Origin of the sequence: Arthrobacter sp. UYEF21 (genome assembly GCF_040546085.1) — a bacterium.
Taxonomy (GTDB): domain Bacteria; phylum Actinomycetota; class Actinomycetes; order Actinomycetales; family Micrococcaceae; genus Arthrobacter.
In genome coordinates this window covers 53,655-109,854 of record NZ_JBEPNF010000006.1, presented here as the reverse complement: position 1 = coordinate 109,854, position 56,200 = coordinate 53,655, and the positions used below count along the sequence as shown (strand labels likewise).

The window sequence follows — 56,200 nt, the reverse complement described above, 5'->3', positions numbered from 1 at the left end:
CGCCGGCCGCCGGTAACGGGGTGGGTTAGCCCTGCGCCTGCCACCAAGCCACCGTGGCTGCGGCTGCTTCCGGGAGGGGCGTGGGGCGGAGGCCCAGGGCGGACTGGCTGGCCGCGGAGTCCATTACGTACGGCTGCTCTAACTGGTACATCGTTTCCGCGAGTTCCCGGAGGTCCTTCGAAAAGACGCCCATGGTTCGGAATGCCCAGCCGGGCATGGTGCCCAGCTTCGGTTTGCCCGCCCCGCCGGCTTCCGTGAACGCCGTGGCCAGTTGCCGCTGCGTTACTGCCGGAGCGGTGGGCGTGTGCCACACCTTGTTCCAGAGCGACGGCGACTGCGCGGCGTGTATCATCGCCGCCGCCAGATCGGGGACGTAGGTGAACGAGTGGGGCTGGTCCGCGCTGCCGATGACCCACACCTTCTTTCCGGCCAGGACGGCGGGAACCATGCGCTCGCCGGCGTGTGAGTTCCGGACGCGCGGACCGAAGAAATCGCCGGCCACCACGCTGACGGTATTGGTGGGCGACGCGTCCCGGGCCCGGAGGAGCTCTGTTCGCACGCCACGCTTTCCGCCGCCGGCTGTCCGCGGCCCGGTCTCGGTCATCGGGCGGTCCGGCTCGCTGTAGGAATAGAGACTTTCGGGGAAGACGACGACGGCGCCTGCCTCGCCCGCCGCAGCCAGCACCGTTTGCTCGGCCCGGGGAAGTTCCGCCCGCCATGCGTCCGCCGTGTAGGAGGTGCCATGGATGCAGTGGAAAACGGCTGCGGCGCCTGCGAAAGCCGCCCGCACCTGAGGGGCGTCCTGGACGTCCACGGCCAGCCGTTCCACCAAAGGATGCACAGGTCCACTCCCGGAACGGGTGAGGATCCTGACGCGCTTGCCCTGCCCGGCCAACTGCTCCGCCACAGTCCAGCCGACGGGACCTGCGCCGGTGACAATGAATACTTCATTCATGATTTCCCCTTCAGGACTTTTCGTTTCCGAGAGCATCGCTCTCATCCAATAGTGCACCCTGCTGGATCCATGAAAATTGCTGCCACGGACGCGGAAACCACCCTGCGCACGCCCCGGGAGCGAGCCCGCGCCCAGACCATTGCGGACACTGTCCGGCCGGACCACCGCGCCCGGCACGGGTGATCTGCAGCCTGATCGCTATCCTCGATGCCGCCTACCGCGCAGGTGAACTCTCGACGCCAATGGGTGCGTCGCCGTCGTGCATCCCGCCTTGGCCCCCGACCTCGTGACGATCCGCGCCGGACTCGGTCTCGCGGTTCCTGACGAAATCCTGGCGAACGGCGCCCTGCCCGACGCCGCCAGGAAGATGCCCCCGGCCTTCGAGCACTACACGCCGGAACCCGTCCGGGGCGAGGGCACGGAACTGCGGGTCTTCCTTGGTTCCCTGGCCGGTTCGTCCTCGCCTGTGCCCACTTACACCCCGCCGCTGCTGGGCGCCGAGGCTGTCTTGAGAGCCGGTGCGCGGCTCGACCTGGAGCTGGACCCGGCCTTTGAGCACGGAATCCTGCTCGACACCGGCAACATCTCCCTGGGCGGCACCCCCCTCGCCGTTGACCACCTCCACTACCTGCGTCCGGGGCGGGGCAGGATCGTCCTGGAGGCCGGACAGACCCCTGCGCGGCTGGTGCTTCTCGGTGGCGAGCCGCTGGGCGAGCGGATCGTGATGTGGTGGCACCTACCCCGACGGCACCCCTACCCGCCCTTCGGACCGTTCCCGGACGGGTACCCGGCCCCGCTCCCGGCCCAACGCTTAGCTGCGCGCCCGCGGCGGAACCATCACCCGAATCCAGGAGGCCATTTTGAAGACTGAAACAACAATCACGGTGCGGACAGCCCGGACCTGCCGACGCTATGAAGTCCTCGACGGGGATGCGGTGATCGGAAAGCCCACTATCTGCCCCACGAGGGCAACAAGGGGCCCGAGCGGATTTTTGACCACACCATAGTCAGCGAGGACTATGCCGGGCAGGGTCTCGCCGCCCGGTTGGTACAGGATGCGCTGGACGACACCCTCGCTGCCGGCATCGGCGTCGTCCCCTTCTGCCCCTACGTGAAGGTGTGGCTGCGCAAGCACCCGGACTACCAGCCACGGATGACCGACGTTCATCCCGAGCACCTGGCCGCCGTCGAAAGCGCCGGCCGGTAGCAACAGCATCAACGGCGTGTGCTGCTCCCGCCGGCCTCTGTTTCCCCCGGCGCAGGCTCGGTAGACTCCAACTGCGCCCAGCTGGACGCGGAACCTCAAAGGAGAGATCAGTCATGACTGAGAACACCGCACGTGACGAAGAGCCCCGCAAAGCCAGCAGTGCGCCTGGCCTGGAGGGCGAGGGCGGCCAGTATGTGGACGGCGACTACGGCGATGCCGGGGTGGTGGGCGACGCCGACGATCAGCCCGAAGACGGGGACTATCCGGAAGGTGACTACGGCGATGCCGGCACCGTGGGAACGGCCCGCGAAGCTCAGGAGGACGAGGACAGGAAGCCGTAGGCGCTGTCCCTGACGCCTTCACGCAGCCGGTTGGCAACCCGTTCACGCACAGCGAACGGGCTGCCTGCTGGCGGGATTTTCTTCCTCATAGCCCCGCAAGTCCGGGAAATCTGCTGGGGCGTGCCTTAGCGCCATAGTCAAAGTTGAGCCTACCGCGCTCAACTTTGGATTGACATCTAAGCCGCCCTGGGTAAAGTTGAGTGCAGAACGCTCAATGAGGGCGCCAGAGAGTTTCCACGGAAAGAAGGACGCAACACATGTCACGTGCAGTAGGTATCGACCTCGGAACCACCAACTCCGTCGTCTCCGTTCTCGAAGGTGGCGAGCCCACCGTTATTGCCAACGCCGAGGGTGGCCGCACCACGCCGTCCGTCGTTGCATTCTCTAAGACCGGCGAAGTTCTGGTGGGCGAGATCGCCAAGCGCCAGGCAGTCAACAACATCGACCGCACCATTGCCTCGGTCAAGCGCCACATGGGCACCGACTGGTCTGTCCCGATTGATGACAAGAAGTACACCGCGCAGGAAATCTCCGCCCGTGTGCTGATGAAGCTGAAGAACGACGCCGAGTCCTACCTCGGTGAAAAGGTCACCGACGCCGTGATCACCGTTCCGGCCTACTTCAACGACGCCGAGCGCCAGGCTACCAAGGAAGCCGGCGAAATCGCGGGCCTGAACGTCCTGCGCATTGTCAACGAGCCCACCGCCGCAGCACTGGCCTACGGCCTGGACAAGGGCAAGGAGGACGAACTCATCCTGGTCTTCGACCTCGGCGGCGGCACGTTCGACGTCTCCCTGCTTGAGGTGGGCAAGGACGAAGACAACTTCTCCACCATCCAGGTCCGCTCCACCGCCGGTGACAACCGCCTCGGCGGCGACGACTGGGACCAGCGCGTAGTCGACTATCTGCTGAACCAGCTCAAGGTCAAGGGCATCGACCTCTCCAAGGACAAGATCGCCCTCCAGCGCCTCCGCGAAGCTGCCGAGCAGGCGAAGAAGGAACTGTCCTCCTCCACCAGCACCAACGTGTCCCTCCAGTACCTCTCCGTCACCCCGGACGGCCCGGTCCACCTGGACGAGCAGCTGACCCGCGCCAAGTTCCAGGACCTCACCAAGGACCTCCTCGAGCGCACCAAGAAGCCGTTCCACGACGTCATCAAGGAAGCCGGCATCAAGCTCTCCGAGATCGACCACATCGTCCTCGTCGGCGGCTCCACCCGTATGCCCGCCGTCTACGACCTGGTCAAGGAACTTGCCGGCGGCAAAGAGCCCAACAAGGGCGTCAACCCGGATGAGGTCGTCGCAGTGGGCGCCGCACTCCAGGCCGGTGTCCTGAAGGGCGAGCGCAAGGACGTCCTGCTGATCGACGTCACCCCGCTGTCCCTCGGCATCGAAACCAAGGGCGGTGTCATGACGCACCTGATCGAGCGCAACACCGCCATCCCCACCAAGCGTTCCGAGACCTTCACCACGGCTGACGACAACCAGCCGTCCGTGGCCATCCAGGTGTTCCAGGGCGAGCGCGAGTTCACCCGCGACAACAAGCCGCTGGGCACGTTCGAGCTGACCGGCATCGCGCCGGCCCCGCGCGGCGTCCCGCAGGTTGAGGTCACCTTCGACATCGACGCCAACGGCATCGTCCACGTCTCCGCGAAGGACAAGGGCACCGGCAAGGAACAGTCCATGACCATCACCGGCGGCACCGCGCTCTCCAAGGAAGACATTGACCGCATGGTCAAGGACGCCGAAGAGCACGCATCCGAGGACAAGGCCCGCCGCGAGGCCACCGACACCCGCAACACCGCCGAACAGCTCGCCTACTCCGTGGACAAACTGATCGCCGACAACGCCGACAAGCTGCCCGAAGAGGTCAAGACCGAGGTCCAGGCTGACGTCGACGAACTCAAGAAGGCCCTCGAAGGCACGGATGACGCCGCTGTGAAGACTGCTTTCGAGAAGCTGCAGGCTTCCCAGGGCAAGCTCGGCGAGGCCATCTACGCCCAGGCCGGTTCCCCGGACGGCGCCACCGGCGCTGCAGGTGCTGAGGGTGCCGCTGGTGCCGCAGGCGGGGACAAGACGGGCTCAGCTTCCAGCGCTGAAGACATCGTTGACGCCGAGATCATCGACGAAGACGAAGCGAAGAAGTAGCCATGCCGCACCACGGTAACGAGGACGAGCACGACTCATCCGCTAGCCAGGAAAACCAGGAGCGGCAGGCCGGCGGCCGCCAGGAGCCGGTCATCCGGGACAACCGCAAGGTTGACCCGGTGACCGGGCAGGCCCGCCACCCCGAGGGTGAGCAACACGCTGCGGATGCGTCCCCGGGCGCCGGATCCGAAGAGTCCGACGGCGACGCCCTGGCCCAGGCCGAGGAAATCCTCAACGGCATCGAGGTGCCGGCCGAGGAATCCGTGGTCCAGGGGGTTGCGACGGACTCAACCACCACGGCTGAGGCCGCCGAACTGAAGAACGACCTTCTCCGGCTCCAGGCTGAGTACGTCAACTACCGCAAGCGCGTTGAACGCGACCGTGCCGTGGCAGGGGAGATGGCCGTCATCGGCGTCCTGAACTCCCTGCTTCCGGTGCTGGACGATGTCGACGCCGCCCGCCAGCACGGTGACCTGACCGATGGACCGTTCGCGGCCATCGCCACCAAGCTGGAGAATGCGCTGAAGACGTATGGACTGGTCCGCATCGCCGACACCGGCGTGGAGTTCGATCCCACGATCCACGAGGCCCTCATCCAGCAGCCGGGCGAGGACATTGAGGTTGACACCGTCAGCCAGGTGCTCCGCTCCGGCTACCGGTCAGGTGAGCGCGTCCTCCGCGCAGCACAGGTGATTGTCGCCGTCCCGGCCTAGCATTTCTCCGGTGGTTGAGCTTGCCGAAACCCGGGTTTCGACAAGCTCAACCACCGACCCATAACTTTTGAAAGGAAACGCCATTGGCTAGCCAGGATTGGGTGGACAAGGACTTTTACGCGATCCTTGGTATCGCCAAGGACGCTTCCGACGCCGACATCAAAAAGGCGTACCGGAAACTTGCCCGCCAGCACCACCCGGACACCAATTCGGGAAACGCTGCGTCGGAGAAGAAGTTCAAGGACATCTCCGAGGCCTATTCCGTACTTTCTGATCCGGACGAGCGTCAGCAGTACGACGCCATCCGGGCCATGGGCGGCGGGGCAAGGTTCGCACCGGGCGGCGCCGGCGGCGGCAACGGCGGGTTCGAGGACATGTTCGGCGGGCTGTTCACCGGAAACGCCGGCCGCCACGCCGGCGGCTTCAGCACCTCGGGCGGCATTCCGCCCGAATTCGCCGACCTGTTCGGCGGCGGCTTCGGCGGCCAGCCCGGCTTCCAGCGGGCCCCCCAGAAGGGCGCCGACCGCACCGCGACCACCAGCATTTCCTTCGCCGGCTCCATCCGCGGCACCACCATTGGCCTGCGTGAACCCAGTGGCGACGTCATCGACGTCCGGGTTCCGGCCGGCATCAAGGACGGCCAGAAAGTGCGCGTCCGCGGCAAGGGCCAGCCATCGCCGGCAGGCAACGGCGACCTGATGGTGGCCGTGTCGGTCAAGACCCACGATTTCTACACGCGCGACGGCGACAACCTCCGCATCCACGTTCCGGTGACCTTCCCGGAAGCTGCTTTGGGCGCGGACATCGAGGTTCCCACCATCGACGGCGAAAGGGTCAAAGTACGCGTTCCGGCCGGCACGCCGTCCGGCCGCACACTCCGGGTCAAGGGCCATGGCGTGAAGACCTCCAAGGTAACCGGCGATCTGCTGGTGACCATCGACGTCGCGGTTCCCAAGAACCTGAACAAGGAGGCCGAGGCAGCTGTGAAGGCTTTCGCCGAAGCGACTTCCGACGCCGATGTCCGCGAGGGCCTGGCCGCCAAGGCCCGGCTGTAGGCAGCGGAGCAGACCGTGAATATCAATGCTGACCAGCCGATCTTTGTGATCTCGGTGGCGGCTGAACTGGCGGATATGCATCCGCAGACGCTCCGGCAGTATGACCGGCTGGGCATTGTTTCGCCCAGCCGGGCGCCCGGGAAGTCCCGCCGATACTCACAGCGCGACGTCAACATGCTGCGCCAGGTCCAGCGGCTCTCCCAGGAAGGTGTCTCGCTCGAGGGCATCAAACGGATCCTTGAGCTCGAGAACCAGGTTGCCGCGCTCCAGCGCAGGGTGGGCGAGCTGACCGAGGAGCTGGGCCGCCGTCGTGATCCCCTGGACTCCAGAATCTTCGCCGCCGGTGCTGCCGGCGACGTAGTGAGCCTGGCACGCGGACAGCGCCCCCGCGCCCGCTCCCAGGCCGTGGTGGTCTGGCGGCCCCGGGCGCTGGGAACCTAAGCACCGGAAAAATAGAGTACTCACTACTCGTGACCGGTCCGCCCTCACTGTCTTGAATGGAACTATTGATGGTCTCACAGCACGGTTCAAGACTCTGGGGGTTTTCGCGTGTTTGGTTCTTCAGTCGTTATGTTTGCGGGGTCCAGCGCTGGGCTGATCCTGCTCGCCATCGGGCAGGCCATGGTGGTGGTGTGCGCGTGCTTTGACATGGTGCGGGCGCTGTCCGTGCCGAGATCACACCGGCGCTACGTGGCCAGCACAGTGTTCCGGACCCTCGCCATCCCGTCCATCATCGCCACCGGCATGAGCGTCCTGATCGACGCGCTGCAGTGGTCCTGGATGGACGTCTGCATGTCCATGTTCGTGATGGTGGCCATCATCTTCCGGCTGCACCACGACAAGGACGAAGACAGCTGGTGGAAGGGTAAAGGCAAGAGACTCGCCCGCTGGGCCCGCCGCCAGTTCAGTTCCGGGACGAGGACGGCGCCGGCGGTGGGATAGCCCGGGCGGTGGTCGAGCCTGCCGATATCCGATATCGGCAGGCTCGACCAGCGGTGTCCCGGGATCAGACCTTCGCGTTGACGTCCGCGCTGACGGCGGTCCTGTGGTCGAAGACCGTGGCGCCCACTTCCTGCTCGGCCTGGTTGTTAATGCCCAGGTCGATTCCCTTCCGGTCCCTAATGACCAGCACCGCGCCTGTTGATACGAGAGCCATGATCAGCAGGTACACCGAGACGGACGAGGTTGTTCCGGTGGCCTGGACCAGGGCCGTGGCAATCATGGGCGCGAACGCACCGCCGATGATGGCACCAAGCGCGTAGGAGATCGCGACGCCGGAGAACCGGATGGACGCCGGAAACAGTTCGCTGTAGACGGCGGCCTGCGGACCGTACGTCAAGCCGAGTCCCACCGTGAACAGTGCCAGGCCCAGGAACAGCACCCAGATATTTCCGGTGTTCACCAGCCAGAACAGCGGAAATACCGTGAGTATCAGGCACCCATAGCCGATGAGGTAGGTCTTCTTTCGTCCGATGCTGTCAGCGAGGATGCCGGCAATCAGTGTGAAAATGAACCAGAGGGCTGCGGATGCGGTGACGGCCAGGAGCACCTCGGTGCGGTCCATGGCCAGCCCCTTGGGATTGGTGGCGTAGCTGACGATATAGCCGCCGGTGGTCATGTAGCCGGCGGCGTTGTTGCCCGCAAAGATCAGGGCGGCGATGACGACCAGTAGCCAGTGCTTCTTGAACAGTTCAACAATGGGAACACGGGTCTGCTGCTTCTTTTGAGCGATCTCTTCAAAGACCGGGCTTTCCTCCACGCTGCGCCGGACGATGAAGCCCACCACAATCAGAAGGAAGCTGAGCAGGAACGGAACCCGCCAGCCCCACTCGATGAACGCTGCGCCCGGGGAGACGACGCCTGACATCAGGGCCAGGATCCCGGAGGCCAGGAGCATGCCCAGCGGGACGCCGAGCTGGGGGAAGGAGCCGAACAGTCCGCGCTTGGACCGTGGTGCGTGCTCGACGGCCATCAGGACGGCCCCGCCCCATTCCCCGCCGGCTGAAATTCCCTGCAGAATACGCAGGAGCAGCAACAGGATGGGCGCGACGATGCCCGCCGTTTCGAACGTAGGCAGCACACCGATGAGTGTGGTGGCCACGCCCATCAGGATCAGCGTGAGGACCAGCATTGCACGGCGTCCCAGTCGGTCGCCGAAGTGCCCGGCCAGGAAGGCTCCCAGCGGACGGAACAGGAAGCTCAGGCCCACCGAAGCGAACGAAATCAGGATACCGATGTCATTGCCGGCTGGTTCGAAGAAGAGCTTCGCGAAAACCAGGCCTGCGGCGTTGGCGTAGATGAAGAAGTCATACCACTCAACGGTTGTGCCGATGATCGTGGCGAACGCCACGCGGCGGCGGTCTTTGGCCGAGCTGCGCTGCTCATGCGGAATAGCACTCATATTTATTCCTTATTGTGGGGACACATCGGTGTGTCAGTTGGCGTACGGATCGGCGATGCCGATGTATTGGGTGGTGGTGTATTCGGCGATGCCTTCGGAGCCGCCTTCGCGGCCGAGCCCGGACTGCTTGACGCCGCCGAAGGGTGCGGCGGCGTTGGAGATGACGCCGGCGTTGAAGCCCACCATGCCGAATTCGATCTGCTCGGCCACGCGCAACAGCCGGTTGAAGTCGCGGCTGTAGACGTAGGAGGCCAGGCCGTATTCGCTGGCGTTGGCCAGCCGGATGGCGTCGTCCTCGGTCGCGAAGGTGGTCACCGGGGCGACGGGGCCGAAGATTTCCTGGCCGAGGATCGCGGCGTCGTTGGGCACGTTGGCCAGGACGGTGGGCGGGTAGAAGTGCCCGGGACCGGCAACGGGTGACCCGCCGGTGAGTACTGTTGCTCCGGCGTCGACGGCGGCTGCCACCAGGGCGTGGATGTCGTCGCGGGCTCGTGCGTCGATCAGCGGGCCCACCTGGGTGGCGGGGTCGGTGCCGCGGCCGGTGGCCAGGGCAGCCATGGCGGCGGCGAACTTCCTTGTGAATTCCTGGGCGACGGATTCCTGGACCAGGAACCGGTTCGCAGCGGTGCAGGCTTCGCCCATGTTCCGCATTTTGGCGGCCATGGCCCCTTCGACGGCTTTGTCCAGGTCGGCGTCCTCGAACACGATGAACGGGGCGTTACCGCCGAGTTCCAGGGAGGTGCGAAGGACGTTCTGGGCGGCGTCGGCCATGAGGCGTTTGCCGACGGGGGTGGAGCCGGTGAAGGAGACCTTCCGCAGGCGCGGGTCGGCCAGCAGCGGACCCGAGATCCCGGAGGCAGAGGAGGATGAGACGACGTTGAGGACGCCGGCGGGCAGGCCGGCGTCGAGCATGGTCTGGGCGAACAGCTGGGCCGTGAGGGGGGTGAGCTTCGCTGGCTTGAGGACCATGGTGCAGCCGGCGGCGACGGCGGGGGCTACCTTGCGGGTGGCCATGGCCAGCGGGAAGTTCCAGGGCGTGATGAGCAGGCACGGGCCGACGGGCTTGTGCTGGACCAGGATCTTGTTCTTGCCCTCCGGGGAGGTGAGGTAGCGGCCGTAGTCACGGACCGTCTCTTCGGCGAACCAGCGCAGGAACTCGGCCCCGTAGGTCACTTCGCCGCGGGCTTCGGCCAGCGGCTTGCCCATTTCCAGGGTCATCAGCAGCGCGAAGTCCTCGGCGCGTTCGGTGACCAGGTCAAAAGCCCGGCGCAGGATCTCGGCCCGCACCCGTGGCGCGGTCCGTGCCCACGAGGACTGCACGGCGTCGGCCGCGTCTAGCGCGGACACCGCGTCCTCGCTGGTAGCCGAGGCGAGGGTGGCGAGTACCTCCCCAGTGGAGGGATCGTGGACGTCGAACGTGCCGCCGTCGGACGCCTCCCGCCACTGCCCGCCGATGAGCAGACCAGTGGGTACGGACGCAAGGAGCGCAGCCTCGCGCTCCGGCGAGATGACTTGCGGGAGGGCAGGGGGCATCGGAGTAGTAACTGTCATGGGAAAGTCCTTAGGAAGGAAAGGTCAGTAGCTGGCGGGGGTTTCGGCAGGCTCAACCGCCGGGAGGGCACGGTCAACCGACGGGGGCTTGGGGATGAACTGCGCAGCGAGGGCTTCGGAACCGCGCGCCAGGAGGGCGACGTCGGCCCCCACCAGGATGAAACCGGCGCCGATGGCAAGGTAGTGCTCCGCCGTGGCGGGGTTGAAAGCGTTCACCCCCGCAGGCTTGCCGGCCGCCCTCGCGGCAGACAGGCAATGCTCGACGGCGGCACGCACCTCGGGGTGCTCCTGCTGGCCCAGGAGTCCCATCGACGCGGCGAGGTCGGACGGCCCCAGGAAGATGGCATCCACCCCCTTAACCGCCAGGATGTCCGCTACGGCCTCCACTGCGGAAGTGGATTCGATTTGCACGGTGACGCTGATGGTCTCCCCGGCCCGTACCAGGTAGTCCGGGACCCGGTTCCAGCGTGCGGCGCGGGCCAGGGCCGAACCCACCCCTCGGACGCCCTGCGGCGGATACCGGGTGGCGGCCACGGCAGCTTCCGCATCCGCTGCCGAGTTGACCATGGGGATAAGTAGATTCTGGACCCCCAGGTCCAGGAACTGCTTAATCACCACGGTATCGTTCACTGGTGGCCGGACCAGGGCGTGGACCGGGTAACCGTGAATGGCCTGGAGCTGGGCAAGGATGGATTCGAGGCCGTTGGGGCTGTGTTCGGCGTCCACCAGCAACCAGTCCAGGCCCGATCCTGCGCAGAGTTCTGCCACCAGCGGGCTGCCGGAGCACACCCACATGCCGGCCAGCGGGCGGTTCGCCGCCGCGAGGGCGTCCCGGAACGTGTCTTCTATTCGAAGCGGCATGTGACAACTCCCAAGGGTCCGTAGTCGGCGTGGACGGTATCGCCCTTGTAGACCCAGAGCGGACGGGTGAACGATCCGGCGAGGATGATGTCGCCAGCCCTCAGCGAATCGCCGTGGGCGGCGATTTTGTTGGCCAGCCAGTGGACGCCGTTGGCCGGGTGGTCCAGGACCCCGGCGGCCACGCCGGTTTCCTCCACTGTCTGGTTCTTATACAGGATGGCGGAGACCCAGCGGAGGTCCACGGCGTCGGGCTTGACCGGGTTTCCGCCGATGACCATGGCGCCCATTGCGGCGTTATCGGCGATGGTGTCCACGATGGTCCGGCCCTCCATCTCAATCCTGGAGTCCAGGATTTCGAGGGCCGGGACCACGTAGTCGGAGGCCTTCAGGACATCGAAGATGGTGCAACCGGGTCCTTTGAGCGCGTCCTTGAGGACGAACGCGAGCTCCACCTCCACCCGCGGGTGGGTGTACTTGTCCCACTCCACCGAGCAGCCGGTCTCCAAGACCATGTCATCGAAGATGGCGCCGTAATCCGGTTCGGTGATGCCCGTGGCGGCCTGCATTGCCTTGGACGTGAGGCCAATCTTGCGCCCCACCAGGGTCCGCCCGGCTTCCTCGTTGCGGCGGCGCCACAACTGCTGGACAGCGTAGGAATCCTCCACGGTCATGTCCGGATAACGGGCAGTCAGGCGCGGAACAGGGGTGCGGGTGCGGCCAGCTTCCACCAGCTCGTCCGCGATGGCCTCAATCGTCTTGGCGTCCAGCATGGCTACAGCTGCGCTCCCAGCTTGAAGCCCTCAGCCGCAGCTCCGGCGTCGGTGGGCCGGGTGTAGGAGAAGCCGTCGGCGCCGACGGTGACTGCCATCTCGGACTTTTCCTCGCGGATGATGACGGGCTGGGGGTTGCCGTCCAGGTCCAGGACCAGGGAGGCTTCGGTGTACCAGGACGGGACCACGGGGTTGCCCCACCAGTCGCGGCGCTGGTTATCGTGGACGTCCCAGGTGATGGTGGGGTTGTCTGGGTCACCGGTGTAGTAGTCCTGGGTGTAGATCTCGATGCGGTGGCCGTCCGGGTCCAGGATGTAGAGGTAGAACGCGTTGGAGACGCCGTGCCGGCCGGGGCCGCGTTCGATCCGGTCGCTGATGCGCAGGGCGCCCATCTTGTCGCAGATCTGGATGATGTTGTGCTTCTCGTGGGTGGCGAAGGCGACGTGGTGCATGCGCGGGCCGTTGCCGCCGGTCAGGGCCGTGTCGTGGACCGTCTGCTTGCGGTGCATCCACGCGGCGTACGTGACGCCGTCGGAGTCCTTGATGTCCTCGGATACGCGGAAGCCGAGGTCCTCCAGGTAGGCGCGGCCGCGGGGGACGTCCGGGGTGACCTGGTTGAAGTGGTCGAGGCGGACCAGTTCACCGGCGGAGTAGAGGTCGTAGCGCTGGGTGAGGCGTTCCACGTGCTCCACGTCGTAGAAAAACTCGTAGGGGAACCCCAGCGGGTCCTCGACGCGGACGGAGTCACCGATGCCCTTGGTGAAGCCTTCCTTGCGGCGTTCGGTGCGGCAGCCCATTTCCTTGTAGTAGGCCTCGGCTGCGTCCACCTCGGCGGGGGACTTCACCCGGTAGGCAAAGGCTGCGACGGCGGCGATGGGTCCCTTGCGGAGCACAAGGTTGTGGTGGATGAACTCTTCAAGGGAGCGCAGGTAGATGTTGTTTTCGTCTTCCTCGGTGACGTGCAGGCCGAGGAGGTCAACGTAGAACTCGCGGGACTTGGCGAGGTCGGTGACCACGATTTCCATGTAGGCGCAGCGGACGATGTCCGGGGCGGGCACGGTGGGGGTGGGGACAAAGTTGGTCATGGTGCTCTCTCTTCTTTGAGTGGCGGGGCGCTGGCTGGGCAGCTCAGGCGCCGAATTTGGGGGTGTGGACGGTGCCGAGCGTGATGTGGACGGCCTGCTGGTCGGTGTAGAAATCGATGGATCGGTAGCCGCCCTCGTGGCCCAGGCCCGAGGCTTTGACGCCGCCGAAAGGAGTGCGGAGGTCGCGGACGTTGTGGCTGTTGAGCCACACCATGCCGGCTTCCACGTTCTGGGCGAAGTTGTGTGCCCGGGTCAGGTTCTGGGTCCAGATGTAGGCGGCCAGGCCGTACTTGGTGTTGTTCGCCAAAGCCAGCGCCTCGTCGTCGTTCTCGAACGGGGTGATGGCGACGACCGGACCGAAGATCTCCTCCTGGAAGATCCGGGCGTCAGGGGCGACGTCGGCGAAGACAGTGGGAGCGATGTAGTTCCCTTCCGAGAGGCCTTCCGGCCGTCCGCCGCCAGCCAGGAGCCGGCCCTCGGACTTGCCGATCTCCACATAGGAGGCCACCTTCGCGAAGTGCTCGGGGTGGACCAAGGCGCCCACCTCGGTCCTGGGGTCGTGGGGATCCCCGACGACGATGTTCTTGGCCCGGGCGGCGTACTTGTCGCAGAATTCCTCGTACACGGCACGTTCCACCAGGATGCGGGACCCGGCGGTGCAGCGTTCGCCGTTGAGCGAGAAGACCCCGAACAGGGCGGAGTCGATCGCGGCGTCGAGGTCCGCGTCGGCGAACACGACGCACGGTGACTTGCCGCCGAGCTCCATGGAGAGACCCTTGAGGTTGGCCGCGGCGTTGCGGAAAATGGTCTGGCCCGTGGTGGTCTCGCCGGTGAAGGAGATCAGCGGAACGTCCGGGTGCTTCACCAGGGCGTCGCCGGCTTCCTCGCCCAGCCCGTTGACCAGGTTGAACACCCCGTTCGGCAGTCCGGCGTCCTTGAAGATGGTGGCCCACAGGGATGCGGACAGCGGGGTGAACTCGGCGGGCTTGAGGACCACGGTGTTGCCGGTGGCCAGTGCAGGGGCGAGCTTCCAGGACTCCAGCATGAACGGGGTGTTCCACGGCGTGATCAGGCCGGCGACGCCGATCGGCTTGCGGTTCACGTAGTTGATCTGCGCGCCGGGGACCTTCATGGCGTCGTCGAACTGGGCCACGATCAGGTCCGCGAAGAAGCGGAAGTTCTCCGCTGCCCGCAGGGCCTGGCCCTTGGCCTGGGTGATGGGCAGGCCGGTGTCGAAGGTTTCGAGTTCGGCGAGTCGGGCTTCCTGGGCTTCGACGGCGTCGGCGATTTTGTTCAGGACGCGGGCGCGTTCGCGGGGCTTCATCCTGGGCCAGGGGCCGTTGACGAACGCTTCACGGGCGGCGGCCACGGCGAGGTCGATGTCCTCTTTCTGGCCGGCCGCGGCGGTGGCGTAATTTTGGTTGGAGACCGGGTCCAGGACATCAAACGTCTTGCCGCCCACGGAATCAACGAACTCGCCGTTGATGTAGTGCTGGATGTGGGTGGGCAGGTCCTGGGGTACGTAATGCGTGGCGGTCTGTTCTGCAGTGAACGTCATTGTTGTTTCCTTACTGCTGGGGTGGGTCTGGGGGAGTGTGTCAGAGGTTTTTTGCCTGGCTCAGGTAGGCGTCCAGGGTGGCGGAGCGGTGGAGGCGTGCGGCTTTCTCGATGATGTCGGCCTCGGCCGCTGACTCGATGAGCTGCAACAGCGCTTCGTGCTCGTCCACGGATTCGTGGGCCCGGCCGGGGACAAACCGGAACGTGGAGGACCGCAGCGAGGCCAGGCGGTTCCATCCCCGGTGTACCAGGTCCAGGATGTGCGGGTTGGGGCAGTGTTCGAACAGGACGCTGTGGAAGTCCTGGTTGAGGCGCGTGAACCGGACGGGATCAAAGTGCTGCAGGCATTCGCGCATCTCCTCGTTCACCGCGCGGGCCCGGGCTATCGCCAGTGAGTCGATGAGCGGAGCGGACATCGCAGTTGCTGCGCCCTCCACGATGCTCAGGGTCTGCATGGTGTAGAGGTACTCGGTGGGATCAATCCCGGCCACCGTGGCGCCGACGTTGCGTTCGAACTTCACCAGGCCCTCGGCCTCGAGCCGGCGGATAGCCTCACGGACCGGCACCACGCTGACGCGGAGGTCCTTGGCGATGGCCGCCAGGACCAGGCGGTACCCGGGGGAGTAGGTGCCTTCCACGATCCGCGCCTTGACGGCATGGTAGGCCTGTTCGGACTTGCTGCCTGCAACCAGAACTGTTTCAGTCATCAGAGTCGCCTGCTTCTGGATTCAAATTTCCGGCTTCCCATTCCTTATACCGGGCCTGCCACTGTGCGTTCATGGGGTAGAGGCCGTCGACGCCGTTGCCCTGCTTGACCATCTCGAAGATGAAGACTTCTTCCTTTTCCTGCTGGATGCAGTCATCCACCAGGTCCTCGGCGATGGCCGGCGGGATCACCAGGATGCCGTCGGAGTCCGCCACGATGATGTCGCCGGGCTGCACGGTGGCGCCGCCGCACGCGATGGTGATGTCCGTGTCCCACGGGATGTGGCGCCGGCCCAGCACGGCGGGGTGCGGGTTGGCGAAGTAGGTGGGCATCTCGAGACCGGCTACGGCCGTGTAGTCGCGGACGCCGCCGTCGGTGATGATGGCCGCGGCGCCGCGGACCTGGGCCCGCAGCGCAAGGATGTCGCCGACGGTGCCGGTGCCCTTCTCACCGCGGGCCTCCATGACAAGGATTTCGCCCTCATTCACGGAGTCGATGGCGCGTTTCTGGGCATTGAACCCGCCGCCATGTGTGTTGAAAAGGTCCTCCCGGTTGGGCACATAGCGCAAGGTCCGGGCCAGTCCCACCACGCGGCGATCCGGGCGGGTAGCCTGCAGGCCGTCAATGCTCACGTTGTTCAGCCCGCGCTTGCGCAACTGGGAGGACAGGGTGGCCGTGGCAACGCTTTCGAGCTTGGCCTTCAGCTCCGGGGACAGGGAAGGCCCGACGGTGGGAAGCCCGGCGGCCTCGCGGGAACCGTATGCCTCTTCGCGCTGGAGGTCATCAGCCTTGGGGCCGGCACCAAAGTCAGCGAACGGCGTGGTGCCCTCCTCCACGGTGGTGCTGAGGCGCCCAGTGGTGAGTCCGACGCCGGCCCCGCCCGTCGTCGTCGTGCTTACTTCAACCTCCAGGACGTCGCCGGGCTTGGCCACCGAAGCGCCGGCCGGCGTGCCGGTCAGGATGATGTCGCCCTCCTCGAGGGTGAGCAACTGCGAGAGGTCCGCGACGAGCCGGGCGAACGGGAAGAGGAGGCTTTCGGTGGTGTCGTCCTGGACCAGTCCGCCGTTGTGCCAGGTGCGGATCCGCAGGCATGCAGGGTCGACGGCGTCAGCTGCGATTAGTCCCGGGCCGATCGGTGTGAAGCCGTCGCCTCCCTTGGAGCGGAGGTTGGAGCCCTTGTCCGCGTAGCGCAGGTCGTAGACGCCGAGGTCGTTGCTGGCCGTGACCCATTCGACGTGGCTCCAGGCGTCCTCGACGCCTACGCGGCGTGCGGGCTTGCCGATGATCAGGGCGATCTCACCCTCGTAGCCGAGCAGCTCGCAGCCGGCCGGGCGTTCAACTGGATTGCCGGTCAGTGCCAGCGAGCTCGAGGGCTTGAGGAAGTAGGACGGCTGCGCGGGTGTCCGGCCGCGCTGGGCTGCGCGGCTCGGATAATTGATGTGCACCGCGATCACCTTGCGTGCTGCCGCCAGGGTGTCCTCGTTGACGTGCTCCAAAGCTGTCTCCTCATCAAGTACGAAATCGTATACGATGACTATGCATGCTCTCAGGGGATCCGTCAAGGATTTTTTTCGTGCGTTATGCAAGCTAGTTGAGTTGCTCGCTGATCCGCTGCCCGGCTTCCATGAGTGAGGTTGCGACCTGGTCGGGGGAAAGCTGGGCGCTGGGGTAAACCACTGCGATGGCGGCGGGCTGCAGTCCCTGGCGCAGCTTCAGGGGGACGGCCACGCCGGTTACGCCTGGCAGGACTTCATGGTGGCTGACAGCGAATCCCAGTTCGCGTACTGAGGCCACTTCCGGCCGCCGTGGGCGTTCCGGGGAGATCGACTCCCATTGGGAATCTTCCAAAATGGCTTGGATGGCAAGTCCCGGCGCCCCGGCGTGGAGGGGATGCCTGGTGCCTGGCCGTTGCACGACGGCAGCCCGGCTATGGCGCGGTTCCACGCTGGTGAGTGTGGTGCAGTCCCCGCGGTCCATGACCACCAGGAACGCGGTGGCGCCGAGTTCATTGGCGAGGGATGTCAGCTCTGGCAGCGCAGCCGTCTGCAGGTCGCGGGCAACGCCGCGGGCCAGGGTGGCCAAGCCGGTTCCGAGAACCAGGCCTCCTTTACTGTCCCTGGCGACGAGGCCGTGGTCTTCAAGTGTGCGGAGGATCCTGTAGGCGACTGAGCGGTGTACTCCCAGAAGGTCGGAGACTTCCCCAATACTGAGCGCTGCTGTTTGCTCGCTCAGGATTTCCAGCATCCTGATTCCGCGCGAGAGCGTCTGGGAGTGGGCTCCTGCTGTCTTCCCGCCCAAAGGTGCTGCGCTTGCCATGATGATTTTTCCGCTCCGTCGTTCCATCGTGCCTGAATGAGCCTATCTGTGGGTGGGGTCACAAAAAACTTGCGTTTAGACGGCCCTGGCATCTATAGTCGGTGCAGCAATTCTATATTAGAACGAGCAGTTCTATTATAGAACACCACGCAACGGCACTCAGCCCTACAACGAAGTGAGGAAAGCCCGTGCAGTTCCACCACCACGGTTACGTATCGGGGGACCCGAGGGTCCAGCCAGCAGCTGGCGTCGGCCTTGACCGCCCCGAGGCACTCCCTGACGAAGTCGATGTGCTCATCGTGGGCACTGGCCCGGCGGGCATGCTCACCGCGGCCCAGCTCTCCCAGTTTCCCGGCATCACCACCCGCATCGTCGAGCGCCGGCCCGGCCGGCTGGCCATCGGCCAGGCGGACGGCATCCAGGCCCGCAGCGTCGAGACGTTCCAGGCCTTTGGCTTCGCCGAGCGAATCATTGCCGAGGCGTACAAGATCACCGAGATGGCGTTCTGGCGGCCCGACCCCGAGGATCCCACGCGCATCGTCCGAGGCGGTCGCGCTCTCGACGACGAGGCCGGAATCAGCGAATTTCCCCACCTGATCGTCAACCAGGCCCGCGTTCTGGACTACTTCGGTGAGGTCATGGCGAACGCGCCCACCCGCATGTCACCCGATTACGGTTTTGAGTTCCAAAGTCTTGAGGTGACCGGCGAGGGTGAATACCCGGTGACCGTGTCGCTCCTTCACACGGCTGGCCCCCGCGAGGGCCAGGAGCGCGTCGTCAAGGCCAAGTATGTCGTCGGTGCGGACGGCGCGCGCAGCAAAGTACGGCGCGCGATCGGCTGCAGCATGGCCGGCGACCAGGCCAACCACGCGTGGGGCGTCATGGACGTGCTCGCGTCCACCGATTTCCCGGACATTCGCCTCAAGTGCGCCATCCAGTCCCACGACGGCGGCAGCATCCTGCTGATCCCGCGCGAGGGTGGCCATCTCTTCCGCATGTACGTTGACCTCGGCGAGGTCGCTGCGGACGACGACGGCGCCGTGCGCAAGACCACCATTGAGCAGATCATTGCCAAGGCCAACGCCATCATCCACCCCTACACGCTGGATGTCCGCAACGTGGCCTGGCACAGCGTCTACGAAGTGGGCCACCGCCTCACAGACCGGTTCGATGACGTCCTCCCGGAAGACATCGGCACCCGCACTCCGCGCGTGTTCATTACCGGTGACGCCTGCCACACGCACAGTGCCAAGGCAGGCCAGGGCATGAACGTCTCCATGCAGGACGGCTTCAACATCGGCTGGAAGCTCGGCCACGTCCTCGAGGGCCGCAGCCCCGAGAGCCTGCTCGCCACCTATTCGGCCGAACGCCAAGTCATCGCGAAGAACCTGATCGACTTCGACAAGGAGTGGTCCACGCTGATGGCGAAGAAGCCCGACGAATTTGAGAACCCCTCCGAACTCGAGGATTTCTACGTCCGCACCGCCGAATTCCCGGCCGGCTTTATGACCCAATACGCCCCTTCGATGCTCATCAGCGAACCGGAAAACCAGGAACTGGCCTCCGGCTTCACCATCGGCAAACGCTTCAAATCCGCACCCGTCGTGCGGGTATGCGACACAAACCCCCTGCACCTTGGCCACCAAGCCAAGGCGGACGGCCGCTGGCGCATCTACGTCTTCGCCGACCCGGCACTGGCCGGCGCGCCGTCGCCTGCCACCGACCTGGCCGAGTGGCTCACCAACTCTCCGGAATCGCCGCTTGCGGCAACGCCGGACGGCGCAGACGCCGATGCGTGGTTTGACGTGAAAGTGATCTACCAGCAGGACCACACTGGCATCGACATCGGCGCAGTCCCGGCCACCTTCAAGCCGGAGGTGGGGCCGTTCAAGCTCACGTACCTGGAGAACGTGTACGGCACTGATCCGACGGCGGACATCTTCGAACTCCGCGGCGTTGACCGCGGCGGGGTTGTGGTCGTCGTTCGCCCCGACCAGTACGTAGCCAACATCCTGCCGCTGACGGCTACGGCAGAGCTGGGCGAGTTCTTCGCACCGCTCCTGCCGGCGCGTCGGCCTCTCGTTAGCAACGGGGGCTAGAATAGCGGTCCGACGGATCTGGTCCTGACCGGGCGGGATCCTTGGGGCAACGGCAGCCTCGAGCCAGCCGGCAGGATGGCCCGGAGCTCGGGCCGGCTGTCCGCGCTGAGCAGGAAGACGCGTTCATCCCCTCGCCGCACCCAGAGCTGTGCAGTTTCACCTGTGCGGTCCCGCAGGTCGTGGAAGACTGGGATACTACGGTCTCCAGCGCCGAACGGACAAAGCGGTTCCCGAACCGGAAAGTCCCGTTAGCGGTCCGTCGAAAAGCCGTCATCCGCTAGCTGCAGGGCAAGGCGGTGCGCCGTCGACAATGAGAGGCCGGTCTGCCGCATCCAGAATGGCGGCGGCACGTTCGAGGGTGCGGTTGGCGTCGCCTCCACGACGGGTGGTGACACGCCGGGAACGTGCTGGCCGTCGTCGGACTCGAACTCACCGCGGCGCTGCTCGCCGCAACGCTCGTGGCACGGCTGCGGACCGTGAACCGGAAGAAACCTACCGGAGGCTGCGCGTAATCCGGCAGGGCTGGCGGCCCTGTACAGTTCTGCGTCAACGCTCGATGCTGAGAGCTAATGGATTGTTTTCACCCCAGTAAGTCCACACAGCGAAGTGAGGAGTGTCCGTGCAGTTCCACCACCACGGTTACGTATCCGGTGACCCGCGGGTCCAGCCAGCAGCCGGCGTCGGCCTTGACCGCCCCGAGGCACTCCCTGACGAAGTCGATGTGCTGATCGTGGGCACCGGCCCGGCGGGCATGCTCGCCGCAGCCCAGCTTTCACAGTTTCCCGGCGTCACCACCCGGATCGTCGAGCGCCGGCCCGGCCGGCTCGTCATCGGCCAGGCTGACGGCATCCAGGCCCGCAGCGTCGAGACCTTCCAGGCCTTTGGCTTCGCCGAGCGGATCGCCGCCGAGGCGTACCGCATCACCGAGATGGCGTTCTGGAAGCCTGACCCCGCGGACCATTCCCGTATTATCCGTGCAGCCCGCACCTTGGACGACCCCACGGGCATCAGCGAGTTCCCGCACCTGATCGTCAACCAGGCGCGCGTGCTGGACTACTTCGCCGAGTACATGGCGAACGCGCCGACGCGCATGTCGCCCGACTACGGCTATGAGTTCCGCAGCCTCGAGATCGGCGAAGGGGACTACCCGGTGACTGTGACGCTGGCCCACAGCGCCGGCCCAAACGAGCGCCAGGAGCGGGCGGTCCGGGCAAAGTACGTCGTCGGCGCGGACGGCGCGCGCAGTAAGGTGCGCGAATCAATCAGGTGCACCATGGCCGGGGACCAGGCCCACCATGCGTGGGGCGTCATGGACGTCCTCGCGGTCACCGACTTCCCCGACATCCGGACAAAATGCGCAATCCAGTCCGGGGGCGGCGGCAGCATCCTGCTGATCCCGCGCGAAGGCGGACATCTCTTCCGCATGTACGTGGACCTCGGCGAGGTGGACCCCAACGACAAGGGCGCGGTGCGCAGCACCACCATCGAGCAGATCATCGGCCACGCGAATGCCATCCTGAATCCCTACTCGCTTGACGTCCGGAACGTGGCCTGGCACAGCGTGTACGAGGTTGCCCACCGCCTCACGGACCGGTTCGACGACGTCCTGCCGGACCAGCGCGGGACGCGCACGCCGCGCGTGTTCATCACGGGCGACGCCTGCCACACGCACAGTGCCAAGGCCGGCCAGGGCATGAACGTCTCGCTGCAGGACGGGTTCAACCTGGGCTGGAAACTCGGCCACGTGCTCGAGGGCCGCAGCCCGGCAAACCTGCTGGCCACGTACTCGGCCGAGCGCCAGGTGGTGGCCAAGGACCTTATCGACTTCGACAAAGTCTGGTCCACGATGATGGCCAAGAAGCCGGAGGAATTTGAGAACCCTTCCGAGCTTGAGGAATTCTACGTGCGCACCGCCGAGTTCCCCGCGGGCTTCATGACCCAATACGCGCCGTCCATGCTCACCGCCGAGGCCAAACACCAGCCGCTGGCTGCCGGGTTCCCCATCGGGAAACGCTTCAAGTCAGCGCTCGTGCGGAGGGTCTGTGACACCAACCCCATGCACCTCGGCCACCACGCCACAGCGGACGGCCGGTGGCGGATCTACGTCTTCGCGGATCCGGCCGCGGCCGGCTCCCCATCGCCCACGAGCCACCTGGCCGAGTGGCTCGCGACCTCGCCGGAATCGCCGCTCCACGCAACGCCGTCGGGCGCTGACCTGGATGCCTGGTTCGACGTCAAGGTCATCTACCAGCAGGACTATCAGCAAGTGGATATCGGCGCCGTTCCGGCGGTGTTCAAGCCGCACGTAGGGCCCTTCCAGCTGACGGACTACGAGAAGGTCTACGCCACCGATCCGGCGGCTGACATGTTCGAGCTCAGGGGCATTGACCGCGGCGGTGTTGTGGTGGTGGTGCGGCCGGACCAGTACGTGGCAAACGTAGTGCCGCTGACGGCGACCGCGGAGCTCGCCGCGTTCTTTGCACCCCTCCTGCCAGCCCGCAGCACGCCCTGAAGAGAGTGCTTAGGACGCCTCGGTGAGGAAGCCATGCTCCTTCATCCACTCGAACGCGACGTCCGCGGGCTCCTGCCCCTCGACGTCGACCAACAGGTTCAGGCCGCGCATTGTCTGGTCCGTCAACAGGGGGGAAATCTGCGCGAATATCCCTTCGAGCTCCGGGTACGCGGCCAGGGTCTTGGAATAGAACACGGGAGCCACGTTGTAGGCGGGGAAGAACTTCTTGTCATCGGTGAGCACTGTAAGGCCCAGCGCGTCGATCCTGCCGTCCGTGGCGAATACCTCACCGAGGGTGCATACACCGTTGTCTGTGGCACTGTAGACGGCGCCGACGTCGTAGAGCCCGATGTTGCGCTCCGGCACACCGGAATCGGAGCCCCGGTCCAGGCCGTAGTGCTTAAGCATCGGCCCGAATCCGTCCGGCCTGGAATTGAACTCCGGCTCGACGCAGAACGTCCGCTGGGACACCGGGAGCTTGGCGATGTCAGACAACGTGCTCAGCCCGTATTTCGCGGCGTTCTCATCGGTAACGGCGAGTGCATAGGTGTTGTTCAGCGGGGCCTTGGCACCCCAGGTCAGGCCGTTGCCCAGGTCCTCGTCATGGACCGCCTGCCATTGCGCGTCCTGCTCGGGAATGCCGGAGGGGTGCCCCATGAAGGACAGCCATGCCGTGCCGGTGTACTCCCAGATGATGTCCGCCTTCCCGGCAAGCATCAGGGACCGGGTGGGCTGGCTGCCAGGGACGTTCGTCAGGTCCGAGACTTCGAAGCCTGCGGCCTTGGCGGCGAGCACCGCCATCTTGCCCAGGATCAGCCCCTCGGTGTTGTTCCGCCCGGTCACGGTCGCGTGCCCCCCGGCCGCGCCGTCGATCGGTCTGATGCTGCCCGGCTGGGCGTCGGGAACGTAAGACGCCGCCGGGGCCAGGCCGCAGCCGCTCAACAACAATCCTCCCGCGGTTGCGACCGCCACGGCCGCGGCGCGGGCGCGTGGCCGCCTGACTTTGCGCCTGAGCGTGCGCCAGGCGCCAGCTAAGCCGTCCTGCTTTGAGTTCAACATCTACAGTCCTTTCGGCCGGGCCAGGTGCTCAACGACCCGCCCTGCCCAGTCAATAAACAGCGCCAGCACTGCCACCAGCAGGGAACCGACCACCAGGACCGCCGGCAGATTGAGTTGGACGCCCGTGGTGATCAGAATTCCCAGCCCGCCTCCGTTAATAAAGGTTGCCAGTGCGGCGGTACCCACCAGCAGCACCAGCGCCGTGCGGATCCCGGCGAGCATGATCGGGACAGCCATCGGCAATTCCACCTTGAACAGGACCGCGGCAGCGCTCATGCCCATTCCGCGGCCAGCTTCCACAAGCCGCTGGTCCACGTGCTGGATCCCCACCATCGTGTTCCGGAGGACCGGCAGGACCCCGTACAGGATGAGCGCAACGACCGCGGCCCGGAATCCGAATCCCAGCCAGAAGGCCAGGAGCACTACGAGTCCGATGGAGGGCGCGGCCTGGCCGATGTTCGCGAGTACCAGCACGGGCCCGCTCAGGAAGCGCAGTCGTTTGCGGGTCAGGGCAATTCCGAGCGGAACGGCGATCACCAGCACGATCGCAGCCGCCAGCAGGGTCAATTGGAGGTGCTCAAGTGTGTGGCCCCACAGCGCTGCCGGGGCCAGGGTGGTCAGCTCGGCGGGCGACAGGTCGGCGACGAGCAGCCATCCGGCCAGGGCGACGAGGACGGCGATGATGCCCAGAAGCTGATAGCCCAGCGCCCACCAGCTGCGCCCGGCAGTGCCGGCGACAATGACGGCATCCGCCCCCACAGCTGTTTCGGCGTCGAGCGTTTCAGTATTTAGGGACTCTGTGTCGGTCGTCCCGGCTCCACCCGCCGCGGCACCGGTCCCGCCAGTTGCGTGGGAGCGCTGTACAGGACCGCTCATTGTTCGGTCCGTTCCTCGCGAAGGTCCGCGGGGGCGGCGGGCCCCGCAGGGGCGGGGATGGCGCCGGTGTTAGTGCCCACCGGTGTGTCATGAGAGTCCAGCGCGGCTGCCTCGTGCGCCGTCGTGATCGCCGTCATGATCGTCTTAACATCAATGACGCCTTGGAAGACGTCCCGCCGACCGGTCACCAGGGCCGCCCCGGCGCTGGAGACCAGCATGGTGTCCAGCGCGTCGTTGAGGGTGGCCCGGCTGCCCACCACCGGCAATTTCGGGTCCGGCACGGCACTGATGGTCTCCATCCGGCTGAGTTGGCGGCGGGACAGCCACTGAAGGGGGCGCTGGCGGGCGTCCACGATGACCGCGTGGCCGTGCCCGGCTGTGGTGATGCGGGCCAGGACCTCCGCCGCGGCCTCCCCGGGCCGCCCTGTGATCGCTTCGGCCAGAGGTGCATCGCTGACGCGGGTAAGGGTCAGTTGCTTGAGCCCCGCGCCGGATCCGATGAAGTTCTCCACGAATTCGTTGGCCGGGTCCGCGAGGATGCGTTCGGGGGTGTCGTACTGGACCAGCCGGGCACCGGCGTCAAAAATGGCGATCCAGTCGCCGAGCTTCACCGCTTCATCAAAGTCGTGGGTAACGCAGACAATTGTTTTCTGCAGCTCGGACTGGATCTGAAGAAGTTCGTCCTGCAGGCGCTGCCGGGTGATCGGATCCACTGCGCCGAACGGCTCGTCCATCAGGAGCACCGGCGGGTCCGCGGCGAGGGCACGGGCCACACCTACGCGTTGCTGCTGGCCGCCCGAAAGTTCTTTGGGAAAACGGTTCCGGTAGACACCGGGCTCCAGCGAGACCAGTTCCAGCAACTCGTCGACGCGGGCGGCGGTGCGTACCTTGTCCCAGCCGAGCATCCTGGGCACGATCGCGATGTTGGCCGCCACGGTCATGTGCGGGAACAGTCCGCCGGCCTGGATGACGTAGCCGATCTTGCGCCTGAGCTGATCGCCGTCTTTCTTGGTGACGTCCTCACCGTTGAGGACGATCCGGCCTTCGGTGGGCTCGATCAGCCGGTTGATCATTTTCAGTGTGGTGGTCTTCCCGCAGCCCGACGGGCCCACGAACATCACCATTTTGCCCGCTGGAATTTCCAGTGTAAGGCCGTCCACGGCAGGCCTGGCCTGGCCGGGGTAGCGCTTGGTGACCTGATCCAGCAGAATGCTGGCCCCGGTGATGCCATCAGCGGGCAGTGACTTGTCTGTAACGGATGCGGGAGTGGATGTGGGGGCGGTTTCAGACACGGATACCTCGCGAAGTTGTCAGCCGGCCGAGAAGGACGAGAAGGAGATCAAGGATGAGGGCAAGAATGACGACGCCGACGACGCCGGTCACCACCGACTCGAACGAGTTAGCGCCACCCAGACGGGAGAGACCGGAAAAGATGAAGCCGCCCAAGCCAGGCCCCAGGGCATAGGCGGTGATGGCCGCCACTCCAATCACCATCTGGGCGGACACGCGTACTCCGGCGAGGATGATCGGCCAGGCCATCGGGAGTTCCACCCGCAGCAAGGTGTGGAAGCGGCTCATGCCGATCCCCCGGGCGGCCTCGACGGTGGCCGGGCTGATACCGGACAGGCCAACGACGGCGTTGCGGAGAATGGGAAGCGTGGCATAGAACGCGACCACGATCACGGCCGGCACCACGCCGAATCCGAAGGGCGGGACCAGAAGCCCGATGAGTGCGAAGGACGGGATGGTCAGTCCGACCGCGGAGACGGAATTCGCGACGGCAACCAGCTTCTTATTCCGGTAGACGAGAACGGCAGCTAGTAATGCCAGGACGGTAGCCAGGATCAGGCACTGGACCACCAGGCTGAAATGCTGCCAGCCAGCGAAGAGGATCTGGTTGAGCCTGCCGGAAATGAAATCCACCACAATAAGCTCTCTTTCCACGCTGTGCGCCGGCTGTATGAGGGCGCTGTGGCCGCCTGCTGCCAGCCCTCCTCGCAGATATCGTTACAAATATCGCGGAGAACCGTGCGGACGGGGCAATGTCTCGGAGTGACATCGGAGGAGCCCCCGCGAGACTGCCGCGGACGAGGGCCAACGACATTCTACCTCTTATGGGTGGCGGAGGGCCCCAGAGCATGCCCCGGCTGGCGGCCTTCGAGCCGCCTCCGGGCGCAGAAACAGGGTGGAATTGCGCAGCGAACCGTGCTCCGTCCCGAAGCTGGGTTCTTGAGTACAGCGGCGCGGACTGGCCGGCCAAGGAGTAGGCGCTGAGGGCCGAGCGCAAGCAGGCCGCGGTCAGCTGTTGGCTGCCTGCGCTATCCGGTGATCGGCGGCGGGATAGACGCCCAGGATGCGGACTTCGGTGGTGAAGAAATCCAGCTCCTCCAGTGCCAGCCGCAGCGGCAGGTCCTCGGGGTGGCCCTCCACATCCACCATGAACATGGTGGCGGTGAACTCGTCGCCCACCATATAGCTCTCCAGCCGCGTCATGTTCACGCCGTTCGTGGCAAACCCACCCAGCGCCTTGTAGAGCGCGGAGGGGACGTTCCGGACGCGGAACACAAAGCTGGTCACCGCCTGCCCGGTCAACTCGTCCCGGGTGGGCAGCTTCTTTTCGCGGGCCAACACCACAAAACGGGTGGTGTTGGAGGGGTCGTCCTCGACGCGCGATGCCAGCACCTCAAGGCCGTAGATCTGGGCCGCGAGCGGGGGCGCGAGGGACAGTTTGGTGGGGTCGTTCCATTCCCGGACTTCGCGGGCGGACCCGGCGGTGTCGCCGGCAATGACGGGCCGGAGGCCGGCGGTCCGGATGAGGCGGCGGCACTGGCCCAGGGCATGGATGTGGCTGTGGACCTCGGTGGCACCCTCGATGGTGCTCCCGGGGATGCCCAGCAGGTCGAAGTGGATGGGGAGAAAGAACTCGCCCACGATCTGCAGGTGCGACAGCGGGAGCAGGACATGGATGTCCGCCACCCGGCCCGCAATCGAGTTCTCGATCGGGATCATGGCCAGCTCGGCCTCACCGCTCGATACCAGCTCGAAAGCGTCCTCGAAGCTGGCACACGGCATGCTTTCGAGTTCGGGGAACATCTGCATGCACGCGATATTGGAGTTGGCGCCGGGTTCACCCTGGTACGCAATCTTCTGGGACATGGTCCGTATGGTTTCACGTCCGGTGCCCACCCACCCAACTGGTGCGCATTAAACGTCGCCATCGGGCGTTCCGGTGGTGTCTGGCAGCGAGGATCCACGGGTGCCCGGTGAATGGCGAATCTTAGGACGGATGACACAGAAAGTTCAGCAGGATCAATCGTTGTTATCATTCATGTTGAACATTGAACGAATTTGAGGAGACAGTGTGGACGCGCGGCTTGAAGCCATCCGGAATACGGTACTGGCGCGAAACCCTGGTGAGGTTGAATTCCACCAGGCTGTGACCGAGGTTTTCGAGAGTCTCGGCCCCGTCCACGACAGGCACCCGGAGCTTCTCGAAGCCGCCATTCTGGAGCGGCTGTGCGAGCCCGAGCGCCAGATCATCTTCCGCGTGCCGTGGACCGACGACACCGGCCGCGTTCAGATCAACAGGGGCTTCCGGGTTGAATTTAACTCCGCCCTCGGCCCGTACAAGGGCGGCCTGCGCTTCCACCCTTCGGTCTACCTCGGCATAGTGAAGTTCCTGGGTTTCGAGCAGATCTTCAAGAACGCCCTGACCGGCATGCCCATCGGCGGCGGCAAAGGCGGCTCGGACTTCGACCCCCGCGGCCGCAGCGATGCGGAAATCATGCGGTTCTGCCAGTCCTTTATGACCGAGCTGTACCGGCACATCGGCGAGTACACTGACGTGCCGGCGGGCGACATCGGTGTTGGTGGCCGTGAAATCGGCTACCTCTTTGGCCAGTACAAGCGCATCACCAACCGCTACGAGTCCGGCGTCCTGACCGGCAAGGGCATTACCTGGGGCGGCTCGCTGGTGCGTCCGGAAGCCACAGGTTACGGCACGGTCATCTTCACCCGGGAGATGCTGAAAACCCGCGGGATGTCGTTCGACGGCCAGCGTGTTGTGGTGTCGGGTTCCGGCAATGTGGCCATCAACGCCATCGCCAAGGCACAGACGCTCGGTGCCAGCGTGGTGGCCTGCTCCGATTCCTCCGGCTACATCGTGGATGAGGCCGGAATCGACGTCGGACTTCTGCGCGAGATCAAGGAAATAGAGCGCGGCCGCCTCAAGGATTACGCCCTCCGCCGCCCCGGCGTTTCCTACGTGGAATCCGGGTCCGTGTGGGACGTCGACGCCACGGTGGCCCTTCCGTGTGCCACGCAGAACGAGCTCGACGGCGATGCTGCCGCACGCTTGGTCCGCAACGGTCTCTTAGCGGTCGGCGAAGGCGCCAACATGCCCTCCACCCGTGACGCGGTGGCTGTCTTCCAGGATGCCGGTATCCTGTTCGGGCCGGGCAAAGCGGCCAATGCAGGCGGCGTTGCGACATCGGCGCTTGAGATGCAGCAGAACGCCAGCCGCGACTCCTGGACGTTCGAGCACACAGAACAGCGTCTTACTGAAATCATGGTGGGGATCCACGACCGCTGCGCTTCCACCGCGGACGAATACGGTCAGCCCGGCAACTATGTGCTGGGCGCCAACGTCGGCGGGTTCGTCAAGGTTGCCGACGCCATGCTGGCGCAGGGCCTCATCTAGCATCCGGCACCGCCCCACGCGTTTTCTCAGTGGCCACCGACCCAGCAAGGGTCGGTGGCCACTTCGTTTTGTGGCGTGCACACCCCAGGCCCGGGCAGACGCGCTTGCATCCACTCCGGTCACGCTGACGGCGCCTCCGCCGTTCTCGTCCGGCCGTGATTACCGGGAACGAATGTGCGTTCGATGGACTGTGTAACTGGCCCTGCCCGCGACTGCAACGTCGATTTAACCAGCCGGAAACCCACCGCGGAACTGCCGCCCTACTGTTGGAACCAGACGGCAATAGCTGCCCTCCGATGTGCTTTGCTCCAACTCCGCGCCGTCCTCCGGAGCGGCTCTGACGGGCAATTCCGTTCTCTCTTCGCATCACGAAAGGGGTTTCCCATGGATTCGGGAAATGTCGCTTGGATTCTGGCCAGCTCGGCGCTGGTCTGCATGATGATCCCCGCCCTGGCCCTGTTTTACGGGGGAATGGTGGGGTCTCGTCGCATTCTCAACATGATGATGATGTGCTTCGGTGGCGCGAGCCTGGTGGCGGTGCTCTGGGCGCTTTTCGGCTACTCAATGGCTTTCGGCGACTCCGTGGGCGGCTGGGGACTGATCGGTGACGTCACCGAATTCCCTGGCATGGGACAGCTGCTGGCCAAAGATGACTCTGTATCCATCCCGGTGATCCTCTTCGCGGCGTTCCAGCTGTTCTTCGCCTGCGTCACCACCGCCCTGGTTGCGGGAGCGGCGGCCGGGCGCATGAAGTTCGGTGCTTGGATGCTGTTCGCGGGCATCTGGGCCACCATCGTCTACTTCCCCATCGCGCACTGGGTGTTTGCCTTCTCGTCTGCCGACGGCAGCGTCACCGGCGGCTGGATCGCCAACGGCATCAAGGCCATCGACTTTGCCGGCGGCACCGCTGTCCACATGAACGCCGGCGCCGCCGCGCTGGCACTGGCCTTAGTGCTTGGAAAGAGCTCGGGTTGGCCCAAGATGGACCACACCAAGCCGCACAGCCGGCCGCTGGTGCTCGTCGGCGCCGGACTGCTGTGGGTGGGCTGGTTCGGCTTCAACGCCGGCTCTGCGCTCTCGGCGGGCCAGTCCGCGTCAGTGGTATTCCTGAACACGGCCGTGGCTGCGTCTGCCGGGCTCCTTGCCTGGGCCCTCGTTGAGCGGCTCCGCCACGGTGCGGCCACCAGCATGGGTGCGGCGTCCGGCCTGATCTCTGCCCTCGTTGCCATCACACCGGCTTGTGGTGCCGTCAGTCCGCTTGGCGCACTGGCCATCGGCGCCATCGCCGGCGCTGTCTGCTCCCTGGCGATCGAACTGAAGTTCCGGCTGGGCTACGACGATTCCCTGGATGTTGTGGGCGTCCACTTGGTGGGCGGCATCATCGGCACGCTGCTGATCGGGCTCTTCGCGACCGACAAGGCGCCGAACGGAGTAAGCGGTCTCTTCTACGGCGGCGGCCTCGGGCAACTTGGCATCCAGGCGCTCGCCACCGTCTCCGTCCTGGCCTATTCGTTCGGGGTGACCTGGATCCTGGCCAAGATACTGGACCGGATTATGGGACTACGCATCAAGCCCGAGGACGAAATGCGCGGCATCGACATCGCAGCACACTCGGAGTTTGCCTACCTGACGGACGAAGACCCCGTGGAACTCGGTTCCCCGCAGCGCGCCTGATAGACAGCAACAGCTGATGGTCAGAATCAGCTGGTGGTTAGCAACAGCTCATGAACAACTAAAAAAGTCCGGGTCGGCGTTGGGGCGCTGACCCGGGTCACGAGTCCGGCAGCAGACCGAACCGCGGACCGGTGCCAGCAGCAGTTGGCTTATAGTTCCGTGGTTCGGCCCAATGTCGTGAGTCCGTTTCGTCAACAACGGTCCGGGCGTGCTGCCACGAAATCGACCCTGCTTCCAGGGCGGCCAGCGTCAGCGGCAGCGCGGTGGTTAATTCATGTGCTTCGGCCAGCGGCGCGTTCGCCGTGCGTTCGCTCACGGTCAGGGCGCAGGCGACTTCGGCCAGGATGCCCATGTCCTGGGCGGGCTGCTCTCCCGGGGACGCCACAGGGCCTGAAACCGCCTGCGCGGCATGGTCATAACCGTTGGCGGCAGGACCTTCACGGCAGCCATCATGGCCTCCATCCCGGCAGTTCCGGACAGGACGGTCAGGCACGCTTCTGCCTGCTGGCGCAGCAGGTCCCCGTCCCCCACGGACGGCTGGGCCGCCGAGACAACGGCAGTCCCGCGGAGTACACCGGCCAACCCGGCGGCGGAGGCCGCGATGGCCTCCAGAACCTCTGCAGCTGCCGTGTTGTCCATGGTCACATCATGACAAAGGGGTACGACATCTAAGGGGGGCAGAGTGGCGTCCCAGCATGACGGACTGCGTGACAGACTTCACCTCCAGGCATCACGGGTCAGGACGGCCGGCGCTAGTAACCTGTTCACCTCCGCCGCACTCTTGAAGGACTTTACTATCAACCATTCCGCCGCCATCAAAGCACTGACCCTGCTCACCAGTCTGCTTCTTGCAGGTGCCCTCGCCGGTTGTGACGCCGCAGCGGAGGCCGCAACCATGATGACCGACTCAGTCAGGGCCGCTCCGTCGGGCATCTCCGCCGAATCTGTAAGCCCAGCCGAACTGGCTACGGCCCGCGCCGAATTGGAAACCATCCCGGTTAAGGGACGCGCCCCCAAGACCGGCTACGCCCGCGACGAATTTGGTCCGGCCTGGGCCGACGTCGACCGAAACGGCTGCGACACGCGAAACGACATCCTCGCCAGGGATCTCCAAGGCGAGACGTTCAAGCCCGGCACACAGAACTGCGTCGTTGCCACGGGAATGCTGGCCGATAAGTACACAGCTACAACCATCAACTTTGTCCGAGGCAACACCACCAGCTCCGCCGTCCAGATTGATCACCTCGTCGCTCTCAGCGACGCGTGGCAGAAAGGCGCACAGCAGCTCAGCCCCGAACAGCGCAAGCAACTGGCGAACGACCCCCTGAACCTCATGGCCGCAGACGGGCCCACTAACGGCGCCAAGGGCGACAAGGATGCTGCCACCTGGCTCCCGCCAAATAAGGCGTTCCGGTGCGAATACGTGGTCCGCCAGACCGCCGTCAAGGCCAAGTACCACCTGTGGGCCACCCAGGCCGAGCATGATGCGATCGCCGGTATCCTGACTGCCTGCAGTTAAGCGGTGACCCGTTAAGCGGTGACCCGTACCGGCCAACGAAAACAGCCTCCGACGACGGTCAGTCCTTGAACAGCCCCGCGAGGTCCTCGGCCGTTATGGCGCCGCCGGAGAGGGCGTCGCCTTCCATCACGTCCGCAAACAGCTGCGACTTGCGCGCTTTCAGGGCCATGACCTTTTCCTCGATGGTGTCCTTGGCCACCAGCCGGTACACCATCACATTCCTCGCCTGCCCAATCCTGTGGGTCCGGTCCACAGCCTGTGCCTCGGACGCGGGGTTCCACCACGGATCCAGCAGGAACACGTAGTCGGCCTCGGTCAGGTTCAGCCCAAAGCCGCCGGCCTTCAATGAGATGAGGAATACCGGCGCGCTGCCGTTCTTGAACTCATTGACGACGTCGGTACGGTTCCGGGTGCTGCCGTCGAGGTAGCAGAACTCGATCTTCTCCTCCACAAGACGTTCGCGGACCTTACCCAGGAAACCGGTGAACTGGCTGAAGATCAGTGCGCGGTGGCCCTCTGCCACCAAGTCCTCCAGCTGCTCGAACAGGACATCCAGTTTGCTGGACCGGACGCCGGTCAGCGACGGATCCACCAGCGAAGCGTCCAGGCTGAGCTGCCGCAGCAGGGTGAGCGACTGGAAAATGGTGAACCGGTTCTTATTAACGTCCTCGATCAGGCCCAGGATCTTTTGCCGCTCACGCTGCAGATGGGTCTGGTAGACCTTCTGGTGACGCGGATTCAGGACCACCTCCAGGATCTGCTCCTGCTTGGGTGGCAGGTCCTGGATGACTTGGTCCTTGGTACGCCGCATCATCAGTGGACGGACCCGACGGCGGAGCTTGTCCAACTGCCCCTTGTCGCCGTTCTTCTCCACGGGCTTCTGGTAGTACTCGGCGAAGCGCTTGGGGCTGGAGAACAGGCCAGGCGCCACGATGGACGTCAGCGCCCAGAACTCCATGAGGTTGTTTTCCAGCGGCGTGCCTGTGATGGCCAGCTTGAAGGCGGCGGGCAGCTTCCGGGCACACTGGTACGCCTTGGACTGGTGGTTCTTCACAAACTGGGCTTCGTCCAGCACCAGCCCGGCCCAGGTCCTGGAGGCGTAGGAATCGTAGTCGATCCTGAACAGGGCGTACGAGGTGATCACAATGTCCGCGCCGCCCAGCTCAACGGCCGCATCCTGGCTGTTCTTGGCAAAGGTTTCGCTCACGATGCGAACCGTGAGGCCGGGAGCGAAGCGCGCGGCTTCCGCCGCCCAGTTGCCCACGACGCTGGTGGGGGCAACCACCAAAAAGGGAGTGCCGCCGTCGGGCGCTGAAGTGGCGGGTGAAGTGGCGGGATCAGTGGCCGCCTGCTCCTTCGCAGCGCACATCAGCGCGAGCGCCTGCACGGTTTTGCCCAGCCCCATGTCGTCGGCGAGGACCCCGCCCAGGCTGTGCCGGTAGAGGAAGCTGAGCCAGTTGAAACCCTCCAGCTGATAGGGCCGCAGTTCGGCGTTCAACGAGGCAGGCAGCGGAAGGCCGTCGATCCCGCCCTCCAGCAGCCCGCCCACGGCCTCACGCCACGCGGCAGCCTGCTCGTCCACGATGCCCAGCTGGGCCAGCTCGTCCCACAGCCCGGCCTGGAAGCGGCTGATCTGCAACGGGGCGTCCTGGTTGTCCTGGAGCGAGCGGGCTTCCTCGATCAGGGCCCGCAGGTGGTGCAGTTCAGGCAAGTCCAACGAGAAGTAGGCCCCGCTGGGCAGGAGCATCTTGGTCTGGCCGGCGGCCAAGGCGGAAAACACGGCCGCGAAGGAAACCGGTTGGCCCTCCAACGAAATCTGGATGCCGAGGTCGAACCAGTCGCGCTGTTCGGTGGCCTTGGTGGAGATGGAAACCACGGGCGCTTCCTCGGCCTCGCGGTAGTCCGCGATGTCCCCGGCAGTGTCCACCGCGACCTCCGGGGCGTTCCGGAGCATGGGCAGGACATCCTCGGTGAAAGCCAGCGTGTCCAGGCCGCTGAGTTCAACGGATGCAGCCAGCCGCGGAGTGCCCCAGCCGCCGGTGGCGGATTCGCCCAACGCCGGGACAACGTTCCACGGCTGGCCGATTCCCTCCAGGATGCGTGCCTCGGCGGTGTCGTCGCGGTAGCCATGGTCGCCGGGGTGCCGCCAGAGCGGCTGGGCGTTGACCATGTTCCCGGACTTGTAATGCCATTCCCAGTGCAGCCGCACGCGGTGGTCAGCGCCGTAGTTGGCCAGCAGCGAGAGCGTGGGGACGGCAAGTGTGGGCAGCGCCACCGACTCATCCTTCGCGGTGACCCGTGCGGTCTGCCTGAGCTTCGGGTAGAAGCCGGTCAGGAAACGCGTTTCGTCCTGCGCTGGAATGTGCAGCGTGCTGCCGGCGGTCACGAAGGTCAGCAGTTCCTCACTCAGGCCAGCTTCCAGCGGCGCCAGGGTAATCACACTGTCCGCGGAAACCCCGGGAAGCGCTTCGCCGCCGGTAGTCAGGAAGATGCCGTGCGCCGGGCGGCCAATGGTCCCCACCGATGCGGGATCAACCTCTTCCCCCTCCACAGTGATGGTGGGCGCAAGCTCCAGCCCGCCGTCGTCGGCTGTTCTCGCAGTACTGCCCGCGGCGGGTTCACCCACAGGCGCGCCAAAGCGGCTCAGGTTAAGCCCGACGGCGGCGGGAGACTCCGCCAGGCGCACCGGCTCGGTGCCGCGGCTGTGGACCAGGGCGAGGCCGATCTTTTTGGCGTCGGCGAGCAGCCCCCACAGGTTCTTGCCGGCGAAGGTGTTTAGGCCCAGCCAGAGCGCGGAGGAGTTGTGGACCCGGTTGGCGGCGGCGGTGTGTGCGGCGAGGAACGTCTGCATCCACTCGATGTGGGCCTCGTTGCATTCGCGCCGGAAGTTCAGGTAACTCAGGGTGTTCCAGGAGACGTCGCCGCGGACCCACTTGCCCTTGGCGCCCATGATCACGGGCCGGGCCTTGAGCTGGCGGACGCTGCGGAGCGGGTCGCGGCGCCCTGTGTAGGAGAAGTGCGGGGCCGGTTCCTCGATCTCGAACTGGAGGGCCAGGGGGATGCCGTTGCTGGATTGGGTGATGCCGGGCTGCGAGATAAGCGGGCTCAGGGCCTGCTCCCAGTCGGCCAGATCGAGGCTGGCGGGTTGGCGGGACAGCCGGGAAACCTCGGCCGGGGCCAGGAGTTGAACGCGGATGGCGGGGTTGTCCTCGGCGGCGAAAAGCAGCGCGGCCACATGCTTGCAGTCCTTGCGGACGGGGCAGCTGCAGACGCCTACAGTGCAGCTCCAGCCGCCCGTTTTCCGGACCAGCTTGGCCGTGGTGGAGTAGGGCACGTCCGCGCCTCCCCGGACCTTGCCCAGCATGAGCCCGGTGGCGGCGTCGAACGACACTCCGGAAACCCGGCTGCCCATGGCATACGCCAGCCCGGCCGCGAGGGAGCGGTCGTTGATGGCGGGGGTCTGTATCGCCAGTGCCGCACTCTCGTCCGGTTGGGATGGCATGGTGCGCGCTACTTTCAGCTGGCCACGGCGGGGCCGTGTCCGATCGATGATTATCTGATTCATCTTAGTTCGCCCGGCGGGGGCCTGAAACTTCGCCTGACGTTCACTTCATCCTCAGCCGACCGCTGTCCCCGCCCACGTAGCGTGAAAGTGTCCCGAGCATCATCAAAGCTTTCAGCAGTGAGGAATTTCATGACCACGAGCCAGAACCCTGTCGTCCTGACCAAAGCCAGCATCGAAGCTGGTACTGAGGAGGTTGTCGATGCCAACGTTCACGTGGTGAACGCCATGTACGGGAGCCTGCTCGACGCCGGCGAGATCGCTCCTGCGGCGCTCCGCAGCTACTACGTGGACTTCTACGTCACGCAGTCCCTGGAGGGCGGATTCGCCCAGTACGTGTTCACCGCTGACCGCGACGAAGTGGATCCGCTGATCCGCGAGGGCCTCGAGAGCATGGGCGCAACGGCGCACCTGGAGCTCTTCAACCGGACCGTTGAGGTTTTTGATGCCTTGTCCGAGGAAGACGAGGAACGCTACCTCGACGGCGACCTGGACGCCGAGGAAGAGTCCAACGACGCCGTCCGCGTCATGGAGGAACTCGACGGCGAGTTCGAGGAACTGTTCGAGACCGAGAACATCACCGCTTTGAACGCCGCCTGGCTACTGGGCCAGGAAGGCCTGCTGGTGCTGGATGATGAGGCGCTCAGCGCCTACATCGAACACCAGGTGGCGCTCCTCCCCGACCTCGACGAGCGCCAGGCCCGGGCCGACGAGGAAGCGCTGGACAACGCCCCGGATTTTGAAATCATCATCCGGGAACTGTGCAACGTTGCCGGCTATGCCCTCGAAAAGATCACCATGGGCGACCCCAACTATCTGCACAACGGCGAGAAGAAGACTCTGGCCTGGCACTTCAGCACGGACCACGGCGACTTCCTCATGGTGGAGGAAGAGGACGAGGCGTTCATGATCAACCCGGAGACGCAGGAGATTGTGGCCGCGGTTGAGTTCGAAGAAGCGGACGACGACGATCTGATCGACGCGTAGGGAGCCGCACCTGACGCGCGCGGCAAGTAAGCGCGGGCCGGGTTCGCCCACTTCGCCGGAAGAGTGCAGGGTCGCCGGGAAGTTCCGGCGACCCTGCTGCGTTCCGGCGATTTCGACTGCGGCCGTTGCGGCAGACTGCCCGTCGAGCAGAAAAAAATTTCAGCGGGGCCGTAACTTTCCCGTTCCGGCCAGCGATGTAGGTGGTGATGGGTTCCCCACTGCCGGGCGGAACTCGCGGAACTGGAAAGCCTGCCGGCCCTGCTGGACGCACTTCCCGTGCCGGACGCGGTGGGGCTGACCGGGAGCACCCGCCCCGCCGCGTTAACCCAGCCGGCCACCTCCGTTCCCCGTGCGGTCCTCGACGAACTGGCCGCCCGGCGTCGTAAATTACGACGGCGGTGGGCAGCACCGGTGGGCGCGGTCGCCGCAGAGTGCCTCGCGTTGGGCGTGGCGGCGGGGCCGCTGCTGAACCGGCCGCCGCAGCCCGACGCCAGCTACTCCGTCCAGGCGGACAGTGGCCTGCGCTTCAGCGTGGACCTGGCCCGGAAGAACTGGGGCACCGAACTGGCGGTCAACGGCAGCAGCATGCCGCTGAACGGGACGTACTCGCTGTGGGTGCGGGACCGGGACGGCGGGGAGGACCGTGCCTGCGCGTGGACAGCCACGCCCAGCGGCCGGATCAAAGTTACCGGAGCCACGCCGGTCCAGCTGGCCAGCATCGCGAGCGTCGAGCTGCGGGACTACGACGCTCGCACCGTCGCAGTGATCACGGTTCCGTAGCTCCGCGTCCCGCCTCCCACGGGCGGCGCGCCGGTGGGTGGGCTGTTAAGTCATCTTCGCCAGGCGTGCGCGGACCACCATGTACAAGCCATAACAGATCAGGCCCGCACCCACGGCGGCGAGGAGGTACACGCCGAACGGTTGGTCGCGGAGGGCCTTGAGCCCGCCGTCGAGGCCGGTTGATTCGTCCGGATGGGCGCGCAGCGTGGCGATGGCGATCAGCAGCCCGGTCAGCAGCAGGACAGCACCCTTGGCCACGTAGCCGGTCACACCCAGGGCGGTGACTGCCGTCCGGCCGGTGGGGGACGCGGGCATCGTCACGTGTTTCGCGAAGGATTTCCTGATTCCCCGGATGGCATAGACGGCGCCGGCGACGGCGATGCCTGCCCCCATCACAACCAGCAGGGCCACGCCGCCGGGGGCCTGCATCACGGCAAGCGTGAGGTCGCTCGCGGATTGCCTGTTGTCATCCCCGGAGCCTGTGCCCATGGCGAAGGCCGCAAGCGTCAGGGCCAGCCCGGCAAACACCAGGGCCTGGGCTGCCGCCTTTGCTTTCTGGCCGGCTTTCTTCTTGGCGGGCAGCCCGCTGTAATCGAAGATGGCATCGCTGGCCTGCCACACCGCCAGTGCGGCGCAGGCTGCGAAGCTCGCCCATAGGAGGAACGGTCCGGCGGGCTGGCTGGCGAGCTCGGCCACGGCTCCGCTGAAGTCAGCATTCCCCGAGCCGCCCATCGCCAGCCGGATGGCGATAGCCCCCACCAGGAAGTGCAGGACACCGCTCGCCGCAAAACCCGCCCGTGCCAGCAACTCCAAAGGGCGTGAGTTGGTGACGTCCTCCGCCGCGTCCGCGGCCTGTCTGAATTCTCTTTTAATGCTGGTTCCTTTGGCCGGCGCCGGGAGGCGCAGATTGCGTGCCCCCCGCACAGATCCATCGTGCCACGCAGAGCCAGCCTCGAAAAGTCCGGCATTCCGGGGCGGGGACCAGTCCCGCGCCCGCCGGGGACGGTGCGCTGGCGTGCAGTCCGACGTCGCCAATGGGGAGTGTTCCCCATCGCGGGGCACTGCCTGCCGTGCGACCATATGTTCAGCGATAAACCCACTCGTATCACTCTCCGGGGGAGACACCATGACTTTTTACGGCGCGGACGTCAGCCAGCTGCGTGAGCTGGCGAAAGCCGCTGACAAGGCGGCCACGCTGCTCAGCAGCCGGGCAAGCTCCCTGCAGGGCCAGATTCAGTCCGCCCCGTGGAAGGGCCCTGACGGCGCGCAATTCAGGCAGGACTGGACCGGCAACCATCGTCCGGCACTCGAGCGGGTGGCCTCCAGCCTCCGCCACAACTCCAAGCTGCTCCTCCAGCACGCCGACGAGCAGGAAAAGGCCTCCGACAAGTCGAGCGGTGGCGGCGGAAGCTTCCTGGACAGACTCAAGGATTCGGGCGGCCGGGCAAAGTCATGGTTTGAGGAGCAGGCGCAGAAGGCGGCCGAGGCGCAGGCGCACCGCCAGGAGCTGGAAAAGGGCCTGGCTGACATGCTCAAGGCCAGCCCGGAAGAACAAGGCAAGTGGTGGGCGGGCCTGTCCGAATCAGACCGGCAGTACCTGATCGAAGGCGAGGGTGAGAACGGCCCCTTCGCCGAAGACCTGATGAGGATGGACGGCGGCATCCCCCTCTCTGCCCAAGAGCAGGCCAAAGCGCAGCTCCAAGGAATCGGCCGGTCAGATGTTCCTGTCTACACCGAGACCGGCAAGGCCTCCATCGACGGCCGGGTTGCCTGGTTCCATGCCGGCGCGGAAGTGGGCACCGTGGTGGTTGAGAATGCTGATGGTTCGGCCACCTTGAAGGTTTACGGAAACGCGGGCGCGGGCCTGAACGATCCCACCGGAACGGCAGGCGTCACGCTCAACGGGGAAGGCTCCAGCGAGTTCAGGTTCGGCAGCCTTGACGAGGCCATGGCGGCCCGAAACCAGATGTACGGGGAGCTCCCGCCGGACGACCTTGGTGATGTTAAGGACATGGCCAGCAATGCGCCGATCTACATCGCGTCCACCGTCCTGGACGCCGCCAACGACAACGGCACAACCGGCGTCGAAAACAAGGTCAAGGGAACGCTGTCCTTCGAAGCCAAGGGTGAGGCCGGTCCGGGCTCGGGCTCTGCGAAGCTGGACCTCGCCTACGAGCGGAACCTGACAGACGGCACGGCCACCGCCAGCGGCGAAGTGTCCGCGCAGAGCAAGCTGGACCTTGATGGCCAGATGTTCCAGGCCTCAGGCAAGGGCGGCCTGGAAGTAAACCTGGACAAGGACAGCAACATCGAGTCGATCGCGGTGTCCATGGACGGCACCGTGGCACAGGGCGCCGTCCATGGACCAGACCTGCAGGGCGCCAAGCTGGAGTCGAACGTGACCGTCGGCACGCAGGGCACTGTCAAGATCGACGTCGAATATTCCCCGGAGAACAAGGCCGTGATCGACAGCTACATGCGCAACGTGGCGCTTGGGAACGACTTCGCGGCAGCCGCGGACGCCGCGAAGCTGTACGAGGCCGGCTCTGCCACCGTCCAGGTGAACAACGTGGTGACGGTGTCCAACGAGGCCGGTGTGGACTTCAGGGCGGGCGAAGTGGCGGTCAAGATCGAGAACAAGGTGTCCACCAACGTGTCCACGTACTATAAGGTCGCGAACGATTCGAAGCTTGAGCGGCTCTGACGTCCCCGTGCCTGAACCCAAGACTTACCGCTAAGGAGCAACCATGTCAGTGCACATCGAATCCCCCCTGGGGTTTACGGCAGACTTCCCCGAGTACACGCAGGTCCTGGAGGAATCCGCCGCGGGGCCGAACACCGAGCAATACGGACTGCTGGGAGGCGTTCTGGTCACTGTGATCAAGGACGACACCTCCGTCACGGACGCGCCGCAGGCTAACGGCTGGGCCCACCTGATGTCAGAGTTTTACCTTGAAGAACGCGCAGGGACCCGCATCACCGAAGGCGAACTGAACCTGCCCGGCAAAGCCGCGTACGCGGTCCTCGTGGGCTACACGGATCCTGCCGGTGCGCCGAGGGTGGCAGCTACCGTCGGCGTATGGGAGAACAGCAAATTTATCGGCGTTGTGGTGATCTGGCCTTACGTGAACCCGGAGATCGAACCACGCGTGGATATGCTGAAGGAGATCGTTTCCGGCATCAGCGTGGGCTGACAGCTGCCCGGCCGCCGGGGCTGATTCAGCGCCGGAGGTAGCAGAGGTCGAAGATCAGCCGGCCGGCCTCGTGGGCTTTGGCCTCAAAGCTGGTGCGGATCCTGCCTTCGAAACGCGGGGCCCAGCCGCCGGTTTCGTCCACGCCCTCGTTGGGACCGGTGTGCTCGGTGCTGACCGGCGCCCTGCCCTCGCGGACGGGTGCGCCGCCCACCAGGGACTCGACGCCGGACTGCCACACCTGCGTGAGCGGGCTCTCCGGACCGTGGCGCTCGCCGGTGTGCAGGTTCTCGAAGTCCGGCGAGTCCGCCAGGACGTCGCGGACGTGGACGGCGTAGTTGGACCAGTCGGTGGCGATCCGCCACAGGCCGCCCGGCCTGAGCGCCCGGGCCGCGAGTTCGGCGAACTCCGGCTGGATGAGCCGCCGTTTGTGGTGCCGTGACTTGTGCCAGGGATCGGGGAAAAACACCCACAGCTCGCTGACCGACCCTGCCGGCAGCATGGTGGCCAGGACCTCAGGCGCGTTGGCCTCCACCACCCGCACATTGCTCAGCCCACGGCTGTTGATCTTGATGATGGTGTTGGCCAGCCCCGGCGTGTAGACCTCCACCGCCAGGAAATTCGTGTCCGGGTTCTGCTCGGCGGCGTGGCAGATGGCATCGCCCAGCCCGGACCCGATTTCCACGACCAGCGGTGCCTTGCGGCCAAACTCCGCCTCGGCGTCGAACGTGTATTCCGGGTGGACCGACGTGTTCGCAATGTGCCTCGGCACGTCCACGGCCCACCGGTCCGCGTGCTCTTCCCACGCCGTCTGGCGGCGCCCCTGCAGCCGGGTTCCGCGGCGCACGAAGCTGACCGGCCTGCCGCCGTAGGTGCCGAACGACGCCTGGGTTCCGGGCGTCACCGGCCGCGGGACATGCGGAGTCTGGGGGGATTCTGGGGATTCACTCATCCACTCCAGAATAGTTGAGTTTTTGTCCAGATAATCTGCCTTTGCGGTGCTCATACCCGCGATAAGTGGACAAAAACTCGGCGGCGAGGGGCGGGCCGGCGTTCGTGGGCAGCGGCGGCCCGCTGCCGCCTGACAGAATGGGTGCCGTGACCCGTGCTGACAACGTGTACGTACCCGGACTGCTCGTCGACGCCGAAATCGACGATGTTCCCGCCGCGTCCCCCACCACGCTCCCGGACGGGCCCCGCGGACGCCGCGCCCTGGCTTACCTGGGCCTCTGCCTGGTGCTCATCGGCCTGAACCTCCGTACGGTCTTCTCAAGTTTCGCGGCGCTGCTTCCGGAGATCACGTCCGACGCCGGGCTGCCGGGCTGGGCGGTGGTTGTACTCACCACAGCGCCCGTGACTCTTCTGGGTGCCTTCGCCCCGCTGGCCCCTGGGCTTGCCCGCCGGTTTGGCCCGGAGCGGGTGCTGCTGGGTGCCATGGCAGTACTCACGGCCGGGCTGCTGCTCCGGCCCGCAGCCGCCGGCGGGCTCGTGCCGGGCGCCGGCCATCTCCCTGCCCTGGTGGTTGGGACGGCGGCCTGCGGTGCCGCCATCGCCCTCTGCAACGTGCTGCTCCCGGGACTGGTGAAGCGCGACTTCCCGCACCGGCTGGGTCTCATGGGTGGGCTTTACACCACGGCGATCTGCGCATCGGCCGCCCTCGGCGCCGGCTTTACCTACCCCATCTTCACGGCGACGGGAGAGTGGACGGCGGGGCTGTGGTTCTGGGTGGTGCCCGCCGCCGTCGTCCTTTTACTCTTCCTGCCGGTAGCGCTCCGGCAGCACCCCGCCCGGCACCAGGCCGCGTCCGACGGCGTCAACTTGTGGCGCTCCGCGGTGGCCTGGCAGGTGACCATCTTTATGGTCCTGCAGGCCATGATGTCCTTCAGTGTGTTCGCCTGGCTGGCACCGATCCTGCGCGATCGGGGCGTGGACGGCGGCACCGCGGGGCTGATGGTATCCGTTTCCATCGTGCTCCAGATGCTGGGCTCTCTGTTCGCCCCCGCCTTGGCCTCGCGGTTCCGAGACCAGCGGGCCATCAACGTGATGGTGGCGCTGATGACCGGAAGTGGCTTCGCGCTGAGCATCTTCGGGCCGCTCGAGCTCATCTGGGTGTGGACCGGGCTTCTTGGCCTGGGGCAGGGAAGCCTCACTGCGGTGGCGCTGACCATGATCATGCTGCGTACCCGCGACGGCCACACCGCGGCGCACCTGTCCGGGATGATGCAGGGCGTGGGCTACGGACTGGGTTCCACCGGCACGCTGCTGGTGGGCCAGCTCCACCAGGCTACCGGATCCTTCGCGCCCGCCGGACTGCTGTTCCTGGGCGTTGGCTTGCTGGCCGCGGTTTTTGGCTACCGTGCGGGCCGGAACCGGTACGTCGGCGGCTGACCGCCAGGGAGTTTTTGTCCAGGTAATCCCGCTTTTGCCGGCCTAGAGCCCATTATCTGGACAAAAACTCCTAGTCCGCGGGGAATTACCGTTGCCGGAACGTCGCACGACCGGGCTAACCGATGTGGTGCTGGCGGTGCTGCCCCAGTTCCATGTGGGCGGGTGGAACATCCAGCCGCTGCTGGCCTGGTGGGCCGGCGCGCTCAGCGGCGAGGTCCGCGAGATGGATCCCACCGTGGCGGCCTGGGCCCTGATGGGGATCGGCGAGCTCATCGGCATGCGCCGGGTGCTCTGGGACGAGGAAGGTGCCCACCCCATCCCGGGCACGCGGCCCGATGTGCCGGAAGAAGTCTTCGAGGAACCCCTGGAAGGGAATGCCCCATGACGCGAGCAGCAAGCAGCACCGGCTAGCGGACCACCGACGTCCGGGTCCGGGGAGGCGCCCTGCACACCCGCTCTGTGGGCTCCGGAGGATCCGGGGGCCCCCACCATCCTGGCCGTCCACGGCGTGACGGCCTCCCACAAGGCATGGCCGTACCTGGCCGAAGCCCTGCCCGGCGTCCGGATCATCGCCCCGGACCTCAGGGGACGCGGGAGATCCAACACACTGCCCGGACCGTACGGGATGCCTACACACGGCGAGGACCTGGCCGCGGTGCTGGGTGCGCTCACGACGGGACCCGTCGTCGTCGTCGGACATTCCATGGGCGCCTTTGCCGCCGTGGTCCTGGCGAACCTGTTCCCGGAGCGCGTGCGTTCGCTGGTGCTGGTGGACGGCGGGCTGCCGCTGCAGGTTCCGGCCGGGTTTTCGGACGAGGATGTGGTGGCGGCGGTACTGGGCCCGGCCGCCGAGCGGTTGAATTCCACATTCCCCAGCCGTGAGGTCTACCGCTTCTTCTGGCGGCAGCACCCCGCGTTTAGCGGCGACTGGACCCCGCTCGTGGAGGACTACGTGGACTATGACCTGACGGGGGAGGAGCCGGAACTGAAGCCGGCTACCCGTTATGAGGCCATGGCCGAGGACACCGCGGAGCTGCACGGGGGCGCGTCGCGGCTCAAAGCGCTGGATGAACTGGCCGTTGATGCCCAGGTGCTGCGGGCGCCGCGGTGCCTGCTCAATGAGCCGGCCGCCCTGTACGCCCCGGCTATTTGGCGGCCTGGGCGCAGAAACTGCCCTCGCTCCGGATCGGGGAGGTGCCCGACGTCAACCACTACACAGTCGTGGTGGGCCAGGCCGGCGCCGGCGCGGTGGCGGAGAGCGTGCAGGAAGCCCTGGCCGTCCGGTCGCCGTCCCACCCCTGAGTTTTTGTCCAGATAATGCCGCTTCACGGGCTTGAAAGCCGTGTTATCTGGACAAAAACTCAGGGCCGGAACTGATACGGTTGCGTCCAACAACTGATCAGGCTGGTGCCGTGCGAGATTCCACCCTCCCCTCAACAGGGACCACCGCCGGGATCCTGCAGCGGCCGTACCTGTGGGTGACCATCGGCGCGTGTTCCCTGGTGTTCCTCGCCGCGTTCGAATCGCTCGCCGTCACCACCATCATGCCCGTGGTCAGCCGGGAACTTGGCGGGGCAAGCCTTTATGCGCTGGCCTTCGCCGGGCCGCTGGCCACCGGTGTGATCGGCATGGTAGTGGCCGGAAACTGGTCCGACCGCCGGGGGCCAACCCTTCCGCTCTATGCCTCTGTGGCCCTGTTCGTCGTGGGGCTGCTCATCGCCGGCACGGCAGTGTCCATGCCCTTGCTGGTCGCCGGCCGCTTGGTGCAGGGCCTCGGCGGCGGGGCGCTGACGGTGGCACTCTACGTGGTGGTGGCCCGCGTCTACCCTGCCGTCCTTCACCCGGGAATTTTCGCCGCGTTCTCCGCCGCGTGGGTGATCCCGTCCCTGGTGGGCCCGTTCGCGGCCGGCATCGTGGCGGAGGTCCTGAGCTGGCACTGGGTGTTCCTGGGCGTGGTGGGGCTGGTGATTCCCGCGTTGGTGATGATCGTTCCGGTCCTCCGCGGCGTCAACCCGGAACCGGAACAGGCGACGCCGCCGCCGTGGCCGGTGGGCCGGATTGGCTGGGCTGCGCTCGCCGCCCTCGCGGTGCTGGGACTGAACCTCTCCGCGGGAGTCACTATCGCGGGCGTCCCCGCGGCGCCGGCACTTTTGGCCGCGGCCGCCGTCGTGATTGCCCTGATTGCCGTGCGCCCGCTGCTGCCGCGGGGAACACTGCTCGCGCGCCGCGGGCTGCCCAGCGTGATCCTGACCCGCGGCCTCGCCGGTGCCGCATTTTTCGGGGCCGAGGTGTACCTGCCGTACCTGCTGATTGAGCAGTACGCGTTCCCGCCGACGTTCGCGGGCCTCGCGCTGACGGCCGGCGCGGTGGCGTGGGCCGGGGCCGCCGCGATCCAGGGCCGCCTGGGCAACCGGCTGCGGCACCGCACCGCGGTACGGATCGGGTCCGCGCTCGTGCTGCTGGCCATCGCCCTGACCTTGGCGACGGCTGCCCTGCACTGGCCCGCCGCCGTCGCGATGGCCGGCTGGATCTTCGCCGGCGGCGGCATGGGGCTGATCTATCCGCGGCTGAGTGTGATGACACTCGCCCTGTCCACCAAGGAAAACGAGGGCTTCAACAGTTCCGCGATGTCCATTGCGGATTCGCTGGGCGGCGCGCTCGCTCTCGCCACCACGGGCATTGTGTTCGCGGCATCTACGACGACGGCGGCATCGTTCGCCGGAGTCTTCGCCCTGACTGCGGTGGTGGCCGTCGCCGCGGTTGCGGTGGCGCCGCGGGTCACCTCAAATCACCCGAACTGATGCGTACCCCGCCTGACCTTGGAGTTTTTGTCCACATATTCGGCATTTCCGGCCGCTAAAGCCGTGTTATCTGGACAAAAACTCAGGAAAGCCGGGTGGCCCTGAACACGGTGTCGCCGACGACGGCATCCTGCCCGTCCGGCCCGGTAGCCGGCCGCTCCCGGGTGGTGTTGACCTCCACCTGCCAGTCAGGCGATTCGATGCCCAGTTCCTGGATGAGCTGGGCCGGCGTGTAAAACATGTCCGGATTGGTGTGGTTTCCCCACGGGGGCAACCGGTGGGGGTGGTGGCCCACGATCAGCAGCGTGCCGCCCGGTTTGACTGCGGCGGCCGCCGTCCGGAGCGGCCCCTGCCAGACCAACTGCGGGCCGTGCAGGAACTGGGAGGACACCAGATCGTAGGTTTCGTCGGGTTGCCACTTGTCCAGGTCGCACTGTTTCCAGTGGATGCGGCTGGGGATGACGCCCGCGCCCTCGGCGTGCACGCTTTCGCGGTCCAGGGCGGCTTTTTCGTGCGCGGCCGCGCGTTCGAGTGCGACGGCGGAAACGTCGACGGCGGTGACCGTCCAGCCTTGTTGGGCGAGCCAGATGGCGTCGGCACCTTCGCCGCAGCCCAGGTCGAGTGCCCGTCCCGGCCGCAGCCCGCCGCCTTCGCGGAGCAGCTGGGGGTTGGGTTTGCCGCTCCAGATCTGCGGCTTGCTGCCGTATTTTTCGTCCCATGCCTCGGCTGCACTTTGCTGCCGCTGCTCTCCTTGGCGCGTGTCGCCGTCGTGCGCTGCGTGGTGGTGGTCTTCGCCCTGTTGCGTCATGCCTCAAGCCTGCCCCGGCCCAGCGTTGAAGGCAACGGTACCGCCGCTGTCCGGACAAGCGAGGTGCAGGAATCGGGGCTGGAGGCGACGGGATGATATGCTTGAGGAACTTGATGTGCAGTGATGCCCGCTTGCTCCTTAAATCGGAGTCCCTTCATTCGGGAAGCGGGTTTTTTCATGTGAGAGGCACATCCTGCGTCGATGAACGCGTTCCATTTGGTCCCTGCCGCCGCCCTGATATGGGGCAGCAGCCCGGTTGATCACCTGACTTTTCTTCGGCGAACCCTTGAGCCAACCGGCATCGGGGGCCGATATCCGCACGGATACCGCCTGAAAGACCTTTGACTACATGACTACTTTTGCTGCCCTCGGCACGCCCAAAGAACTTGCTGAGACCCTCACCGCACAGGGAATTGTTGAGCCGTTCCCCATCCAGGTCAAGACCCTCCCGGACACCCTGGCCGGACGCGACGTCCTGGGCCGCGGCCGCACCGGCTCCGGCAAGACCATCGCTTTCGCCATCCCGCTTGTAGCACGACTCGCTGAGCGGGAAGCCAAGCACTTCCGCAAGCCCGGCCGCCCGATGGGCCTGGTCCTCGCGCCGACCCGTGAGCTGGCCACCCAGATCAACGCCACCATCGAGCCGATGGCTAAGGCCATGGGCCTGACCACCACGGTCATCTACGGCGGCATCTCCCAGGCCCGCCAGGAAAAGGCACTGCGTGCCGGCGTTGACATCGTCATCGCCTGCCCGGGCCGCCTGGAGGACCTGATCCGCCAGCGCATCCTGACCCTCGAAGGTGTCGAGATCACCGTCCTGGACGAGGCCGACCACATGGCCGACCTTGGCTTCCTCCCGGTCGTCAAGAAGCTCATGGACATGACCCCCAGCCAGGGCCAGCGCCTGCTGTTCTCCGCCACCCTGGACAACGGCGTGGACAAGATCGTCCAGCGTTACCTGTCCAACCCGCTGACCCACGCCGTGGATGAATCACAGGCCGCGGTGACCACCATGGAACACCACGTGCTGGTGGTCAACGACCAGACCGTCAAGAAGCAGCTGATCGTCGAGCTCGCCTCGGGTGCCGGCCGCCGCGTACTCTTCATGCGGACCAAGCACCACGCCCGCAAGCTCGCGAAGACCCTGACCGACGCCGGGATCCCCGCCGTCGACCTGCACGGCAACCTCTCGCAGAACGCCCGTGACCGCAACCTGGCCGAGTTTTCCTCCGGTGACGTCCGCGTCCTGGTGGCCACTGACGTCGCAGCCCGCGGCGTCCACGTGGACGACGTCGAACTGGTGATCCATGTGGATCCGCCCACCGAGCACAAGGCGTACCTCCACCGCTCAGGCCGTACGGCCCGCGCAGGTTCGGACGGCACCGTTGTCACCCTGACCCTCCCGGAGCAGCAGAGCGACGTCAAGAAGCTGATGAAGGCTGCCGGCGTCGACGTCAACTTCGAGCGCGTCACCGCCAACTCCCCGCTGGTTGCTGAACTGGTGGGCGAAATGGCCGACAAGATTGATCCGCGCACCCGCGCCGCACTGCTGGCCACCAAGGCCAAGCAGCAGGGCGGCGGAACCTCCACCGGTGCCAACGCCGAGCGCAAGCACGCCCGCCGGAGCGGCCAGGCTGCCCCGGCCGCCGGCGGCCGCGGCGGCCGTGGCGGCCGTGGACGTGTCTCCGCAGAGCCGACGCGCACCGACCTGCCCCGTGCAGAGCGCCGGGCCGTGGCTTACGAAGGCCGCACTGAAGCCCGCGCAGCATTTGACCGTGTTGCTGAGCAGAACGAGGACCGCGCCATCGCAGCAGCAGCTGCACGCCGCAACGCCCGCGGCACCACTGGTTCGACGCACCGCAACGACGTCCCCGCGGCAGGTGGCCGTGCAGCGGCCGGCCGCGGTTCAGACGGACGCAGCTCCGACGGGCGCACAGATTCTCGGATCACTCGCAGTGATGCTCCCCGCGGCGGGACCGGACGTCCGGCTTCCTCCGGCCGCCCGGCGTCGTCCGGCGGACAGCGTAACGGCCGTCCGGCAGCCGGCCAGCGCGCAGCCGGCGCACGCACTGCCGGTGCCGGCGCCCGTACGGGTGGGTCCGGCCAGCGCGCCGGTGCTGCCAGTGCAGGCAATTCTGGCGCAGGCAACTCCGGCAACAAAGCTGTCTGGTCCTCCAACACCGGTGGCACCTCGGGTGGATCCTACGCAGGCAACGGCGGCGGCAACGGCCGTCCGGCCCGCAGCGGCCCCCGCCGCGCGTCGGCTCCTGCGTCGAACGAACGCCGCGGCCGCTAAACAGCAGTGATCGGCGGTTGAGCTTGTCGAAACCAGGGTTTCGACAAGCTCAACCGCCGTTAAGCCCCTACCAGCCGCGGGCGCGCCACTCCTCAAGGTGCGGGCGTTCCGCGCCGAGGGTGGTGGGCTTGCCGTGGCCCGGGTGCACCACGGTGTCATCCGGATAGGTATCGAACAGCCGCTCGCTGACGTCGCTGATCAACTGGTTGAACCGCTCAGGATCCTTCTGGGTGTTGCCCACGCCGCCGGGGAAGAGCGAATCCCCGGAGAAGATGTGGGCAGGCCCGGCCGGATCCCGGTAGACAAACGCAACCGAGCCCGGCGTGTGGCCGCGCAGGTGCACTGTGGTCACGTCGAAGCCGTCGAAGTTGCCGACGTCGCCGTGGTCCAGCAGCAGGTCCACCTTCACCGGAAGCTCCGGGGCGTCATCCGTTCCGGCCGCCGTCCTGGCGCCAGTGGCTTCCACCAACGCGGGCAGCGCGCGGACATGGTCCCAGTGCTGGTGCGTGGTGGCGATGAGCGCCAGCGTGGCCGTTGCAGCGGTGTCCGCGGCGGCGTCCTGCAGCAGCCCCTGGATGGCCGGCAGGTTGTCCGCGGCGTCGATCAGCAGTTGCGCGCCGGACTCCTTGGCGGTTAGCAGATACACGTTGTTGTCCATCTCGCTGACCGAAATCCGGCGGATGGTGATGTCCCTTAAATCATGAATGAGCGTGTCCATGGGCTCCAGTCTATTCACAGCGGTAGCCATTCGCGGCCTGGTTATTCACGGTCCTGGGACACCCAGTTGGGCTGCGCCGAACGGGAACCGACGACGGCGTCCGCAGCCTTGTCCAGTGACTCCAGTTGCGCCGTGGGCAGGACCAGTGACAAGGCGCCGAGGTTCTCGTCGATCCGGTGCGTTTTGCGCGTGCCGGGGATGGGCACCACGGGAATGCCCAGCCGCTTGCCCTGGGCCAGCAGCCAGGCAAGGGCGACTTGGGCAGATGTCGCGGCCAGTTCGGTAGCTACGGCCTGAACCGCTGCCACCACGAACTGGTTGGCTTCGGCGGCGTCCTCGGCGAAACGCGGGATCCGGCGTCGGAAGTCGTTGGCTCCCAGGCTTAACGCGTCCACGGTGCCGGTGAGGAATCCCCGGCCCAACGGCGAATATGGCACGAAGCCCACGCCCAGGCCTGCCGCGGCCGGAACAACGTTGCGTTCCACATCGCGGCTCCAGATGGACCACTCGCTCTGGACCGCGGCGATCGGATGTACTGCGTGGGCTTCAGCCAGCTCCTGCGCGGTCACCTCGGACAGGCCAAGGTGTTTGACCTTGCCCTGCTGCACCAGCTCCGCCATGGCCTCCACGGTTTCCACAATCGGAACGCGGAGGTCACGGCGGTGCATGTAGTAGAGGTCGATCACGTCCGTGCCGAGCCGCTGCAGGCTGGCGTCCACGGCCTGCCGGACGTAGGCGGCGTCCCCGCGGACCTCCGTGTAGCCGGTCCCCGGAGTGCCCACCAGCGAAAACTTGGTGGCCAGCTGGACCTCGTCCCGGCGCTCCTTCAGCAGTTTCCCGATGAGTACCTCGTTGCTGCCCCCGCCGTAGATGTCGGCCGTGTCAATGAAGCTGACGCCGGCATCCACGGCATGGTGCAGGGTCTTGAGGGCCTCGTCCGGGTCAACTTCGCCGTAGACCGGGGTGAGGGCCATCCCGCCGAATCCGAGGGGACTGACCGTAAGTCCGTCGCCGAGGTGAACCGATGGTGCAGATGCAGTCATGAGCGCGCCCCGTTCGTTGTGCAAGGCTGGTCCAGCCAAGAACCACGCTCCCGGCTGCGGTATTCCTCGCAGTTTCCTATACCCAGGGGATGATCCGGTCCGCTCCCTGGCGTGTGGCCTCGATCTGCACAGCGTTGGCTTCATCCGGGCCGAGGGCCCAGGCTTCCGCCACGGTCCGTTCCATGCCGAACTGCACATGCCGGTCCACCAGCCGGGCCAGCCGCAGCGCAGGGGGAGTGTCCACAAACCAGACCTGATCCAGCTGCGCGCGGACCTCCTTCCACGGCGGTGCCTCCGCCAGCAGGTAGTTCCCCTCGGTGATCACCAGCGGCACGGATGCCGGAACGGCGATGGACGCGGCCACCGGCTCGTCCAAGGTGCGCCGGAATTCCGGCGCGTAGACAACAGCCTCATCCCGCCGCACCAGCCGCTGCAACAGCGACAGGTACCCGCCGACGTCGAACGTGTCCATTGCCCCTTTGCGCTGCCGCAGCGGTGTGCCGTCGATGATCGCGTTGCCGAGGTGGAAGCCGTCCAGCGGCACGACAACGGCAAGGTCAGGGCCGAGTTCCTGCTGCAGCCTGGCCGCGAACGTGGACTTGCCGGAGCCCGGCGCGCCGGTGATGCCCAGCAGGGTCCGGCGGCCGCCGGCCTCGAGCCCGCGCCTCAGTGCCTGTATCGCCTGCGTTACCTCGGGGGAGTCCATGGCAAAAGCCTAAACCGGCCGGTCCTGCCGGGCCTTGGCATCCGCCGGCAGCGACTTCAGCCCGGCCGCGCAGCCCACGATCCCGCCGATGAACAGCACTTTCAAAACACTGAAGGGTTCGACGCCGGTGGCCATGGCCCAGCCGACGGTCAGGGCAGCGCCGATCCCCACCCAGACGGCGTAGGCGGTACCCAGGGGAACGCTGCGGATGGCAAGCCCCAGCCCAATCATGCTCAGCGTGGCCGTCACGGCGAAGACCAGCGTGGGGAGGGGATGGGTGAAGCCGTCGGACAGGCCCAGGGCGGTGGCCCACACCGCTTCCAGAACGGCGGATCCCAGGAGCAACAGCCAGGCAGCCGAACGGGACTTCATCACGCCACCACCTTCAGGCCAACCACGCACGCGGCGATGCCGGTCAGCAACAGCAGGCGCGCCGTCGTCGGACGTTCAGCCTTGGTGATGATGGCGTAAGCGGAGGTCAGCACCACCCCCACGCCCACCCAGACGGCGTAAGCGGTCCCGGTGGGGATGGCCTGCATGGCGATGGCGAGGCCGGCCATGCTGGCGAGGACGGAGACCAGAAACAGGGCGGCGGGGGCGATGCGGCGGCGGCCTGTAGCTTGGAAGGTCCGGTGCAGCGCGGCGGCCCAGACGGCCTCCAGCGCCCCGGAAAGAATGAGGATTAACCACGACATGACAGATCCTTTGGCCAGTCTTGTCGCGTGCCGGGTACTGAACCGTCGTCCGGAGGTCCGTTGCGGAGCCTTGCTATCAGAGTAGCAACGCCCGACGGCGGGTGGCCGGGTTGGTGGCCAACCTCGCCGCCGGGCGAGAGTCCTAAAGTGCGCCGTCGGCGGCCTCGGGGGCGGAGGAGTCGCGGCCGAGGCCGCCGATGGTTTCGCGGGCGATGAAGTTCTCAATGTCGAACAGGTTGTCTGCGCGCTCGGCGATATTCAGAAGGGTGGTCATGGAGGCAACCTCTTCCACCTGCTCCTTGAGGAACCAGAGCATAAACTGCTCGCGGTCCAGCATGTACTGGACCATCATCATCGCGTGGTTCCGTTCCTCCACCGACTGCCGGTAGAAGTAGCGTGCCAGCTGCGGGAGGTCTTGGTTGACCCCGAGTCTAGGAGCGGGGTCATCGGCCGACCAGTGTGGAAAGGCTCAGATAACGAAGGCGAGGCTGGCCCTTCAGCCGCGTCAGCCCGCCACGCGGTCGATCGAAACCACGGCCAGGAAGCCGCGCCCAAGGATCTCGGGGGAACGGGTATCGGAACCGACGACGGCGTCGTACCGGTGGAGTGCCTCGGGTTCGGCCGGGGCGGCGGCAGCGTCGCCGTCGGCATCTTCATCAGCGCTGCTGGCATCAGCGTTGAGGGCGTTCGCAGCGTCGGCGGCGCCCGCGCTCACGGTGGCCTGGCCCTGCAGCAGCACCGCGAGTTGACCCTCAAAAACCGGGTGCGCGCGCTTTTTGGAGAGCTCGATGATGGACGTGAAGCCCTTGAAGGAGCCGGTCCGGGTGATCACGTTGAGGTCCCGGATATCGCCGGTGGGCAGGGCCCCGTGGGTGGCCGCTTCGCCGGAGAACCGGAAGGGACGGTATTTTTCCAGCGGATGCTCGGCGCCGTCGACCGTCAGCAACAGCAGCTCGCCGTCGATCACGGTCAGCACACGCTCCATGCCCGGGAATGCCGAGAAATCCCCGGCTTTGCTGACATCGGCGATGCTGACGCGCCAGTCCCAGGCACCGTCCTGCGCGGACGCCGCCTTGGGATGGCTGGCCAGTTCGCGGGTCACCCCGCCGCCGTTGCGCCACGGTTCGGACCTGAGTTCTGCGAAGCGGATGATCTCCATCCGTCCAGCCTAGTTTGTTGCCGGCCCCCATCGGCGCAGGCTCCAATCCCTGCTAATGTCCTCCCGGGAGACATAGCGAAAACAGCCTCAAGGAGCCGGGAATGTTCGTCAAAATTTGTGGTCTCAGTACGCCGGAATCGGTCCGGGTTGCTGTCGAGGCCGGGGCTGACGCCGTCGGTTTTGTCCTGACGGCGAGCCCGCGGGCGGTCACGCCGTCCCAGGTTTCCGGGCTCCTGGCCGACGTGCCAGCCGGGGTGGCCGCCGTCGGCGTGTTCCGGCATGAACCTGTGGCCGACGCCCTTGCAATCGCCCGCTCCGCCGGAGTCAAATGGATCCAACTCCACGGGGACCTCACGCCGGAAGACGTCACAACAGTGCACGCTGCCGGCATGAAGCTGATCAGGGCGGTCACCATGGCAGCCACCGCGGACGCGTTCGCCGACTGGGGCGAGGAAATCCTATTGATTGATGCCGCCGTCCCAGGCTCCGGAGAGACCTGGGACTACGGCTCCATGGTGGAGGTGACAGCGATTGAGGACCGCAACTGGCTGTTGGCCGGCGGGTTGGATCCCCACAACGTGAACCAGGCGGCCGCCTCCGCCGGCGCGTGGGGCGTGGATGTCTCCTCCGGCGTCGAAGCTTCGCGTGGGGTGAAGGACCTGGACAGGATCCGCGCGTTCGTGAAAGCCGCCAAGGGCTAAGCCAAGGGTGAAGGCAGGGGCTAAACCCTTGGCCTCGATCCTCAGCGAGGATTCAGGCTCCAATCAGGGCAGACCCCGACGTTTTTGTCGGACCTGCAAGGCACAATGGACAGATGAAGACACTGCTCAACATCATCTGGCTGGTTTTCGGCGGACTCTGGCTTGCCCTGGGCTACTTCCTGGCCGGCATCATCTGCTGCCTGCTCATCGTGACCATCCCATGGGGCATCGCGTCGTTCCGGATTGCGGCCTACACACTGTGGCCGTTCGGGCGCATGGTGGTGGACAAGCCGGGCGGAACCGGGGTGTTCTCACTCGTGGGGAACGTTATCTGGCTGGTGGTTGCGGGCATCTGGATTGCGATCGGCCACGTGGTCACAGCCTTCGCCATGGCGGTCACCATCATCGGCATCCCGCTGGCCATCGCCAACCTGAAGCTCATCCCGGTGAGCCTGATGCCGCTGGGCAAGCAGATCGTTCCCACCAACACGCAGTTCATCACCGGCTACCGCTGACCCTGAGCTGACGGCTTGGATGCGCAGGTTCGTCGGGGCAGTCCTGCACCGGCGGGCGCGGCCGTAAACATCAGCGTGGGCTGAAGGCCCCGTTCACCAGGATGGCCACGGCGGCGCTGTCGTCCAGCTCGCCGGCGATATCGACGTCTTCCGGGTACCCGGAACCAGTCAGCTCGCGGCCGGTGGAGCAGTTGTGCAGCATCTCCCGCAAGCGCGGCTCCGCGGCCTCGAAGACAGCCACCGCCGCCACGGCCTCCGGCGAATACCCGTGCCGGCCGTCGTCTGCCTCATAGCCTCCCTTTCCGGCGGCCACCAGCCCTGCAATAAAAGCACCGGCGCCGATCTGGTCCTCCACAGCGGGACGGAAAGTGCCGTCAGGCCAGCGTTCACCGGCGCAAATCACCGCGATCACGGCGTCTTCGGGGAGGCTGGCCGCCACCCAGTCCGCTGTAGCTGCGGCGTTGCGAAGGCACACGGCCGCTATCAGCGGGACCTCTTCGGCAAGCTCATGGCAGAGTGCCGAGCCGTTTGGGGACGGCAGGACCACCCGTTCGAGGGTATCTGCAGCGCGGAGGCTCGCGGGTGACAGGCTGAGCCCGCCGCCGTCACGGGGTCCGGCCAATTGGGCCCGGTGGTGGGCGGCGAAGTCCTCCGCGCTGGTGTCCTTCCACGGGTAGGGAAAAACGTCGGCCCCACGGTCCAGCGCGACGCTGACGCACGTGGTGAAGGACAGGACGTCCACCACCACCGCAAGGTCCGCGCCGGACGTGACTGCCCGGGCGCCGTCGGAACCCCATTCCAGGCGGACGGAAAAAGGCATTTGCCGGAGCGTTGCGCTGGCGGAGTGATGCGTGGCCCTCGAACCGGGAGCGTTCACGTTAGTTCACCCTTCAGATTTCGGTGCGCGGCATCCTGCCACAGCTCCTTGGCCCGCCCGGTATGGAAGAGCGGGTCCAATTCAAGCAGTTGACGCACGACGGCGGCGCGTCCGGCAGCGAAATCGGCGTCGCCGATGTGCGCGTAGTCTTCCCGGACGGCGGCCACATACCGGGCGTACGGCTCAGGTTCGCCGGCGAGAACGGACAGGTCCGCGTCGCAGAGGAGGGCGCCGTCGTCGTCCCCCGGCTCCGGGCGGTGGTCCGACGTCAGCCTGACCAGCCGCGCAACTTCCTCGATCTCGGCCGGCGGAAGCCCCGCGTCCGCCAGGCGGTCCTCGGCGAGCCGGGCCGATTCCTCCTCGTCCTGGCCTGCCACCCCGCGGTACACGGCGTCGTGGAACCAGGCGGCCAACAGCACGGTCCGCGGCGGATCGGCGGGGTCGGTGAGCAGGTCCAGCGCCTCGAGCACAGCCAACAGGTGGGTGCGGGCGTGGTACTTGCGGTGCTCTTCGCCCCAACGGTCCAGCAGGTCAAGGAAGAGGGCATCGTGGCCGGGCATGATGCTTTCCCAGCGGTTCAGGAGCGGCACTTTCAAGGACTTGCTGCGCTGCCGGGCCGGGATGCGCAGCCCGCTGGCGATGAGCTTGCGGACCAGGATCCTCGCCTCCACCGGTATGGCACCGGCGGCCACCAGGTCCTCGAATCGGCGCTCCGGGACGTCGTAGTGGTCGCCGTCGAACGCCCGGTCCGGGATGCCGGCCGCCGCGGCGAAAGCATGCAGCTCGTCCAGCGAGGTGTCCGAGACAAGGTGCGAAAAGTGTGTGCCGTGGGCGGGCCACAGGGGCGGGTCCAGGTAAATCGCCATAGGG

At 66.1% G+C, this 56,200-nt stretch carries 53 protein-coding genes, 2 pseudogenes and 1 riboswitch (1 of these 56 running past the window's edge); of the genes and pseudogenes, 25 read left to right on the top strand and 30 right to left on the bottom strand.

Going from position 1 to position 56,200, the window contains the following annotated elements:
- Window positions 1-16, top strand: partial view of an MMPL family transporter gene (locus ABIB27_RS08950; protein ID WP_354215705.1) — the end only. It extends 2,189 nt beyond the left edge of the window; the window shows 16 of its 2,205 coding nt (coding positions 2,190-2,205); the start codon falls outside the window, past its left edge; the stop codon is at window positions 14-16.
- A gap of 9 nt (window positions 17-25) precedes the next feature.
- Here ABIB27_RS08950 and ABIB27_RS08945 read toward each other — a convergent pair whose 3' ends face one another.
- Window positions 26-955, bottom strand: a complete 930-nt coding sequence (locus ABIB27_RS08945) for an NAD-dependent epimerase/dehydratase family protein (RefSeq protein WP_354215703.1) — start codon at window positions 953-955, stop codon at window positions 26-28.
- Window positions 956-1,214: 259 nt separating this feature from the next.
- Between ABIB27_RS08945 and ABIB27_RS08940 the strand changes: the two genes are divergently transcribed.
- The 8 genes from ABIB27_RS08940 to ABIB27_RS08905 all read left to right on the top strand — a co-directional run bounded on the left by ABIB27_RS08940 (window position 1,215) and on the right by ABIB27_RS08905 (window position 7,360).
- Window positions 1,215-1,826 carry a pirin-like C-terminal cupin domain-containing protein gene (locus tag ABIB27_RS08940; protein WP_354253810.1) on the top strand — a complete coding sequence of 204 codons (612 nt, stop codon included), beginning with the start codon at window positions 1,215-1,217 and terminating at the stop codon, window positions 1,824-1,826.
- Window positions 1,827-1,910: 84 nt separating this feature from the next.
- Window positions 1,911-2,162 carry a GNAT family N-acetyltransferase gene (locus ABIB27_RS08935; protein WP_354215778.1) on the top strand — a complete coding sequence of 84 codons (252 nt, stop codon included), beginning with the start codon at window positions 1,911-1,913 and terminating at the stop codon, window positions 2,160-2,162.
- Window positions 2,163-2,275: 113 nt separating this feature from the next.
- Entirely contained in the window at window positions 2,276-2,503 is a 228-nt protein-coding gene (locus tag ABIB27_RS08930) for a hypothetical protein (protein WP_354215701.1), read from the top strand.
- Between the two features lie 257 nt (window positions 2,504-2,760).
- Window positions 2,761-4,650 (top strand): molecular chaperone DnaK, encoded by a 1,890-nt coding sequence (gene dnaK / locus ABIB27_RS08925; RefSeq protein ID WP_354215700.1) that lies wholly within the window; start codon window positions 2,761-2,763, stop codon window positions 4,648-4,650.
- A gap of 2 nt (window positions 4,651-4,652) precedes the next feature.
- The gene (locus tag ABIB27_RS08920) at window positions 4,653-5,363 is read left to right on the top strand and encodes a nucleotide exchange factor GrpE (protein WP_354215699.1); all 711 of its coding nucleotides are present in this window, start codon (window positions 4,653-4,655) and stop codon (window positions 5,361-5,363) included.
- Window positions 5,364-5,446: 83 nt separating this feature from the next.
- Window positions 5,447-6,418, top strand: a complete 972-nt coding sequence (locus ABIB27_RS08915) for a DnaJ C-terminal domain-containing protein (RefSeq protein WP_354215698.1) — start codon at window positions 5,447-5,449, stop codon at window positions 6,416-6,418.
- A 15-nt stretch (window positions 6,419-6,433) separates the two neighbouring features.
- Window positions 6,434-6,859: a heat shock protein transcriptional repressor HspR gene (locus ABIB27_RS08910; RefSeq protein ID WP_354215697.1), complete on the top strand. Its 426-nt coding sequence runs from the start codon at window positions 6,434-6,436 to the stop codon at window positions 6,857-6,859.
- A gap of 129 nt (window positions 6,860-6,988) precedes the next feature.
- Window positions 6,989-7,360 carry a hypothetical protein gene (locus tag ABIB27_RS08905; RefSeq protein ID WP_354215777.1) on the top strand — a complete coding sequence of 124 codons (372 nt, stop codon included), beginning with the start codon at window positions 6,989-6,991 and terminating at the stop codon, window positions 7,358-7,360.
- A 64-nt stretch (window positions 7,361-7,424) separates the two neighbouring features.
- On the opposite strand, the gene ABIB27_RS08900 is transcribed toward ABIB27_RS08905, so the two are convergent.
- The 9 genes from ABIB27_RS08900 to ABIB27_RS08860 all read right to left on the bottom strand — a co-directional run bounded on the left by ABIB27_RS08900 (window position 7,425) and on the right by ABIB27_RS08860 (window position 17,665).
- Entirely contained in the window at window positions 7,425-8,819 is a 1,395-nt protein-coding gene (locus tag ABIB27_RS08900) for an MFS transporter (RefSeq protein ID WP_354215696.1), read from the bottom strand.
- Between the two features lie 33 nt (window positions 8,820-8,852).
- A complete protein-coding gene (locus ABIB27_RS08895) occupies window positions 8,853-10,370 on the bottom strand; it encodes an NAD-dependent succinate-semialdehyde dehydrogenase (protein ID WP_354215695.1) in 1,518 nt (505 codons plus the stop codon).
- A gap of 24 nt (window positions 10,371-10,394) precedes the next feature.
- Window positions 10,395-11,231, bottom strand: a complete 837-nt coding sequence (locus ABIB27_RS08890) for an HpcH/HpaI aldolase family protein (RefSeq protein ID WP_354215694.1) — start codon at window positions 11,229-11,231, stop codon at window positions 10,395-10,397.
- Window positions 11,216-12,001 (bottom strand): 2-oxo-hept-4-ene-1,7-dioate hydratase, encoded by a 786-nt coding sequence (hpaH, locus tag ABIB27_RS08885; RefSeq protein ID WP_354215693.1) that lies wholly within the window; start codon window positions 11,999-12,001, stop codon window positions 11,216-11,218. Before hpaH ends, ABIB27_RS08890 begins: the two co-directional genes overlap by 16 nt.
- A 2-nt stretch (window positions 12,002-12,003) precedes the next feature.
- Entirely contained in the window at window positions 12,004-13,086 is a 1,083-nt protein-coding gene (hpaD, locus tag ABIB27_RS08880) for a 3,4-dihydroxyphenylacetate 2,3-dioxygenase (RefSeq protein WP_354215692.1), read from the bottom strand.
- Between the two features lie 43 nt (window positions 13,087-13,129).
- A complete protein-coding gene (hpaE, locus tag ABIB27_RS08875; RefSeq protein WP_354215691.1) occupies window positions 13,130-14,644 on the bottom strand; it encodes a 5-carboxymethyl-2-hydroxymuconate semialdehyde dehydrogenase in 1,515 nt (504 codons plus the stop codon).
- Between the two features lie 40 nt (window positions 14,645-14,684).
- On the bottom strand, window positions 14,685-15,350 hold the full coding sequence (locus ABIB27_RS08870; RefSeq protein ID WP_354215690.1) for a GntR family transcriptional regulator: 666 nt from the start codon (window positions 15,348-15,350) through the stop codon (window positions 14,685-14,687).
- Window positions 15,343-16,845: a fumarylacetoacetate hydrolase family protein gene (locus ABIB27_RS08865; protein ID WP_354215689.1), complete on the bottom strand. Its 1,503-nt coding sequence runs from the start codon at window positions 16,843-16,845 to the stop codon at window positions 15,343-15,345. The genes ABIB27_RS08870 and ABIB27_RS08865 overlap by 8 nt, the downstream gene beginning before the upstream one ends.
- 91 nt (window positions 16,846-16,936) lie before the next feature.
- On the bottom strand, window positions 16,937-17,665 hold the full coding sequence (locus ABIB27_RS08860; protein ID WP_354215688.1) for an IclR family transcriptional regulator: 729 nt from the start codon (window positions 17,663-17,665) through the stop codon (window positions 16,937-16,939).
- A gap of 188 nt (window positions 17,666-17,853) precedes the next feature.
- Here ABIB27_RS08860 and ABIB27_RS08855 point away from each other — a divergent pair, with 188 nt between their 5' ends.
- Together ABIB27_RS08855 and ABIB27_RS08850 are read left to right on the top strand one after the other, a co-directional pair.
- Complete coding sequence (locus ABIB27_RS08855) at window positions 17,854-19,764, top strand: FAD-binding monooxygenase (RefSeq protein WP_354253809.1); 1,911 nt, start codon at window positions 17,854-17,856, stop codon at window positions 19,762-19,764.
- A gap of 619 nt (window positions 19,765-20,383) precedes the next feature.
- A complete protein-coding gene (locus tag ABIB27_RS08850; protein ID WP_354215686.1) occupies window positions 20,384-22,276 on the top strand; it encodes an FAD-binding monooxygenase in 1,893 nt (630 codons plus the stop codon).
- Between the two features lie 9 nt (window positions 22,277-22,285).
- Here the strand turns inward: ABIB27_RS08850 and ABIB27_RS08845 are convergent, their stop codons facing one another.
- From ABIB27_RS08845 to ABIB27_RS08825, 5 genes are all read right to left on the bottom strand, one after another.
- Window positions 22,286-23,335, bottom strand: a complete 1,050-nt coding sequence (locus ABIB27_RS08845) for a glycine betaine ABC transporter substrate-binding protein (protein ID WP_354215685.1) — start codon at window positions 23,333-23,335, stop codon at window positions 22,286-22,288.
- Complete coding sequence (locus ABIB27_RS08840) at window positions 23,336-24,211, bottom strand: ABC transporter permease (protein ID WP_354215684.1); 876 nt, start codon at window positions 24,209-24,211, stop codon at window positions 23,336-23,338.
- Window positions 24,208-25,452, bottom strand: a complete 1,245-nt coding sequence (locus ABIB27_RS08835; RefSeq protein ID WP_354215776.1) for an ATP-binding cassette domain-containing protein — start codon at window positions 25,450-25,452, stop codon at window positions 24,208-24,210. Before ABIB27_RS08835 ends, ABIB27_RS08840 begins: the two co-directional genes overlap by 4 nt.
- Window positions 25,453-25,495: 43 nt before the next feature.
- Window positions 25,496-26,137: an ABC transporter permease gene (locus ABIB27_RS08830; protein ID WP_354215775.1), complete on the bottom strand. Its 642-nt coding sequence runs from the start codon at window positions 26,135-26,137 to the stop codon at window positions 25,496-25,498.
- A gap of 372 nt (window positions 26,138-26,509) precedes the next feature.
- Window positions 26,510-27,367: a prephenate dehydratase gene (locus ABIB27_RS08825; protein ID WP_354215683.1), complete on the bottom strand. Its 858-nt coding sequence runs from the start codon at window positions 27,365-27,367 to the stop codon at window positions 26,510-26,512.
- Window positions 27,368-27,572: 205 nt separating this feature from the next.
- Here ABIB27_RS08825 and gdhA point away from each other — a divergent pair, with 205 nt between their 5' ends.
- Both gdhA and ABIB27_RS08815 read left to right on the top strand, forming a co-directional pair.
- Window positions 27,573-28,910, top strand: coding sequence for an NADP-specific glutamate dehydrogenase (gdhA, locus tag ABIB27_RS08820; protein ID WP_354215682.1), 1,338 nt, complete (start codon window positions 27,573-27,575; stop codon window positions 28,908-28,910).
- Between the two features lie 384 nt (window positions 28,911-29,294).
- Window positions 29,295-30,584 (top strand): ammonium transporter, encoded by a 1,290-nt coding sequence (locus ABIB27_RS08815; RefSeq protein WP_354215681.1) that lies wholly within the window; start codon window positions 29,295-29,297, stop codon window positions 30,582-30,584.
- Window positions 30,585-30,681: 97 nt separating this feature from the next.
- On the opposite strand, the gene ABIB27_RS08810 is transcribed toward ABIB27_RS08815, so the two are convergent.
- On the bottom strand, window positions 30,682-30,900 hold the full coding sequence (locus ABIB27_RS08810; protein ID WP_354253808.1) for a hypothetical protein: 219 nt from the start codon (window positions 30,898-30,900) through the stop codon (window positions 30,682-30,684).
- 2 nt (window positions 30,901-30,902) lie between these two features.
- Complete coding sequence (locus tag ABIB27_RS08805; RefSeq protein ID WP_354253807.1) at window positions 30,903-31,223, bottom strand: hypothetical protein; 321 nt, start codon at window positions 31,221-31,223, stop codon at window positions 30,903-30,905.
- A 43-nt stretch (window positions 31,224-31,266) separates the two neighbouring features.
- Here ABIB27_RS08805 and ABIB27_RS08800 point away from each other — a divergent pair, with 43 nt between their 5' ends.
- Window positions 31,267-32,103 carry an HNH endonuclease family protein gene (locus ABIB27_RS08800; protein WP_502909152.1) on the top strand — a complete coding sequence of 279 codons (837 nt, stop codon included), beginning with the start codon at window positions 31,267-31,269 and terminating at the stop codon, window positions 32,101-32,103.
- A gap of 58 nt (window positions 32,104-32,161) precedes the next feature.
- On the opposite strand, the gene ABIB27_RS08795 is transcribed toward ABIB27_RS08800, so the two are convergent.
- Entirely contained in the window at window positions 32,162-35,605 is a 3,444-nt protein-coding gene (locus tag ABIB27_RS08795) for a DEAD/DEAH box helicase (RefSeq protein WP_354215678.1), read from the bottom strand.
- 192 nt (window positions 35,606-35,797) lie between these two features.
- Here ABIB27_RS08795 and ABIB27_RS08790 point away from each other — a divergent pair, with 192 nt between their 5' ends.
- Window positions 35,798-36,652, top strand: a complete 855-nt coding sequence (locus tag ABIB27_RS08790) for a DMP19 family protein (RefSeq protein WP_354215677.1) — start codon at window positions 35,798-35,800, stop codon at window positions 36,650-36,652.
- Between the two features lie 219 nt (window positions 36,653-36,871).
- A pseudogene (locus tag ABIB27_RS08785) lies at window positions 36,872-37,432 on the top strand (anti-sigma factor); the annotation flags it as partial.
- Window positions 37,433-37,477: 45 nt separating this feature from the next.
- On the opposite strand, the gene ABIB27_RS08780 reads toward ABIB27_RS08785, so the two are convergent.
- Entirely contained in the window at window positions 37,478-38,338 is an 861-nt protein-coding gene (locus ABIB27_RS08780) for a DUF1206 domain-containing protein (protein ID WP_354215772.1), read from the bottom strand.
- Window positions 38,339-38,558: 220 nt separating this feature from the next.
- Here ABIB27_RS08780 and ABIB27_RS08775 point away from each other — a divergent pair, with 220 nt between their 5' ends.
- Window positions 38,559-40,136 (top strand): WXG100 family type VII secretion target, encoded by a 1,578-nt coding sequence (locus ABIB27_RS08775; protein WP_354253806.1) that lies wholly within the window; start codon window positions 38,559-38,561, stop codon window positions 40,134-40,136.
- Between the two features lie 43 nt (window positions 40,137-40,179).
- Window positions 40,180-40,626, top strand: coding sequence for a hypothetical protein (locus ABIB27_RS08770; protein WP_354215675.1), 447 nt, complete (start codon window positions 40,180-40,182; stop codon window positions 40,624-40,626).
- A gap of 25 nt (window positions 40,627-40,651) precedes the next feature.
- Here the strand turns inward: ABIB27_RS08770 and trmB are convergent, their stop codons facing one another.
- Window positions 40,652-41,575 carry a tRNA (guanosine(46)-N7)-methyltransferase TrmB gene (gene trmB, locus ABIB27_RS08765; RefSeq protein WP_354215674.1) on the bottom strand — a complete coding sequence of 308 codons (924 nt, stop codon included), beginning with the start codon at window positions 41,573-41,575 and terminating at the stop codon, window positions 40,652-40,654.
- A 137-nt stretch (window positions 41,576-41,712) separates the two neighbouring features.
- Between trmB and ABIB27_RS08760 the strand changes: the two genes are divergently transcribed.
- From ABIB27_RS08760 to ABIB27_RS08745, 4 genes are all read left to right on the top strand, one after another.
- Window positions 41,713-43,011, top strand: a complete 1,299-nt coding sequence (locus ABIB27_RS08760) for an MFS transporter (RefSeq protein ID WP_502909151.1) — start codon at window positions 41,713-41,715, stop codon at window positions 43,009-43,011.
- Window positions 43,012-43,102: 91 nt separating this feature from the next.
- Window positions 43,103-43,396, top strand: a complete 294-nt coding sequence (locus ABIB27_RS08755) for a hypothetical protein (RefSeq protein WP_354215672.1) — start codon at window positions 43,103-43,105, stop codon at window positions 43,394-43,396.
- 123 nt (window positions 43,397-43,519) lie between these two features.
- Window positions 43,520-44,329: an alpha/beta fold hydrolase gene (locus ABIB27_RS08750; protein ID WP_354253804.1), complete on the top strand. Its 810-nt coding sequence runs from the start codon at window positions 43,520-43,522 to the stop codon at window positions 44,327-44,329.
- Window positions 44,330-44,423: 94 nt separating this feature from the next.
- The gene (locus ABIB27_RS08745) at window positions 44,424-45,812 is read left to right on the top strand and encodes an MFS transporter (RefSeq protein WP_354253803.1); all 1,389 of its coding nucleotides are present in this window, start codon (window positions 44,424-44,426) and stop codon (window positions 45,810-45,812) included.
- 82 nt (window positions 45,813-45,894) lie between these two features.
- Here ABIB27_RS08745 and ABIB27_RS08740 read toward each other — a convergent pair whose 3' ends face one another.
- The gene (locus ABIB27_RS08740; protein ID WP_354253802.1) at window positions 45,895-46,620 is read right to left on the bottom strand and encodes a class I SAM-dependent methyltransferase; all 726 of its coding nucleotides are present in this window, start codon (window positions 46,618-46,620) and stop codon (window positions 45,895-45,897) included.
- 349 nt (window positions 46,621-46,969) lie between these two features.
- On the opposite strand from ABIB27_RS08740, the gene ABIB27_RS08735 reads away from it, so the two are divergent.
- Window positions 46,970-48,916 carry a DEAD/DEAH box helicase gene (locus ABIB27_RS08735; RefSeq protein WP_354215668.1) on the top strand — a complete coding sequence of 649 codons (1,947 nt, stop codon included), beginning with the start codon at window positions 46,970-46,972 and terminating at the stop codon, window positions 48,914-48,916.
- A 67-nt stretch (window positions 48,917-48,983) separates the two neighbouring features.
- Here the strand turns inward: ABIB27_RS08735 and ABIB27_RS08730 are convergent, their stop codons facing one another.
- The 7 genes and pseudogenes from ABIB27_RS08730 to ABIB27_RS08700 all read right to left on the bottom strand — a co-directional run bounded on the left by ABIB27_RS08730 (window position 48,984) and on the right by ABIB27_RS08700 (window position 53,237).
- The gene (locus ABIB27_RS08730) at window positions 48,984-49,634 is read right to left on the bottom strand and encodes an MBL fold metallo-hydrolase (protein WP_354215667.1); all 651 of its coding nucleotides are present in this window, start codon (window positions 49,632-49,634) and stop codon (window positions 48,984-48,986) included.
- 41 nt (window positions 49,635-49,675) lie between these two features.
- Complete coding sequence (locus ABIB27_RS08725; RefSeq protein WP_354253801.1) at window positions 49,676-50,677, bottom strand: aldo/keto reductase; 1,002 nt, start codon at window positions 50,675-50,677, stop codon at window positions 49,676-49,678.
- Between the two features lie 76 nt (window positions 50,678-50,753).
- Window positions 50,754-51,383 (bottom strand): nucleoside/nucleotide kinase family protein, encoded by a 630-nt coding sequence (locus ABIB27_RS08720; protein WP_354215665.1) that lies wholly within the window; start codon window positions 51,381-51,383, stop codon window positions 50,754-50,756.
- Between the two features lie 9 nt (window positions 51,384-51,392).
- Window positions 51,393-51,755, bottom strand: coding sequence for a DMT family transporter (locus ABIB27_RS08715; protein ID WP_354215771.1), 363 nt, complete (start codon window positions 51,753-51,755; stop codon window positions 51,393-51,395).
- Complete coding sequence (locus ABIB27_RS08710) at window positions 51,755-52,078, bottom strand: DMT family transporter (protein WP_354215664.1); 324 nt, start codon at window positions 52,076-52,078, stop codon at window positions 51,755-51,757. The genes ABIB27_RS08715 and ABIB27_RS08710 overlap by 1 nt, the downstream gene beginning before the upstream one ends.
- A gap of 9 nt (window positions 52,079-52,087) precedes the next feature.
- A riboswitch (guanidine-III (ykkC-III) riboswitch) is annotated at window positions 52,088-52,152 on the bottom strand.
- Between the two features lie 68 nt (window positions 52,153-52,220).
- Window positions 52,221-52,499: pseudogene (locus ABIB27_RS08705) on the bottom strand (ferritin-like domain-containing protein); the annotation flags it as partial.
- A gap of 84 nt (window positions 52,500-52,583) precedes the next feature.
- A complete protein-coding gene (locus ABIB27_RS08700; RefSeq protein WP_354215663.1) occupies window positions 52,584-53,237 on the bottom strand; it encodes a HutD/Ves family protein in 654 nt (217 codons plus the stop codon).
- A gap of 101 nt (window positions 53,238-53,338) precedes the next feature.
- On the opposite strand from ABIB27_RS08700, the gene ABIB27_RS08695 reads away from it, so the two are divergent.
- Entirely contained in the window at window positions 53,339-53,938 is a 600-nt protein-coding gene (locus tag ABIB27_RS08695; protein WP_354215662.1) for a phosphoribosylanthranilate isomerase, read from the top strand.
- Between the two features lie 113 nt (window positions 53,939-54,051).
- The gene (locus ABIB27_RS08690; RefSeq protein ID WP_354215661.1) at window positions 54,052-54,453 is read left to right on the top strand and encodes a YccF domain-containing protein; all 402 of its coding nucleotides are present in this window, start codon (window positions 54,052-54,054) and stop codon (window positions 54,451-54,453) included.
- Between the two features lie 70 nt (window positions 54,454-54,523).
- On the opposite strand, the gene ABIB27_RS08685 is transcribed toward ABIB27_RS08690, so the two are convergent.
- Complete coding sequence (locus ABIB27_RS08685) at window positions 54,524-55,330, bottom strand: 2-phosphosulfolactate phosphatase (protein WP_354215660.1); 807 nt, start codon at window positions 55,328-55,330, stop codon at window positions 54,524-54,526.
- Window positions 55,327-56,196 carry a DUF4031 domain-containing protein gene (locus tag ABIB27_RS08680; protein WP_354215659.1) on the bottom strand — a complete coding sequence of 290 codons (870 nt, stop codon included), beginning with the start codon at window positions 56,194-56,196 and terminating at the stop codon, window positions 55,327-55,329. The genes ABIB27_RS08685 and ABIB27_RS08680 overlap by 4 nt, the downstream gene beginning before the upstream one ends.
- Between the last annotated feature and the right edge of the window lie 4 nt (window positions 56,197-56,200).

What these genes read in the sequence shown, in the direction of transcription:
- ABIB27_RS08805 (WP_354253807.1), bottom strand. Translation starts at nt 31,223, where the DNA reads ATGGACAACACGGCAGCTGCAGAGGTTCTGGAGGCCATCGCGGCCTCC.
- ABIB27_RS08815 (WP_354215681.1), top strand. Translation starts at nt 29,295, where the DNA reads ATGGATTCGGGAAATGTCGCTTGGATTCTGGCCAGCTCGGCGCTGGTC.
- ABIB27_RS08840 (WP_354215684.1), bottom strand. Translation starts at nt 24,211, where the DNA reads ATGAGCGGTCCTGTACAGCGCTCCCACGCAACTGGCGGGACCGGTGCC.
- ABIB27_RS08860 (WP_354215688.1), bottom strand. Translation starts at nt 17,665, where the DNA reads ATGGCAAGCGCAGCACCTTTGGGCGGGAAGACAGCAGGAGCCCACTCC.
- ABIB27_RS08710 (WP_354215664.1), bottom strand. Translation starts at nt 52,078, where the DNA reads ATGTCGTGGTTAATCCTCATTCTTTCCGGGGCGCTGGAGGCCGTCTGG.
- ABIB27_RS08735 (WP_354215668.1), top strand. Translation starts at nt 46,970, where the DNA reads ATGACTACTTTTGCTGCCCTCGGCACGCCCAAAGAACTTGCTGAGACC.
- ABIB27_RS08695 (WP_354215662.1), top strand. Translation starts at nt 53,339, where the DNA reads ATGTTCGTCAAAATTTGTGGTCTCAGTACGCCGGAATCGGTCCGGGTT.
- ABIB27_RS08890 (WP_354215694.1), bottom strand. Translation starts at nt 11,231, where the DNA reads ATGCCGCTTCGAATAGAAGACACGTTCCGGGACGCCCTCGCGGCGGCG.
- ABIB27_RS08900 (WP_354215696.1), bottom strand. Translation starts at nt 8,819, where the DNA reads ATGAGTGCTATTCCGCATGAGCAGCGCAGCTCGGCCAAAGACCGCCGC.
- ABIB27_RS08795 (WP_354215678.1), bottom strand. Translation starts at nt 35,605, where the DNA reads ATGCCATCCCAACCGGACGAGAGTGCGGCACTGGCGATACAGACCCCC.
- ABIB27_RS08775 (WP_354253806.1), top strand. Translation starts at nt 38,559, where the DNA reads ATGACTTTTTACGGCGCGGACGTCAGCCAGCTGCGTGAGCTGGCGAAA.
- ABIB27_RS08715 (WP_354215771.1), bottom strand. Translation starts at nt 51,755, where the DNA reads ATGAAGTCCCGTTCGGCTGCCTGGCTGTTGCTCCTGGGATCCGCCGTT.
- ABIB27_RS08730 (WP_354215667.1), bottom strand. Translation starts at nt 49,634, where the DNA reads ATGGACACGCTCATTCATGATTTAAGGGACATCACCATCCGCCGGATT.
- ABIB27_RS08920 (WP_354215699.1), top strand. Translation starts at nt 4,653, where the DNA reads ATGCCGCACCACGGTAACGAGGACGAGCACGACTCATCCGCTAGCCAG.
- ABIB27_RS08945 (WP_354215703.1), bottom strand. Translation starts at nt 955, where the DNA reads ATGAATGAAGTATTCATTGTCACCGGCGCAGGTCCCGTCGGCTGGACT.
- ABIB27_RS08905 (WP_354215777.1), top strand. Translation starts at nt 6,989, where the DNA reads ATGTTTGCGGGGTCCAGCGCTGGGCTGATCCTGCTCGCCATCGGGCAG.
- hpaH (WP_354215693.1), bottom strand. Translation starts at nt 12,001, where the DNA reads ATGCTGGACGCCAAGACGATTGAGGCCATCGCGGACGAGCTGGTGGAA.
- ABIB27_RS08825 (WP_354215683.1), bottom strand. Translation starts at nt 27,367, where the DNA reads ATGTCCCAGAAGATTGCGTACCAGGGTGAACCCGGCGCCAACTCCAAT.
- ABIB27_RS08720 (WP_354215665.1), bottom strand. Translation starts at nt 51,383, where the DNA reads ATGGACTCCCCCGAGGTAACGCAGGCGATACAGGCACTGAGGCGCGGG.
- ABIB27_RS08930 (WP_354215701.1), top strand. Translation starts at nt 2,276, where the DNA reads ATGACTGAGAACACCGCACGTGACGAAGAGCCCCGCAAAGCCAGCAGT.
- ABIB27_RS08845 (WP_354215685.1), bottom strand. Translation starts at nt 23,335, where the DNA reads ATGTTGAACTCAAAGCAGGACGGCTTAGCTGGCGCCTGGCGCACGCTC.
- ABIB27_RS08680 (WP_354215659.1), bottom strand. Translation starts at nt 56,196, where the DNA reads ATGGCGATTTACCTGGACCCGCCCCTGTGGCCCGCCCACGGCACACAC.
- ABIB27_RS08870 (WP_354215690.1), bottom strand. Translation starts at nt 15,350, where the DNA reads ATGACTGAAACAGTTCTGGTTGCAGGCAGCAAGTCCGAACAGGCCTAC.
- ABIB27_RS08690 (WP_354215661.1), top strand. Translation starts at nt 54,052, where the DNA reads ATGAAGACACTGCTCAACATCATCTGGCTGGTTTTCGGCGGACTCTGG.
- ABIB27_RS08790 (WP_354215677.1), top strand. Translation starts at nt 35,798, where the DNA reads ATGACCACGAGCCAGAACCCTGTCGTCCTGACCAAAGCCAGCATCGAA.
- ABIB27_RS08895 (WP_354215695.1), bottom strand. Translation starts at nt 10,370, where the DNA reads ATGACAGTTACTACTCCGATGCCCCCTGCCCTCCCGCAAGTCATCTCG.
- ABIB27_RS08740 (WP_354253802.1), bottom strand. Translation starts at nt 46,620, where the DNA reads ATGACGCAACAGGGCGAAGACCACCACCACGCAGCGCACGACGGCGAC.
- ABIB27_RS08770 (WP_354215675.1), top strand. Translation starts at nt 40,180, where the DNA reads ATGTCAGTGCACATCGAATCCCCCCTGGGGTTTACGGCAGACTTCCCC.
- ABIB27_RS08760 (WP_502909151.1), top strand. Translation starts at nt 41,713, where the DNA reads ATGGGTGCCGTGACCCGTGCTGACAACGTGTACGTACCCGGACTGCTC.
- ABIB27_RS08700 (WP_354215663.1), bottom strand. Translation starts at nt 53,237, where the DNA reads ATGGAGATCATCCGCTTCGCAGAACTCAGGTCCGAACCGTGGCGCAAC.
- trmB (WP_354215674.1), bottom strand. Translation starts at nt 41,575, where the DNA reads ATGAGTGAATCCCCAGAATCCCCCCAGACTCCGCATGTCCCGCGGCCG.
- hpaE (WP_354215691.1), bottom strand. Translation starts at nt 14,644, where the DNA reads ATGACGTTCACTGCAGAACAGACCGCCACGCATTACGTACCCCAGGAC.
- ABIB27_RS08725 (WP_354253801.1), bottom strand. Translation starts at nt 50,677, where the DNA reads ATGACTGCATCTGCACCATCGGTTCACCTCGGCGACGGACTTACGGTC.
- dnaK (WP_354215700.1), top strand. Translation starts at nt 2,761, where the DNA reads ATGTCACGTGCAGTAGGTATCGACCTCGGAACCACCAACTCCGTCGTC.
- hpaD (WP_354215692.1), bottom strand. Translation starts at nt 13,086, where the DNA reads ATGACCAACTTTGTCCCCACCCCCACCGTGCCCGCCCCGGACATCGTC.